At 37.8% G+C, this 57,671-nt stretch carries 47 protein-coding genes; 24 read left to right on the forward strand and 23 right to left on the reverse strand.

Going from position 1 to position 57,671, the window contains the following annotated elements; translation table 11 throughout:
- The first annotated feature begins 626 nt into the window (after window positions 1-626).
- The 4 genes from H4J70_RS03090 (at window position 627) to H4J70_RS03105 (ending at window position 5,332) form a co-directional block, all read left to right on the forward strand.
- Window positions 627-1,907 (forward strand): GGDEF domain-containing protein, encoded by a 1,281-nt coding sequence (locus H4J70_RS03090; protein WP_259367989.1) that lies wholly within the window; start codon window positions 627-629, stop codon window positions 1,905-1,907.
- A 682-nt stretch (window positions 1,908-2,589) separates the two neighbouring features.
- Entirely contained in the window at window positions 2,590-4,314 is a 1,725-nt protein-coding gene (locus tag H4J70_RS03095; RefSeq protein WP_070373994.1) for an acetolactate synthase 3 large subunit, read from the forward strand.
- Window positions 4,314-4,811, forward strand: a complete 498-nt coding sequence (gene ilvN / locus H4J70_RS03100) for an acetolactate synthase small subunit (RefSeq protein WP_070373995.1) — start codon at window positions 4,314-4,316, stop codon at window positions 4,809-4,811. The genes H4J70_RS03095 and ilvN overlap by 1 nt, the downstream gene beginning before the upstream one ends.
- A gap of 80 nt (window positions 4,812-4,891) precedes the next feature.
- Window positions 4,892-5,332, forward strand: a complete 441-nt coding sequence (locus H4J70_RS03105; RefSeq protein WP_182215734.1) for a GNAT family N-acetyltransferase — start codon at window positions 4,892-4,894, stop codon at window positions 5,330-5,332.
- 4 nt (window positions 5,333-5,336) lie between these two features.
- Here the strand turns inward: H4J70_RS03105 and folD are convergent, their stop codons facing one another.
- The 10 genes from folD to H4J70_RS03155 all read right to left on the reverse strand — a co-directional run bounded on the left by folD (window position 5,337) and on the right by H4J70_RS03155 (window position 13,549).
- Entirely contained in the window at window positions 5,337-6,197 is an 861-nt protein-coding gene (gene folD, locus H4J70_RS03110) for a bifunctional methylenetetrahydrofolate dehydrogenase/methenyltetrahydrofolate cyclohydrolase FolD (RefSeq protein WP_182215732.1), read from the reverse strand.
- A gap of 141 nt (window positions 6,198-6,338) precedes the next feature.
- Window positions 6,339-6,848 (reverse strand): YcgN family cysteine cluster protein, encoded by a 510-nt coding sequence (locus H4J70_RS03115; protein WP_070373998.1) that lies wholly within the window; start codon window positions 6,846-6,848, stop codon window positions 6,339-6,341.
- A gap of 42 nt (window positions 6,849-6,890) precedes the next feature.
- Window positions 6,891-7,946 carry a lytic transglycosylase domain-containing protein gene (locus H4J70_RS03120; RefSeq protein ID WP_182215730.1) on the reverse strand — a complete coding sequence of 352 codons (1,056 nt, stop codon included), beginning with the start codon at window positions 7,944-7,946 and terminating at the stop codon, window positions 6,891-6,893.
- A gap of 10 nt (window positions 7,947-7,956) precedes the next feature.
- A complete protein-coding gene (locus H4J70_RS03125) occupies window positions 7,957-8,247 on the reverse strand; it encodes a YcgL domain-containing protein (protein ID WP_182215728.1) in 291 nt (96 codons plus the stop codon).
- Window positions 8,248-8,299: 52 nt separating this feature from the next.
- Entirely contained in the window at window positions 8,300-9,439 is a 1,140-nt protein-coding gene (gene rnd / locus H4J70_RS03130) for a ribonuclease D (protein WP_070374001.1), read from the reverse strand.
- Between the two features lie 52 nt (window positions 9,440-9,491).
- Complete coding sequence (rluB, locus tag H4J70_RS03135; RefSeq protein WP_070374002.1) at window positions 9,492-10,352, reverse strand: 23S rRNA pseudouridine(2605) synthase RluB; 861 nt, start codon at window positions 10,350-10,352, stop codon at window positions 9,492-9,494.
- A gap of 110 nt (window positions 10,353-10,462) precedes the next feature.
- Window positions 10,463-11,044 carry an SMC-Scp complex subunit ScpB gene (scpB, locus tag H4J70_RS03140; RefSeq protein ID WP_182250611.1) on the reverse strand — a complete coding sequence of 194 codons (582 nt, stop codon included), beginning with the start codon at window positions 11,042-11,044 and terminating at the stop codon, window positions 10,463-10,465.
- The gene (locus H4J70_RS03145; RefSeq protein ID WP_182215747.1) at window positions 11,041-11,850 is read right to left on the reverse strand and encodes a ScpA family protein; all 810 of its coding nucleotides are present in this window, start codon (window positions 11,848-11,850) and stop codon (window positions 11,041-11,043) included. The genes scpB and H4J70_RS03145 overlap by 4 nt, the downstream gene beginning before the upstream one ends.
- Before the next feature lie 60 nt (window positions 11,851-11,910).
- Complete coding sequence (locus tag H4J70_RS03150) at window positions 11,911-12,531, reverse strand: L-threonylcarbamoyladenylate synthase (protein WP_070374004.1); 621 nt, start codon at window positions 12,529-12,531, stop codon at window positions 11,911-11,913.
- Between the two features lie 133 nt (window positions 12,532-12,664).
- A complete protein-coding gene (locus H4J70_RS03155) occupies window positions 12,665-13,549 on the reverse strand; it encodes an RNase RNM (RefSeq protein WP_182215725.1) in 885 nt (294 codons plus the stop codon).
- A gap of 329 nt (window positions 13,550-13,878) precedes the next feature.
- Here H4J70_RS03155 and H4J70_RS03160 point away from each other — a divergent pair, with 329 nt between their 5' ends.
- From H4J70_RS03160 to trpA, 6 genes are all read left to right on the forward strand, one after another.
- Complete coding sequence (locus tag H4J70_RS03160) at window positions 13,879-15,543, forward strand: anthranilate synthase component 1 (RefSeq protein WP_182243485.1); 1,665 nt, start codon at window positions 13,879-13,881, stop codon at window positions 15,541-15,543.
- Complete coding sequence (locus H4J70_RS03165) at window positions 15,536-16,198, forward strand: aminodeoxychorismate/anthranilate synthase component II (RefSeq protein WP_182250612.1); 663 nt, start codon at window positions 15,536-15,538, stop codon at window positions 16,196-16,198. The genes H4J70_RS03160 and H4J70_RS03165 overlap by 8 nt, the downstream gene beginning before the upstream one ends.
- Window positions 16,191-17,222, forward strand: a complete 1,032-nt coding sequence (trpD, locus tag H4J70_RS03170; protein ID WP_182215719.1) for an anthranilate phosphoribosyltransferase — start codon at window positions 16,191-16,193, stop codon at window positions 17,220-17,222. Before H4J70_RS03165 ends, trpD begins: the two co-directional genes overlap by 8 nt.
- Before the next feature lies 1 nt (window position 17,223).
- Window positions 17,224-18,612, forward strand: coding sequence for a bifunctional indole-3-glycerol-phosphate synthase TrpC/phosphoribosylanthranilate isomerase TrpF (trpCF, locus tag H4J70_RS03175; RefSeq protein ID WP_182250613.1), 1,389 nt, complete (start codon window positions 17,224-17,226; stop codon window positions 18,610-18,612).
- A 93-nt stretch (window positions 18,613-18,705) separates the two neighbouring features.
- Entirely contained in the window at window positions 18,706-19,953 is a 1,248-nt protein-coding gene (trpB, locus tag H4J70_RS03180) for a tryptophan synthase subunit beta (RefSeq protein ID WP_182250614.1), read from the forward strand.
- Window positions 19,950-20,804, forward strand: coding sequence for a tryptophan synthase subunit alpha (gene trpA / locus H4J70_RS03185; RefSeq protein WP_404842392.1), 855 nt, complete (start codon window positions 19,950-19,952; stop codon window positions 20,802-20,804). Before trpB ends, trpA begins: the two co-directional genes overlap by 4 nt.
- Before the next feature lie 370 nt (window positions 20,805-21,174).
- On the opposite strand, the gene glnS is transcribed toward trpA, so the two are convergent.
- From glnS to H4J70_RS03200, 3 genes are all read right to left on the reverse strand, one after another.
- The gene (glnS, locus tag H4J70_RS03190; RefSeq protein ID WP_182215714.1) at window positions 21,175-22,845 is read right to left on the reverse strand and encodes a glutamine--tRNA ligase; all 1,671 of its coding nucleotides are present in this window, start codon (window positions 22,843-22,845) and stop codon (window positions 21,175-21,177) included.
- Window positions 22,846-23,136: 291 nt separating this feature from the next.
- Window positions 23,137-24,987 (reverse strand): DUF885 family protein, encoded by a 1,851-nt coding sequence (locus H4J70_RS03195; RefSeq protein WP_182215712.1) that lies wholly within the window; start codon window positions 24,985-24,987, stop codon window positions 23,137-23,139.
- 297 nt (window positions 24,988-25,284) lie between these two features.
- On the reverse strand, window positions 25,285-25,941 hold the full coding sequence (locus tag H4J70_RS03200) for a DUF1456 family protein (RefSeq protein ID WP_182215710.1): 657 nt from the start codon (window positions 25,939-25,941) through the stop codon (window positions 25,285-25,287).
- 177 nt (window positions 25,942-26,118) lie between these two features.
- Here H4J70_RS03200 and mfd point away from each other — a divergent pair, with 177 nt between their 5' ends.
- From mfd to H4J70_RS03215, 3 genes are all read left to right on the forward strand, one after another.
- Window positions 26,119-29,658, forward strand: coding sequence for a transcription-repair coupling factor (gene mfd / locus H4J70_RS03205; protein WP_182215708.1), 3,540 nt, complete (start codon window positions 26,119-26,121; stop codon window positions 29,656-29,658).
- Window positions 29,659-29,731: 73 nt separating this feature from the next.
- Complete coding sequence (locus tag H4J70_RS03210) at window positions 29,732-31,255, forward strand: CsiV family protein (RefSeq protein WP_182215707.1); 1,524 nt, start codon at window positions 29,732-29,734, stop codon at window positions 31,253-31,255.
- Between the two features lie 14 nt (window positions 31,256-31,269).
- On the forward strand, window positions 31,270-31,557 hold the full coding sequence (locus H4J70_RS03215) for a DUF1244 domain-containing protein (protein ID WP_220470356.1): 288 nt from the start codon (window positions 31,270-31,272) through the stop codon (window positions 31,555-31,557).
- A gap of 14 nt (window positions 31,558-31,571) precedes the next feature.
- On the opposite strand, the gene H4J70_RS03220 is transcribed toward H4J70_RS03215, so the two are convergent.
- Window positions 31,572-31,907 carry a hypothetical protein gene (locus H4J70_RS03220; RefSeq protein WP_182215703.1) on the reverse strand — a complete coding sequence of 112 codons (336 nt, stop codon included), beginning with the start codon at window positions 31,905-31,907 and terminating at the stop codon, window positions 31,572-31,574.
- 180 nt (window positions 31,908-32,087) lie between these two features.
- Between H4J70_RS03220 and H4J70_RS03225 the strand changes: the two genes are divergently transcribed.
- On the forward strand, window positions 32,088-32,837 hold the full coding sequence (locus H4J70_RS03225; RefSeq protein ID WP_182215702.1) for a DUF2189 domain-containing protein: 750 nt from the start codon (window positions 32,088-32,090) through the stop codon (window positions 32,835-32,837).
- A 524-nt stretch (window positions 32,838-33,361) separates the two neighbouring features.
- Window positions 33,362-37,063 (forward strand): response regulator, encoded by a 3,702-nt coding sequence (locus H4J70_RS03230; RefSeq protein ID WP_182215700.1) that lies wholly within the window; start codon window positions 33,362-33,364, stop codon window positions 37,061-37,063.
- A 363-nt stretch (window positions 37,064-37,426) separates the two neighbouring features.
- Here H4J70_RS03230 and H4J70_RS03235 read toward each other — a convergent pair whose 3' ends face one another.
- From H4J70_RS03235 to H4J70_RS03245, 3 genes are all read right to left on the reverse strand, one after another.
- On the reverse strand, window positions 37,427-38,122 hold the full coding sequence (locus H4J70_RS03235; protein ID WP_182215698.1) for a pseudouridine synthase: 696 nt from the start codon (window positions 38,120-38,122) through the stop codon (window positions 37,427-37,429).
- A gap of 243 nt (window positions 38,123-38,365) precedes the next feature.
- A complete protein-coding gene (locus H4J70_RS03240; RefSeq protein WP_182215696.1) occupies window positions 38,366-39,247 on the reverse strand; it encodes a U32 family peptidase in 882 nt (293 codons plus the stop codon).
- Window positions 39,248-39,388: 141 nt separating this feature from the next.
- Window positions 39,389-40,384, reverse strand: coding sequence for a peptidase U32 family protein (locus tag H4J70_RS03245; RefSeq protein WP_182215694.1), 996 nt, complete (start codon window positions 40,382-40,384; stop codon window positions 39,389-39,391).
- 289 nt (window positions 40,385-40,673) lie between these two features.
- Between H4J70_RS03245 and H4J70_RS03250 the strand changes: the two genes are divergently transcribed.
- The 5 genes from H4J70_RS03250 to H4J70_RS03270 all read left to right on the forward strand — a co-directional run bounded on the left by H4J70_RS03250 (window position 40,674) and on the right by H4J70_RS03270 (window position 43,368).
- Entirely contained in the window at window positions 40,674-41,138 is a 465-nt protein-coding gene (locus H4J70_RS03250; RefSeq protein ID WP_182215692.1) for an SCP2 domain-containing protein, read from the forward strand.
- A 179-nt stretch (window positions 41,139-41,317) separates the two neighbouring features.
- A complete protein-coding gene (locus H4J70_RS03255; protein WP_182215690.1) occupies window positions 41,318-41,953 on the forward strand; it encodes a LysE family translocator in 636 nt (211 codons plus the stop codon).
- A 24-nt stretch (window positions 41,954-41,977) separates the two neighbouring features.
- On the forward strand, window positions 41,978-42,286 hold the full coding sequence (locus H4J70_RS03260) for a DUF962 domain-containing protein (protein ID WP_182215688.1): 309 nt from the start codon (window positions 41,978-41,980) through the stop codon (window positions 42,284-42,286).
- Window positions 42,287-42,692: 406 nt separating this feature from the next.
- Window positions 42,693-43,151 carry a hypothetical protein gene (locus H4J70_RS03265; protein WP_182221562.1) on the forward strand — a complete coding sequence of 153 codons (459 nt, stop codon included), beginning with the start codon at window positions 42,693-42,695 and terminating at the stop codon, window positions 43,149-43,151.
- A 1-nt stretch (window position 43,152) separates the two neighbouring features.
- Window positions 43,153-43,368 (forward strand): helix-turn-helix transcriptional regulator, encoded by a 216-nt coding sequence (locus H4J70_RS03270; RefSeq protein WP_182221563.1) that lies wholly within the window; start codon window positions 43,153-43,155, stop codon window positions 43,366-43,368.
- Window positions 43,369-43,393: 25 nt separating this feature from the next.
- Here H4J70_RS03270 and H4J70_RS03275 read toward each other — a convergent pair whose 3' ends face one another.
- Together H4J70_RS03275 and H4J70_RS03280 are read right to left on the reverse strand one after the other, a co-directional pair.
- On the reverse strand, window positions 43,394-46,261 hold the full coding sequence (locus tag H4J70_RS03275; RefSeq protein ID WP_182250616.1) for a response regulator: 2,868 nt from the start codon (window positions 46,259-46,261) through the stop codon (window positions 43,394-43,396).
- A gap of 99 nt (window positions 46,262-46,360) precedes the next feature.
- Window positions 46,361-47,194 carry an ion transporter gene (locus tag H4J70_RS03280; RefSeq protein ID WP_182230096.1) on the reverse strand — a complete coding sequence of 278 codons (834 nt, stop codon included), beginning with the start codon at window positions 47,192-47,194 and terminating at the stop codon, window positions 46,361-46,363.
- Window positions 47,195-47,532: 338 nt separating this feature from the next.
- Here H4J70_RS03280 and H4J70_RS03285 point away from each other — a divergent pair, with 338 nt between their 5' ends.
- A complete protein-coding gene (locus H4J70_RS03285) occupies window positions 47,533-48,870 on the forward strand; it encodes a sodium-dependent transporter (protein WP_182215680.1) in 1,338 nt (445 codons plus the stop codon).
- 248 nt (window positions 48,871-49,118) lie between these two features.
- On the opposite strand, the gene H4J70_RS03290 is transcribed toward H4J70_RS03285, so the two are convergent.
- From H4J70_RS03290 to H4J70_RS03305, 4 genes are all read right to left on the reverse strand, one after another.
- A complete protein-coding gene (locus H4J70_RS03290) occupies window positions 49,119-50,318 on the reverse strand; it encodes a diguanylate cyclase (protein WP_182250617.1) in 1,200 nt (399 codons plus the stop codon).
- Window positions 50,319-50,368: 50 nt separating this feature from the next.
- Window positions 50,369-51,721, reverse strand: a complete 1,353-nt coding sequence (locus H4J70_RS03295; RefSeq protein WP_259366327.1) for a DNA recombination protein RmuC — start codon at window positions 51,719-51,721, stop codon at window positions 50,369-50,371.
- A 225-nt stretch (window positions 51,722-51,946) separates the two neighbouring features.
- Window positions 51,947-52,165, reverse strand: coding sequence for a TIGR02922 family protein (locus H4J70_RS03300; RefSeq protein ID WP_070374026.1), 219 nt, complete (start codon window positions 52,163-52,165; stop codon window positions 51,947-51,949).
- A 129-nt stretch (window positions 52,166-52,294) separates the two neighbouring features.
- Window positions 52,295-53,818, reverse strand: coding sequence for a fumarate hydratase (locus H4J70_RS03305; RefSeq protein ID WP_182215677.1), 1,524 nt, complete (start codon window positions 53,816-53,818; stop codon window positions 52,295-52,297).
- A 169-nt stretch (window positions 53,819-53,987) separates the two neighbouring features.
- On the opposite strand from H4J70_RS03305, the gene pabB reads away from it, so the two are divergent.
- The 3 genes from pabB to H4J70_RS03320 all read left to right on the forward strand — a co-directional run bounded on the left by pabB (window position 53,988) and on the right by H4J70_RS03320 (window position 57,541).
- Window positions 53,988-55,409 (forward strand): aminodeoxychorismate synthase component I, encoded by a 1,422-nt coding sequence (gene pabB / locus H4J70_RS03310; protein ID WP_182250618.1) that lies wholly within the window; start codon window positions 53,988-53,990, stop codon window positions 55,407-55,409.
- A gap of 39 nt (window positions 55,410-55,448) precedes the next feature.
- A complete protein-coding gene (locus tag H4J70_RS03315; RefSeq protein ID WP_182215674.1) occupies window positions 55,449-56,018 on the forward strand; it encodes a CoA pyrophosphatase in 570 nt (189 codons plus the stop codon).
- Between the two features lie 131 nt (window positions 56,019-56,149).
- Window positions 56,150-57,541 carry an L-serine ammonia-lyase gene (locus H4J70_RS03320; RefSeq protein ID WP_182215672.1) on the forward strand — a complete coding sequence of 464 codons (1,392 nt, stop codon included), beginning with the start codon at window positions 56,150-56,152 and terminating at the stop codon, window positions 57,539-57,541.
- Window positions 57,542-57,671 lie beyond the last annotated feature (130 nt).

The following is a 57,671-nucleotide window of genomic DNA, read 5'->3' on the forward strand; positions in this document are numbered from 1 at the left end:
GAAGGTATATTCACGGGCGCGGTCGGCACCGCAGAGCATTTGTGTGAATTTACTGAGCACGTGGGGTTAAAGCGCGCACACGGTAAAGCAAATGCTCAAGCTTGTTTGAATAGCGCGTAAACATAACTACATACTAAGACAGCAAGAAAAATACAGCTACCTTGGGGGAGAAGTAAAGCTTGCCTGAAATTCACTCATTTAATCAAAACATATAAAAGTCGATATACAAAGGCTTACAAGATGAAATACATACATTGTTGTTGGCCAATGGATAGCTGTGTTTCAGTGCCTTATTATTGTGCAGCATTATCATGGGTGGCATAGTAACTTTTTAATGCGTAGAATTATCATGGCTGGCATAATAATTTCACTCATTTAATCAACATCTATAAAAGTCGATATGCAAAGACTTACAAGATGAATTACATGCCTTGTTGTTGACCAATGGATAGCAGTGTTTCAGAGCATTATTATTGTGTAGCATTATCATGGGTGGCATAGTAACTTTTGCATAAAAAACACATTATAATTGTTAATACACATAACTTTATTGAGTCTAATTTGTACTAGCTTTTATAAATACATAATGTAATTATAAATCCATTAGTTTTAATTTTTTTAGGAGATTGGCAATTACCTCTAGTTTTTTAAAAGGCAAATTATCCAAAGACCTTCTGTATCGTATTTTATTAATTAGTGGAATATGTTCTGTCATATCAATATCCATACAATTAATTATCGAGTATGAATATGAAAAAAGAATACTTGATATTAACATTGAAGAAGTGGCTCACTCATATAAAGACATATTAAATTTACAAATATATGATTTTAATGATCCTGCTCTTCAAGAAACCTTAGATAGCATCGTAAATTTTGAAAGTATTTCTAGAGCAAGAATCAAGACAAAGATAGATGGTGTGGAAAATGCCATAAAAATGGAATCAGGTGAGCACCCGATAAATAGTGAAACATTTGGTTTTGGTTTAATCATCTCCGATGGGTATAATAATTTTGGAAATCCTATTTTACTTGAATTAGTTGCAAATTTGTCAATTGCAGAAAATAAAGTTGTAGATAAACTTTTTCTTATCGTCTTTTCTCAAGGAATTAAAACTTTTATTGTATCGTTGTTTATCTTACTTTTTATTCATCAGTTAGTAATTAGGCACATACAAGAAATATCTAATTGGTTTGCTCTTTATGATCCAACATCCCCATTCACTCCCTTAAAAATCAATCCTAAGAGCAAAAAGAATAATGAATTAGATAACTTAAAAATATCTGTTAATGAAATGGGAAAACAAATATATCAACATGCAAGTTCACTAGAAAATATAGTTGCTCAACGAACTGAAGAATTAGAAAAATCTAAAAGCGAACTTGAAAAACTAGCATTCACCGACCATTTAACTGGTATCGCCAATCGAAATGCTTTTTTTAAGCAAGCTGATGAAGAGCTGGGTCGAGCTAGACGTTTGTCTTACGAGCTAGGTTTAATGATGCTAGACCTTGATAATTTTAAATCCATTAATGACAACTATGGCCATGATGCTGGTGATGAAGTGTTGAAAGTCATTTCAAAAGCAATGAATGATTGCCTACGTAAGCAGGATACATTGGGTCGTATAGGTGGAGAAGAGTTTGCAGTTATAGTTCCCGGTACAGATAAAGTTGGTATGCACAGGTTAGCAAAGCGTCTTCAAGCTTCTATAGAATTACAAAAATTTTCATTTTTAGGGGAAAATAAAAAGGTTACTGTCAGTATCGGCTACACCAAAGTTAACCAAAATGAGTTGTTTAAATCAGCACTTAAACGAGCTGACGAGCACCTTTATACAGCTAAAAATAACGGAAGAAACCAATTTATTACAGATAAAGAATTTGTGCCAAGCATTGTAGGCTAAATGTAAAACTCTATCGACTGCAATAGGCTCTGATTTGCTGTTAGTAGCTCATAAACTAATGTCAGCAATTTACTATCAGTAGGCCTAAAAAACAACCAGTTGCTAACGCAAACAATGCACACGCAGAAGACGTTAACACCGTCATTTCAGGATGTGTTTCGAATGATTATTAAGGTTCACTTATGCCAGTTGAAGTCAGGTTCCAACTTTATTTAGAGTGTCTCTGGTACTTTATTAATAAAAACTTACTGCCCCATTTGTTTCGATCTTTATTTAGCTTATTTAGATACTCATAAAATTAAATCGTTGCAGGCCAAACACCGCTAATTAATGATAAAAAAGCAACGTTGCTAGCATGGACTTATACCTAAATCATTAAGATAGAATTAAAATGTTATGAGTATATTCATTTAAATCGTAATAATTTATTGACAGATAGAGCAAAACATCTTAAAAATAGAGGCATAAATAACTTTTCTTCGGATTCAATTTACAATGAATGTTACATTTTTACTCATTACACTCCTCTCTGTCGTCGTGGTTATTAAACCATTGCGGAGTTGGTGTTGTGTGTAAGAAAAGTTATTAAATAACAAATACAATAAACCCTCGCTCTGCACAAGACCGAGGGTTTTTTTATTGTTGAAACTTAGTTTAACCATACTTTATAGAAGGCAAGCTCATGACAAAGAAGCAATTCACTGGTGCACAGATGGTAGTAAAAGCATTAGCGGCACTCGACGTGAAGTACATTTTCGGCTACCCAGGTGGTACTGTTTTAGATATTTACGATGCCTTATTTCAGCAAACAGACGTTGAGCATATCTTAGTACGTCATGAACAAGCGGCAACCCATATGGCTGATGGGTTTGCTCGGGCCACCGGCGAGGTAGGTGTCGTGCTTGCCACATCAGGTCCTGGGGCAACAAACTGTATAACGGGTATTGCTACCGCTTACATGGATTCAATTCCTATGGTGGTACTTTCAGGACAAGTACCGACCACACTTATTGGCGATGATGCCTTCCAAGAAACTGATATTGTCGGCTGCTCTCGTCCCATCGTTAAGCACAGTTTTAACTGCCGGGTGGTTGAAGATATCCCTAATATTATTGCTAAAGCTTTTTATATTGCTAGTACTGGAAGACCGGGACCTGTGGTTATTGAGCTGCCCAAAGACTTATTAATGCCAACCAGCATGGGCGAATTTCATATTGAAACTGATGTTAAGATGCGTTCATACAATCCAAGCATTAAGGGTCACCCTAAACAAATAAGAAAAGCCGTTAAAGCAATGACTACGGCTAAAAAGCTGGTTGTTTATTCGGGGGGTGGTGTCATTATCGCCAATGCATCAGGCTTGTTAACAAAACTTGTTGAAAAGTTAGATGCCCCAATTACTAATACCTTAATGGGTTTAGGTGGCATTTCAGGCACTCATAAAAACTATATTGGTATGTTAGGCATGCATGGTTCAGTTGAAGCCAACAAAACGATGGCAAATGCTGATGTCATTCTTGCACTTGGTGCTCGCTTTGATGATCGTGTCACAAATAATGTTAAGAAATTTTGTCCCGATGCCAAGATAATTCATGTTGATATTGATCCGACTTCTATTTCGAAAACCATAAATGCTCATATCCCGGTTGTTGGCCAACTTGAGGTCGTGTTACAACAGTTATTAGATGAATTAGCGGCAACAGACTTCGAGCCTAATAAAGAAGAAAGAATGCAGTGGTGGCAAGAAGTTAATAACTGGCGCGACATTAACCGCGTAGCTTATGTCCAAGAAGGAGACCAAATAAAACCCCAGCGTGTTATCGAAGCTATGTATAAAATTACCCAAGGTGAAGCATATGTTTGCTCTGATGTCGGTCAACATCAGATGTTTGCCGCACAATACTACCCGTTTGCTAAACCTCGTCAATGGATAAACTCTGGTGGTCTAGGCACAATGGGCTTTGGCTTACCTGCTGCTATGGGGGTTAAATTAGCCTTCCCTGAAAGTCATGTTATTTGCATAACGGGTGATGGCTCTATTCAAATGAATATTCAAGAGCTTTCAACGTGCCTACAGTACAACTTACCTGTGGTTATTATTTCATTAAACAACCGCTCATTAGGCATGGTTCGCCAATGGCAGGATATGGTTTATGGTGGTCGTCATTCATCTTCCTATATGGAGTCGCTTCCTGACTTTGTAAAACTTGCTGAATCATATGGTCATGTAGGTATGCAGATAAACCATTTAGATGAATTAGAAGATAAGCTAACCGAAGCCTTTGCGATTAAAAATCGTTTAGTTTTTGTAGATGTATTAGTTGACGAAAACGAACATGTTTACCCAATGCAGATAAGATTGGGCGCAATTGATGATATGTGGATAAAAAAAGGAGTAAAAGCATAATGCGCAGAATTTTAGCTGTTTTATTAGAAAACGAACCGGGCTCTTTATCACGTATTGTTGGCTTATTTTCTCAACGAGCCTTTAATATTGAAAGTTTGACAGTGGCTCCCACTGAAGATCCAAGTTTGTCGCGTATTACTATAGCAACACGAGGCGACGATAGAGTACTAGAGCAGATCGTCAAACAAGTTAATAAACTCATTGATGTCATCAAAATTACCGACTTAACCGAGCGTAGCCATGTTGAACGTGAACTACTGCTGATCAAAGTTTTGGCGATGAATGATAAATCACGCACTGAAGTTAAGCGTATTACCGATATTTTCAGGGGTTCAATTATCGATATTGGTAAGCAAGTTTATACCATTCAATTAACCGGCGATGCTGAAAAGCTTAATGCTTTTATCACGACACTCGCCAATGAAACAGAGATAATTGAATCGGTGCGTTCTGGCTGTGTCGGTATTGCCCGTGGTGAAAAAGCGCTTAGGATATAACGAACACTGAAGTTTAAAAACCAAGCAACCTGCTTGGTTTTTTGTTTTATAATAAGCAGCCAATCATCAAAAGACAGATAATGAAAACGACTTTTTCTCTCGCAACTAAAAGTGATAAAAAATCACTGATGCGTTTTTATAAACAGCAAAATTACAGCGCAGGCCTAATGGGTTTAGACAACGCTTACTTGCTTAAGTGCTCATCAGAGATTATTGGCGCGGTTATAATTTCAACGCTGTCAGAAAATAGCCAACAATCGTTTTTACATGCATTGGTTATTGAACGGGCCTTTCGACAACAAACGTTAGCCTCACAGCTATTAACCTCTGCTTTCACTCAACATCAACACCAAGAAATCTTCTGTTTTGCTGATGAAACGCTAAATCACTTTTATCTGCAAAATGGCTTTGAAAAAATATCTGAACAACAATTACCTGAGCCACTGCTAGGAAGATTTCTAAGAGTAAAGAAAGCTAAAAAAAATTTATTAGCTTTCACTTGTAAGCCGCTTATTTTATAGAAAATTAACCATTAGTGCTTGCGGCTATAAGGGTGTTTTTTAATAAGCAGGCAATGGTCATTGGGCCAACGCCACCCGGTACCGGTGTTATCGCACCACAAACCGGTGCAACATTAGCAAAGTCGACATCACCAACAAGTTTAGCTTTGCCGTTCTCATCTTCTATATGGTTAATACCGACATCAATAACAGTTGCGCCTGGTTTTACCCAACTGGCTTGAACAAAATTAGCTCGGCCAACCGCCGCAATTAAAATATCGGCTTGCTGACAAATACCTGCTAGGTTTTTAGTGCGGGAATGAGCAATGGTTACTGTGCAATTTTCTTGTAGAAGTAACAAAGCAACAGGCTTACCAACGATATTAGAGCGACCAATGACAACCGCATGCAATCCTGATAAGTCTTCGCCTAAATGTTGTTTAACCAATATAATGCAGCCTTGCGGCGTACAAGGCACTAATGCGCCTGGCTCGCCATTTAACAAGCGACCCGAGTTCATCGCATGAAAACCATCAACATCTTTATGTGGAGCAATAGCCGCAATAATAACGCTTTCATCAATGTGCTTTGGCAAGGGTAATTGTACTAAAATACCGTGCACCGCATCATCACTATTTAACTGTTGCAGCTCGGCTAATAATTGTATTTGGCTAGTGTCATGAGGCAATTTAATTTCGTTAGAAATCATGCCGACATCACGTGTCTGCTTTATTTTATTACGCACGTAAACTTCACTTGCTGAGTCTTCCCCAACGAGTACCACAGTTAAGCCTGGTACAATTCCCTTATCTTTTTTAAGGTGGGCGACTTGAAGCGTTAGTGTTTTTCGTAAATCAGCAGCTGCCTGCTTACCATCAATGATCATCTATATTTCACTTTATTAGAATTATAATTAGCGTTGGAACCATGGGCAACGAGTCACGACTCAATTAAGCGTTAGCCGTCAATCCTTGTTGCTATCACTCTTTGCACTTACCTTTTAGATAGAGGAAAGCAAAGCATAAAATTAATCGATATCATTTAGCGGCCATGAAACAATAAAATCTTCAAAATATTCTATCGCAACATCGTCATCTTTAACTATTTTTCCTCGAACCGACATCCCCGCTTTATGCATGGCTGTCTTTTTGCCGTTGTTAAGCAGTGGATGCCACGAAGGCATGCCACGTCCCTCTTTTAGACGACGATAGGTACAACTAGGCGGCATGAAAAAAACACCGTCTAAATTTTCTTGTGTTAAGCGCACACAATCAGGCACTAAAGTGGTACGTTGTTCGTATTTTGAACATTGACAACTTTTTTCATTCAGTAAATGGCAAGCAATATTGGTGTAATGAATCTGCTCACCTTCGTTGATATAAGTGGTTGGCAGTAACTCAGTTTCCTGGGTTGTTTCATCATCATCAATAAATTTGTTTAGACAGCATTTAGCACAACCATCGCAAAGAGACTCCCACTCAGGTCGACTCATTTCTTCTAATTTTTTGGTTTGCCAAAAAGGAGCTTGTTCGCTCATAAATATCTTCTCTTTTATTTTCTCTGGTGAATCGAATGAATTTTACTGAATAGGTGGAAATTTTATTCTGTCTGATAAATGACCGACCGAGCTAACAAAATAATAAGATAGATTCCAATGCATTAGACTCTTATAATTATTATAAGCTAAATAAACACGGCCATTTTCGTCATCAGGAAACACTAGTGCAGCCTTAATATCGACTTTAGGTAAGTGAGTACCATCGGCACGCCTAACACCTAAAGCTTGCCACTGTGCTAAGGTTTTTTCTGTTTTTTCCCAAGCTTTTAACCAGTTTGCTCGACTACCCGTATTTTTAGGAATAGCCAACGACTTATCGAAATCTGCTGGTAATTTAACCTGTCTACCCCAAGTTAATTCGTCGCTCCAACCTTCTTTTTTAAGATAGTTAGCCATAGACGAAAACACATCGTCTAAATTACCCCAGATATCTTTCTTGCCATCGCCATCTCCGTCGACCGCAAAAGCAACAAACGAGGTTGGCATAAACTGATTTTGCCCCATAGCACCCGCCCAAGAGCCTTTCATCTTTTCAACACTGATATGTCCTTGCTGAACAATAGTTAACGCAGCCCAAAGTTGTTTCTTAAAAAACACTTCACGGCGGCCTTCATACGCAAGCGTGGTTAATGCCGAAATAACATTATAATTACCCATGATTTTACCGAAGTTTGTTTCTAACCCCCATAACGCCACGATAAAACGGGGTTGAACGTTATATTCTTTACCAATTTTTGTTAACAAGGGTAAATGTTCTTTATACAGTGCACGCGCTTTATTAACTTTCCAGTCAGGAACACGTTTTGGTAAATAAGTATCTAAAGTTTCAACAGTTTCTGGCTGAGAACGATCGGCTTTTACCGCACGCTGGTGAAATTTGACCTGTGAAAAGGCGTTATTAACAAGTGCCGTGTCATAGCCCTTGTCCAGCGCTTCTACTTTGAGTTCGGCAACATATATCTCAAAACCCGCTGCGCTTAGATTTTTTTTTGCCGCTTGAGCAGAGCTAGTTAAACAAAGCAAAATACAACAACTCATTAGCACACTATATTTTTTAATATCAAAGCAAAACGACATGTAACACTCCTTAATCATCATTATTATTTTTTATTTTCATTTCCGTTTTATGTTGGTCAAGTAAGTTTTCTACGGGTGGTGGAAGCTGTAAGTAAAACCCTTGCTCATTTAAATTTGCTTTTACTTTTTCAATGTCTGCTAGTGCCAGCTTTTCTTTTTTTGCTAAATTCATCACAGTAACAAGTGTTGGCGTACCAAAAATCGACATCAAGGGTGCCGGTACTGATGAGAAATCATTACGTTGTTTAACAAAAAGATATGTTTGCGCTTTTTTAGTACTTTTATAAATGGTACACAGCATAAAGTAGACCTATGTTTTTAGTTGTAGTGTTTTAAAATGCCTAATAGACAGTTTATTTAAAATCATTTTTAGCGAATAAATTTAATTGCTCACCGAATAAGGTTTTACGCCAGCCCGACAATATATCAATTGATTCACTATACTCGGGCGCATTATGTAATTTAAAATGCCATGACAAAAATTGATTAATTTGTTTTTTCGAGGCTAAATTTTCAGGGGTAAGTTCAGCGTTTAGCGCTTGTTCAGCGACAAAGTTTTTCACTTTCTTAAAGATTTGTTTATAACCCGGATATTCATCAAGACGAAAAATTTTCTCTGGGTATTGACCACAATCTTCTTGCTCAGCCTTTTTTAAAACCATCAACATTGTTTTGCCCTTGTGGCGAACATCAAGCATTTCGACGCCTTCAAGGTTGGCCATAACCGCAACGTTATCAGGGTTATGAACCGCTAAAGCAAATAAGGTGTGATCTTTGGCAATGAAGCCTATCGGCATATCACGACTCTTCGCTTGCTGAAAACGCCAACTGGCTAAGTGTTGCAAGATGTAGAGTTGCTTGGCGCTGAGTTTCCAGCTTAACTTGATATTACGATATAATTTACTTTCATCGATAGGCGTAAATTTTTTCTCTATCAGTAAATCACTTTCTTCCTGCGCAGCATCGAGCCAGCCTTTTTGCTCAAGTTCATCACGAATACGCGGGTAAAGTTGAAATAGATACTCGACGTCTGCTTGCGCATAATCAAGCTGTTTAGCACTTAAAGGACGCTTCATCCAATCGGTTCTAGACTCTGACTTATCAACTTCTATATCAAGATAATGGTTGACCATTGCGGCATAGCCCATTGATAAACCATGACCAAGAAACGACATCATTATTTGACTGTCAATTAAGTTAACCGGACGACAATTTGCCGCAGTCAGAAAAACTTCTAAGTCTTCTGAGCAAGCATGCAGTACCTTGCAAATTTTTTCATCGGTTAGTAGCTGCCAAAAGGGTGATAAATCATCTATCGCAACGGGGTCAATTAACGCTAAATTTTCCCCGTCGTTCACTTGAATAAGACCTAATTTAGGATACAAGGTACGAGTACGAACAAATTCGGTATCTATTGCCAAAAAGTCTGCTTGCGCAAGTTTCTGACAAAGTACAACCAATGAGGCATGATCTTCTACGTAAGTTTTATTCAAGTTTATCCCTTAAAAAATTAATGACAGCTTATGCAACAATATCAACAAAAGACTAACGGCGACGACGCGTTGCTTGTTGACTTCTTTGTTGATGTTTTTTCACTGAGCGGCGAATACGACGGCTTTTGGCATTATCCATCACTTTTTCGTCCACTTTTACTTTGCTTTGTGTTTCAACAGGCAAACCCACTAATTTACGGTAGTAATTGACTTCAGGTAAAGCTAACTCAGTCCAACCACCATTAGGTAATTGTCGTTTCATTTCCATATCGCCATAGCGCACACGAATTAGACGGCTGACTTGAACTTCTTGGCTTTCCCATAAACGGCGAACTTCACGGTTACGCCCTTCAGAAAGTACCACATGAAACCAATGATTACGGCCTTCACCACCTTTGTAAGTGATCTTTTGAAACTTCGCCGGTCCATCTTCCAATTTAACACCCGCACGCAATGTTTGCAGCATGGCTTCATTGACTTCGCCAAAAACACGCACTGCATATTCACGTTCAACTTTTTGTGAAGGATGCATTAAGCGATTAGCAAGCTCACCATCTGTGGTAAATAACAGCATACCCGAGGTGTTAATATCTAATCGACCAACAGCAACCCAGCGACTATTCTCTAGTGGCGGTAAACGATCAAAAACCGTTGGACGGCCTTCAGGATCTTTACGGGTACACATTTCGCCTTCGGGCTTGTTGTACATAATGACACGACATAAATCGTCTTCTTTAGGTTTTAACTTAACGATGTGACCATCAAGACGAATTTGCTCACTTCCTTCGATGCGATCCCCTAAAAAAGCGGTTTTTCCATCAACACTGATACGACCAGCACTAATGAAGGTTTCCATTTCACGGCGTGAACCTTTACCGGCACGGGCAAGGACTTTTTGTAATTTTTCAGACATGGCTTTAACTCTCTTTACGTCAGTAACTTCACGGTGTTTTCCGCTACGTTGCTGTCTCTAAAATAAATAGTGTTTGTATATTTTTATTAATACGGGTGCTGTTGCTATAACTAAACCAATGCTTGCAAAGGTTTATCTATAGCGCCTAAATCAGCCATAGGCAATAATTCGGGTAACTGGCTTAATGAAGTTAATGAAAAATAATCTAAAAATACTTTTGTGGTCGCATATAACGATGGCCGCCCAGGCACTTCTTTATTACCAACCACTTTCACCCAGTTTCTTTCTAATAATGTTTTCATTATATAACTACTTACCGCTACTCCGCGAATCTCTTCAATTTCGCCGCGGGTTATTGGCTGTTTATAAGCAATAAGGGCAAGCGTTTCTAAAAGTGCTCGCGAATACTTAGGCGTTTTTTCTTTGGTGAGCTTAGCAACAAAAATAGCTAAGTCTTCATTAAGCTCACTAATCGTTTCAAATCGGTAACCTGAAGCAACCTGCACCAAGTTAACCCCTGAATTTTTATATTTTATCACCAATTCACCAATGACATCACGAATTTGCTGGTGATTTAGCTGATAATTAACTAATAACTCTGTTTTTATTTGCTTAACACTCAAAGGTCCATCACTAACAAAAAAAGCCGCTTCAATAAGTTTAGCTATTTTTATTTTTTCAACAGTTGTCATACTGGTAAACGCACTCTTAATTGACCAAAAATGGTAGTTTGTACACATTCTATCAAACTTTCTTTGATCAACTCTAAAATAGCTAAAAAAGTTACCACAACACCTTGTCTGCCCTCAACGACTGTAAACAAAGCGCTAAATTCAACAAAAGCTGAGCTATTTTCGGCAGCACACTTTAACTGCGCTAATATTGATGACATCCGCTCTCTGGTTGATAAAGATTCTTTTTCTATATGGTGATGTTCGAGTGCTTTGGTACGTTTAAGTACTCCTTGTAAAGCACTAACAAGTTCACTTAAGTCGACATCAGCCTGAAAAACGGCGGCTTGAAAATCTTCAGATAATTCAACATTCCCTTGAAAAAAGTCACGTTCAAGGCGAGGGATTTGATCAAGTTGTTGTGCAGCACTTTTGATCACCTCATATTCTTGTAAACGACGTACTAATTCGGCACGTGGGTCTTCATCCTCATCAGCTACCGCTTGTTTTGGTAATAATAAACGTGACTTTATTTCCATTAAAATGGCAGCCATGACTAGGTATTCGGCCGCTAATTCCATTTTAATTTCTTTCATCAATTCAATGTATTGCATATATTGTGTGGTAATGGGCGCAATAGGCATATCTAGAATATCAAATTTTTGCTTACGAATAAGGTAAAGCAATAAATCAAGTGGTCCTTCAAATGACTCTAAAATAACCTCTAAGGCATCAGGCGGAATAAATAAATCTTTTGGCTTATTAACCACCACTTCACCACGGATCAATGCCAGCGGTAATACTTGCTGAACCATCTCTCGTGGCATAGTTTTTTCTTTTGAATTAGCGGGCTGACTCACTCGTTATTAATCCATAATAAGTTGTAGTTATTCAAAAGGGCTTGGGTCGCCTTCACCGACTCGAATAACTTTCACTTCATCATCAGAAAAATCAATGACGGTGGTTGGGTGCTCACCCAAGTGCCCACCATTAATGATTAAATCAACTTGGTGCTCTAAAATATCGCGAATGTGCTCAGGGTCATACTCTGCTCGTTCTTCACCCGGCATAATTAGCGTTGTCGACATAATAGGCTCTTGCAGCTCAGCCAGTAAGGCTTGCACTATGGCATTATCAGGCACCCGAATACCTATGGTTTTTCTTTTCGGATTTAATAACCGTTTAGGTACTTCTTTTGACCCTTTAAAGATAAAGGTATAAGGACCTGGGGTATTACTTTTTAATAACCGATAGGCGCTGTTATCAACACGGGTATACTCAGATAATTCAGATAAATCTCGGCACACTAAGGTGAAATTATGATCTTTATCGATATTTCGGATATTACAAATACGTTCAAGCGCTTTTTTGTCGCCGATATGACAACCTAAAGCATAGCCTGAATCGGTAGGGTAAACGATGACACCACCTTGTTGAATAATAGCCGCCGCTTGCTTCATCAAACGACCTTGCGGATTATCTGGGTGTACATAAAAAAACTGACTCATAAATTTTCTCCACTAAGATGTTGATGTTAATTTCGGTGTTAATTTCGGTGTTACTTTAGGTGTTAATACGGTTGTTAAGCTTACTACTCACTTACGACTAGCTCGGGTATGCCTATGTTGCTCAATTAGTAACTCACTTAACGGCGTTAGGCCAAAGATCCCAAATGGGTTTCACCTGATCGGGCATACGTAAATTACGACCTAAATCACTCCATCGCGTTGGATAATGAAAGTCTGAGCCCATGGATGCATGTAAATCATATTCTAAACAAAAGCTTAGCATTAATTTTCGTTGTTCGTTAGCCATTTGCGGTAATACTATTTCTAAACCATCACCTTTTGCCGCTTTAAACTGCACCACTAAGCGGCGTAACCATTTGGTTGATAAGTCATATCTAACCGGATGGGCAATCACCGCATTACCACCGGCGTGATGAATCGCGGCAATCGCTTCTTCAATAGAACACCAGTTTGGCTTTACAAACGCGCGTTGGCCTTTGCCAATGTATTTATCAAAGGCTTTTTGCATATGATCAACATGGCCTTCTTGCAATAATATTTTAGCAAAGTGTGCCCGCGTTATAGAGCCTTGCCCTGCAAGCTCTTTCGCTTGCTCGTAGATGCCAGGGAAGCCACATTTGGTGAGTTTTTCACCCATGGTGGTGGCACGTAATTCTCTTGCTGCTTGCTGGCTGGCAATTAACGTTTGTAATTGTTCATTATTTTCATCGATGTTTAAGCCAACAATATGAATTTCAAAACCATGCCAGCTGGTTGATATTTCGATGCCATTGATGATGGTTAATGGATGATTTTTTTCTAGAATATAATCTTTAGCTATAGATAAACCTTTAAGCGTATCGTGATCGGTAATAGCTAAAACATTCAATTGGAAGTTAACCGCCCGTTCAACAAGCTCTTGCGGCGTCAGTGTTCCATCAGAACATTTGGTATGACTGTGCAAATCGACCCGTAGGCTATAATAATCAGCTAAATCAGAGGTTGACAATACAGTCATAATCGGTTCTTCTATAGGGGAATTAATTGCTAAGGCAATTTTACTGAGATGAAGACAATAATGATACAAGTAAAACAAACTATTTCGATGAATTGTTGGTGGCATAAATCTGCATAAGTGGGTTGTGATGTTTACTTGTACGTAAAAATTCAAAAAGCCTGCTTATTTCATAATGAGTGGGCTTTTTACTTTTTAGCTCAAAGCTAAAGTACTATGGCGAGAAAAACATGATTATTACGCGCGTTAAAAGTTGGTTTATATGGTGGCTATTGCCTATTTATGCAGGTTGACCATTAATTTAAATTAGACGTTAAAAGCTAGGAAAGAATATGAATCATCAGAATACGCTTACCATAGATAAGCAAACTGGCAGTGTTACCACACTATCAGAAACCGTTAAATATCAGACCGATCCCCTGGCGATATTTCACCAGTTAAGCCAAAACAGTGATAACAACTTATTATTAGAATCGGCTGAAATTGATAAAAAACATCAATTAAAAAGCTTATTACTTACCGATGCGGCATTAAAAATAACCTGTCATGGTAATCTTGTTACGTTTGAAGCGTTAACAAACAATGGTCAATCGGCCCTTGAGTTTGCTCAACAGCATTTAGCTGAACACGCTACGTTAAGCGTTAAAGATAAAACACTTAGCGCCATTTTCCCTGAACTGACTCAACAACTGGATGAAAAATCGCGCTTACTCGCTATTAATCCTTTTCAAAGTTTGCGCTTATTTAATAAGCTTAAAAATAGCAATAATCACCCTTTTGCGATATTTTTAGGTGGTGTCTTCGCCTTTGATATGATGTCGATGACCGAGCAATTACCGACAGTAAGCCAAGGTGATAATACCTGCCCAGACTTCGTCTATTATTTGGCTGAAACTGTTGTGGTTATCGATCATGAAGCGCAATCAACTGAAGTTATTGGTAATATTTTTTCAGGAGAAGCGGCCAATCATAATTTAGTGACAATTCGTCAACGGTTAGCCGATATAAAAAATATTTTGGCCCAACAATATATTGCTCAAGAAAGACCTTATGACAAGCCAATTGAAAAAAGTGAAGTTAGTAGCGACATCTCAGATCAACAGTTCTGTGACACGGTTAATCAGTTAAAAGAAAATATTCGCGCTGGTGATATTTTTCAAGTGGTACCTTCTCGTACCTTTACGCTAAAGTGCTCAAATACCTTAAATGCTTACAAAGCGTTAAAGCAAAGCAACCCTAGCCCTTATATGTTTTACCTAAAAGACAGCGAATTTTGTATTTTTGGTGCTTCTCCAGAATCTGCATTAAAATATCAACATAAAAATCGTCAAGTAGAAATTTATCCCATTGCCGGAACTCGTCCGCGCGGACTTAATAAAGACGGTTCAATTTCACTTGATTTAGACAGTCGTATTGAACTTGAATTACGATTAGATAAAAAAGAATTAGCCGAGCACACTATGCTGGTTGATTTAGCCCGCAACGATATTGCCCGCGTTAGTCAAGCAGGTACTCGCTATGTTGCTGACTTATTAAAAGTTGACCGTTACTCTCATGTTATGCATTTGGTCTCTAGAGTTTGTGGCACCTTAGCGCTTGATCTTGATGCTCTGCACGCTTATCAGGCTTGTATGAATATGGGCACTTTATCGGGAGCCCCCAAAGTAAAAGCGACACAATTAATTCGAGAAGTAGAAGGCAAACGTCGAGGGAGTTATGGCGGCGCGGTTGGCTATTTAACCGGTGACGGTGAAATGGATACCTGTATTGTTATCCGCTCTGCTTTTGTTAAACACGGTATAGCGCATGTTCAAGCGGGTGCCGGTGTTGTTTACGACTCAGATCCTCAGTCAGAAGCCAATGAAACCAAGCAAAAAGCACAAGCGGTCATTAATGCCATTCAACATGCAGAACTGTTCACTGTTGAGATCACTGCCGCACCGAGTAGCGACAGCGCTAACCTAAACAATCCGTGCAAGGAGAGTAATCATGCATAGTCATCAAGAACCCACTATTAATGGCAATGTTAGAATCTTCATGCTCGACAACCTCGATTCTTTTACTTACAACTTGGTCGATGAATTTCAATGTTTAGGATTTGAACCGACCATTTATCGAAACACTCTATCGGCAGATTTTATCTTTGAACAAATGCAAAAATCCACCGATCGAGTATTACTCGTATTATCGCCCGGCCCAGGAGAACCCAATAAAGCCGGCTGTTTAATGGCATTAATAGCCAAATGTGCCGGTAAATATCCAATCTTAGGCATTTGTTTAGGCCATCAAGCCTTAGTTGAGCACTATGGCGGTAAAGTTATCCGTGCACCTGAAATTGTCCATGGTAAAGCGTCGAGTATTACTCATCGTCAAACCGGTGTTTTTGACCAGATAAATCACCCCTTACCTGTGGCGCGCTATCATTCACTGATAGCAAGTGAAGTCCCTAATACCATTGATATTATTGCTGAATATATAACATCTGAACAAATCAGTTTACCAATGGCCATTGAGCATAAGACGGACGTATCCTTAGGATTTCAATTTCATCCAGAGTCAATCCTAACGACTTATGGCGGCACGTTATTAGCGCAAACTATTGATTATTTACTGGCTTCACCACACAAAGCAGCGGAAGGTTCTTATGAGTAAAATTTTACAACAACTTGTTGATGGAAATGATATTAGTCAGACTGAAGCTGAAGATTTTTTTAAAAATATGATCAAAGGTGAAGTTGAGCCCGTACTGTTAGCAAGTGTATTAACTGCCTTAAAAATAAAAGGCGAAACGGCTAACGAAATTTCAGGTGCTGCCCTAGCAGTAAGAGGCTCAGCAACACCATTTCCACAGCAAGAGCATAACGTTGCTGACTGTGTAGGTACCGGTGGCGATGGCGCGAATACCATTAATATATCAACTACCGCGGCAATTTTAGCCGCGGCATGTGGCTTAAAAATGGCGAAACACGGTAACCGAAGTGTTTCTAGCATGTCTGGCTCCGCAGATTTATTGGAAGCCTTTGGCGTCAATTTAATGATGTCGCCAACGACAGCAAGTGCGTGTTTAGCGCAAACAAATTTATGTTTCTTATATGCTCCGGCTTATCACCCGGGTTTTAAACATGCAGCTCCGGTTAGAAAATCTATGGGTGTGCGCACTTTATTTAATATATTAGGGCCATTAGTAAATCCTGCTTCACCGAGCACTATGTTACTCGGTGTTTATACACCAGCGCTTATCGATGTAATGGCAAAAAGTTTACTGTTAACTGGGGTTAAACGTGGTTGGGTCGTTCACGGTAGCGGTTTAGATGAAATTGCCTTACACGGCGAAACGCAAATTAGCGAGATAGCCAATGGTCAGTGTACAAGCCGAACCATTTCTCCCGCTGATTTTGGTTTACCCAGTTACACATTAGAAGATATTAAGGGCGGTACGCCACAAGAAAATGCTGACTATATTCGCGCAATTCTTAGTGGTAATGGCAAGGCTGCTCATAATGCCGCCGTCATTATTAATTGTGCCGCATTATTGTACCTACATGATAAAGCAACTGATTTAAAAATAGCCGCTAACATGGCAAGAGAAGTATTAGCTTCAGGTAAAGCATTAACGACTTTAGAAAATATGGTCGTGATTTCAAACTCAAATTTAGACTCAAAGGCAATGGCATAACATGGCAAATGTATTAGAAAAAATTGTTGCTGATAAACGTATCGAAATAGCGCAACGTAAAATTGATTTTCCATTAAGTGAATTTATTGACACTTTAGTACCCACTCAAAAAGATATGTACGGTGCACTTGATAGAAAAAAAGGTCACGCGCATGCTGGCTTTATTTTAGAGTGTAAAAAGGCTTCGCCATCGAAAGGTTTAATACGCGAAAATTTTGACCCTAAGGCTATTTGCCAGATTTACGATAAATATGCTGCCGCTATTTCTGTTTTAACCGATGAAAAATACTTTCAAGGCACTTTTGAATATTTAAAAATAGTGACTGACTCGGTAAATTGTCCAGTACTTAATAAAGATTTCTTTGTTGATGCCTATCAAGTTTATTTGGCGCGATATTACGGTGCCGATGCGATTTTATTGATGCTAAGCGTTTTATCAGACCAAGAATATAAAGACTTATCTGCTATCGCAGAGCAATATAACTTAGCGGTCTTGACTGAAATATCTAATGATGAAGAGCGCGATCGAGCCATTGATTTAGGCGCTAAACTTATTGGTATTAACAACCGAGATTTACGCGACTTATCCACCGATATCGCTCGAACCTTTGACTATGCGCCGACACTGCCTGCTGATCGCATCGTTATATCTGAATCGGGTATTTATACCAACGAACAAGTTCGCGAGTTAGCGCCAGCAGTTGATGGCTTCTTAGTGGGTAGTTCAATCATGGCAGAAGATGATATTGATTTAGCTTGTCGTAAACTTATTTATGGCAATAATAAAGTCTGCGGCTTAACACAAGTTGACTATGCCCAAAGTGCTGTTGATGCCGGCGCACAATTTGGTGGCTTAATTTTCGCTGAAAAGTCGCCAAGGTATGTTAACGAACAACAAGCAAAAATGATTGTCGAGCAGGTTCCCTCTTTACGTTACGTTGGCGTGTTTGTTAATCATGCCATTGAAGAAGTGGCGAAACTTGCACACAAGCTAAACTTATTTGCGGTGCAACTTCATGGTAATGAAACTTCACAATATATCGCTTCATTGCAGCCATTACTTCCAAAAGGCTGCCAAAGTTGGAAAGCTTTACCAGTCGAAGACGAAGTACCTGAGTTAATAAGTAATGCGCAGTTTTATGTCTTAGACGGCAAAAATGCCGGCAGTGGTGAAACCTTTAATTGGCGAGCGTTAGCCGATTCTGGGCAAGACTTAAGTCATTGTTTTCTAGCGGGCGGGTTGTCTATCGATAATATAGCGCAGGCGGTTAGCCAGAAAACAACACTAGATTTATTTGGTTTGGATCTCAACTCAGGCGTTGAAACAAGCCCAGGCGTTAAAAGCCGCGAAAAACTTCAACAAGTTTTCGCCGCTATTAGACACTATTAATAAGACCGAACACACAAATTAAGTGAATATTTATACGCTATAAATAACTCACTTAATTCATGTAACTCGTATAAAGCATTAGGAATAAAGAAAATGACAGATCAAACAATTACACAAGAGACAACCCAAGTAAAAGCAACTTTACCAGCCTATTTTGGCGAATTTGGTGGTATGTTTGTTGGTGAATTATTAGTTCCTGCCCTTGAGCAGTTAGAGCAAGCATTTATTGACTCACAACAAGACGAGAGCTTTTTAACTGAGTTTAATGACCTACTAACAAATTACGCGGGACGTCCGACCCCCCTGACCTTAACCCGGAATTTATGTAAAAATCCATTAGCTAAAATATATTTAAAGCGCGAAGACTTATTACACGGTGGCGCGCATAAAACCAATCAAGTCCTTGGCCAAGCATTACTCGCTAAACGTATGGGTAAAACAGAAATTATTGCCGAAACAGGTGCTGGGCAACACGGCGTAGCTACAGCTATCGCTTGTTCACTATTAGGTTTGAAATGTCGAGTTTATATGGGCGCATTAGACTGTGAACGTCAACAACCCAATGTATTTCGCATGAAATTAATGGGAGCAGAAGTTATCCCTGTTACTGCAGGCTCCGGCACCTTAAAAGATGCCGTTAATGAAGCTTTGCGTGACTGGTCTGCAAACTATGAAAACGCTCATTACTTGTTAGGCACAGCCGCAGGTCCTCACCCGTTTCCAACTATCGTTCGTGAATTTCAAAAAATGATTGGCGAAGAAGCTAAACAGCAAATCCTTAAACAAGAAGGTCGCTTACCAGATTATGTCATTGCTTGTGTGGGTGGTGGTTCAAACGCCATTGGTATATTCCATGATTTTATTAAAGAGAGCAGTGTAAAATTAATTGGCGTTGAAGCGGGTGGCAAAGGTGTTAATACCAACCAACATGGTGCAACCTTAGTTGCCGGTACAAAAGGTATGTTACACGGTAACTACACTTATATTATGCAAGATAAATCAGGACAAATAGAGGAGTCGTACTCGGTTTCAGCCGGTCTAGACTACCCAGCTGTTGGTCCGCAACATGCCTTTTTAAAAGATACGGGTCGAGCTCAATATGTGCCTATTAATGACGACGAAGCGTTATCAGCTTTTAAACTGTTAGCAATGAATGAAGGTATTATTCCAGCACTTGAACCATCACATGCCCTTGCTCACACGATAAAAATGGCGGAAGCGGTTACTGAGGAAACCGTATTTCTTGTTAATTTATCAGGGCGCGGTGACAAAGATTTAGCGCATGTGCAAACAGTATTACAAGCTGAAAATGAAGCAAAAATTCAAGGAGAAGCAAAATGAGCTTAGACACAACGTCAAACAAGCAGATGACCACACGTTATCAGCAAACTTTTGCTGAATTAGCAAAAAAGAATCAAGGCGCTTTTATTCCGTTTGTGACCGTAGGCGATCCAAGTATTGAGCAATCATTTGAAATAATCAAAGCTTTAATCGATGCTGGCGCAGATGCATTAGAATTAGGTATTCCATTTTCAGACCCAAGTGCTGATGGTATTACTATTCAAATGGCGGCATTGCGTGCACTCAACGCTGGGGTAGACACTGATGTTTGCTTAACTATTTTAGCAAAAGTTCGTGCTTACGCGCCTGAAATCCCAATCGGTTTACTACTTTATGGAAATTTAGTTTTTGCTCGTGGTATTGATGATTTTTATAAAGATATGGCTGCTGCTGGTGTTGATTCAGTGTTAATTGCTGACTTACCTTTGCGTGAAAGTGCCCCGTTCCGTGCTGCTGCACTAAAGTATGGTGTTGCGCCAATATTTATTGCTCCGCCTAACGGCAGCGAAGAAACATTAAAGCAGGTTGCAAAATATAGCTACGGCTACACCTACGTATTAAGTCGTGCGGGTGTAACGGGTGTGGATACGCCTAAAAGTGCATCGGTAGAAGCTACTAATCCTGCTATTCATTTAATTGAAAAGCTAAAAGCAAATAATGCCTCACCGGGCGTGATAGGATTTGGTATTTCTAACCCAGAACAAGTTAAAGCAGCACTTGCAACCGGTGCCGCTGGCGCAATAAGTGGTTCTGCCGTGGTTAAAATCATTGAAAATAATCTTGATGATAACCAAGCAATGTTAGCGGCATTAACACGTTTTGTTCAAGAAATGAAAGCAGCGACACGTTAATAATAAACGCTTGTTTATTATCTATAAAATTAAATAAAGCCAGCTGAATTAACATCAGCTGGCTTTATTTTTATCACTATGTTTTGTTAACTTGCTAATAAAATCTTATTAACTATCACGTTTAAATAATAAATATAACGCTATTGCATTATTTATCACTAGCGGACTTTTTAACTTCGTTAGTTTTTCAAAAATAGCTCGTCTGTTATCTAAACTTTAAAATCACACACCTAAATATATTAAGAATTACGATACCATTCAAAACAAGCTATATGATGAAAAAATTAAAGTATAAATTTAGATAAAAAAAAACCTTTATATACCGGTAAAATTCCAGTAAACAAAGGTTTTAAACGTAATTGCAGGGTAATTAGTTACCCATTTTAGCCCAAGTATCGCGTAAACCTACCGTGCGGTTAAATACTAACTTATCACCTTGTGAGTCTTTATTATCACGACAAAAATAACCTTGACGTTCAAATTGAAAGGCTTGTTCAGGTTTAGCATTGACCAATGATGGCTCTACTTTAGCGTGACTAATAGTAATTAACGAATCTTCATTCATCACACTCTGAAAATTTTCTGCAGCAGCAGGATTTGGTACATTAAATAAACGGTCGTATAAACGAATTTCTGCATCAATAGATTGCTGAGCAGCAACCCAATGAATAACACCTTTTGGTTTAGTACCATCTTCAGGGTTTTTACCTAAGGTATCGGCATTATAATTACAATAAACGGTCGTAACATTGCCTTCGCTGTCTTTGTCACAACGTGTGGCGGTAACAACATAAGCTCCACGTAAACGCACAGCTTTATCAAGTACTAAACGTTTATATTTTTTATTAGCTTCTTCACGAAAGTCTTCCGCTTCAATATAAAGTTCTGCGGCGAAAGGAACAATGCGAGTACCTTGTTCATCATCACTTGGATGATTTTTTACTGTTAATTCTTCTACTTGATCTGCTGGATAGTTTTCTATTACCAATTTAATCGGGTCAAGTACCGCCATAGCACGAGGTGCATTGTCATTGAGGTCTTCACGAATACAAGCTTCTAAAACTCCAATTTCAACGGTATTGTCCATTTTAGTAACGCCAATACGTTTAGCAAACTCACGTAATGAGCTCGGAGTGTAACCGCGACGACGAAAAGCAGCAATCGTTGGCATACGCGGATCGTCCCAACCATTTACAAGCTTTTCATCAACTAACGTATGAAGTTTACGTTTACTCATCACCGTATATTCAAGGTTTAAACGTGAAAATTCATATTGATGTGGTACAACATCAATCGATACATTTTCAAGTACCCAGTCATATAAACGACGGTTATCTTGAAATTCTAATGTACAAAGTGAATGGGTAATACCTTCAATAGCATCAGATAAACAATGGGTAAAATCGTACATCGGGTAAATGCACCATTTGTCGGCTGTTTGATGATGATGAGCAAAACGAACGCGATAAAGAATCGGGTCACGCAAACACATAAAGCTTGATGTCATATCAATTTTAGCGCGAAGAACACATTCGCCTTCTTTACATTTACCGTCTTTCATTTTGGCAAAAAGTGCTAAGTTGTCTTCAACACTCGTATCACGATACGGGCTATTTTTCCCTGGCGCTTTGAGCGAACCACGATGTTCGCGTGCTTCATCCGCATTTAAGAAACAAACGTATGCCAAGCCTTTCTCAATTAATTCAACAGCAAAACCATGCAATTGATCAAAGTAATCAGAGGAGTAATGAACCTTACCCGCCCAATCAAACCCTAACCATTTTACGTCTTCTTGAATTGAGTTAACGTAATCAATGTCTTCTTTTTCAGGGTTGGTATCATCGAAACGTAAATTACATAAGCCTAGGTAATCTTGAGCAATGCCAAAATTTAAACAAATTGCTTTCGCATGGCCAATATGTAAAAAACCATTGGGCTCAGGTGGGAAACGAGTTTGTACACTCGAATGTTTACCACTTTCAAGATCCGCATCGATAATTTGACGAATAAAATTTGTTGGGCGTTTTTCAGCTTCCGACATCCACAAAACCTCTAAAAAGAATTTAAACTACGTTATTTTTCGGCATTATAACAACTGTTAATCAAAGGGAATAGCGCTTATCTTGGCAAATTATAAATTTTACGCATTAAGGGCAAAAGTTGCTTAATAATTAAATAAATATCGGCTTATTCCTAGAAAAATCAATTAACGTCTGATTATCATCAATAGGTATTTACCTAATCCCCATAAAAAAGAGAAGTACCGAACGGCACTTCTCTTTTATAAAGATTTTTTACTGCAATAAGACTTTAGCTTAAGCTTTTTTATTCGCTATTTTTTATTCGCTATATAGGTATCAACTAATTGAGCTAAAACATTTAAGGGTACTGGACCATTACGAAGTACCACATCATGAAACTCACGAATATCAAATTTCTCAGCAAGTTCGACTTTAGCGTGTTCACGTAGCTCAATAATTTTTAACATGCCAATTTTATATGCGGTTGCTTGTGACGGCATAACAACATGGCGCTCTACCATTTTTACAGCGTCAGACTTAGCATTTGGCGTATTTGCGACATAATATTCAATACCTTGAGCTCGCGTCCATTTTTGTGTATGGATACCGGTGTCAACCACTAAACGACAAGCTCTCCATAACTCCATAGCTAAACGACCAAAATCAGAATAAGGGTCTTGGTATAAACCAATTTCCTTCGGGATCATTTCTGAGTACAAACCCCAACCTTCGGTGTGTGCGGTATAACCACCAAATTTACGAAATTTTGGAATATTTGTTAGCTCTTGTTTTATCGCTATTTGCATATGATGACCAGGGATCCCTTCGTGATAAGCAAGCGCTGCCATTTGATAAGTTGGCATCGCTTGCATATCGTAAAGGTTAGCGTAATAAACTCCTGGACGAGAGCCATCAGGTGCAGGCTGTTGATAAAAAGCTTTACCTGAAGATTGTTCTCTAAAAGCTTCAACCGCTTTAACCTTTAGCTTAGCTTTAGGTTTGGTTAAAAATAAACTGTCTAAACGTCCTTCCATATCATCAATTAAAGCAACAGCTTCATCTAAGTAACGTTGTTTACCCGCGTCATCAGCAGCGTAATAAAATTGTTTGTCATTTCGCATGAATTCAAAAAACTCGCCAAGTTCGCCTTCAAAGCCAACCTTTTCCATAATTACGCGCATTTCACCGTGAATTCGAGCCACCTCACTTAAGCCAGTTTGGTGAATTTGGTTAGCGGTTAAATCTGTTGTGGTGGTGCGTTGTAATGCATTATTAAAGAATGCTTCACCTTCTGGGAATTTCCATGCGCCGTCTCTGTTGTCTGCTTTTTTTGCTAGCGTTTCTAAATAACTGACTAATTGCTGATATCCAGGCTTTATGCTGCTCATTAATGCGGTATTAACCTCTGCTAACAGCGTGCTTTTTTCAGCGGCATTGATCTCAAGTTTATTCACCTTTTTAGTGAAGTCAGCTAAAATCGTACTGTCTTTTCCTTCTTCAAATGGAGCACCTGCAAGAATATTTTGAGAGTCACGAATAACGTGAGGAAAAACAAACTTAGGGGCGATAATACCTAAGTCTTCACGCAATTTTAGTTGTGTCGTTAATTGTTCTAAAAGTACTTTAGCACCCTGCACTCGAGCAATATAATCTTGTGCTTCTTTGACATTGCTAATGGAATGCTGATTAATTAAAAATGCAGGTAAACTTGAGTGTAAGCCACGCATTTGATTTACAGGATAGTTATGAAAACGCCACTTATGGTCAGCAATTGTATTTTCTAATTTTTGTACCAATAAGTGATAGCTGATCATTGTCTGCTCATCGAGTTTTTGACTATCGATGGCTTTAACACGTTGGAGGTTTTCATGAGTAATCGCTAATTCTTTTAGCGTGTTTTCTTCTGAAATATCATCCCATTTATCATAATCTGTTTTTATGCCTAAATAAGTTTGCATCATCGGGCTTCGTGCAACACCTTCATCAAAAATAGCATCAAATATTTGGTTAGCTTTTTCTGATTCAGACAGTGCTTTAATCGCACTTTTTTTCTCAGCTTCCTTTGAGCTTGTTTGTGGTGTATCAATACCTTTTTGTTCTGTGCAAGCGGCAAGTAATGAGCTAGAAATAGCCACTACCAGTAATGTACTTTTGAAAGTCATAAGTATCTCTTTTTATAGGAATATATAGTTACATTACAATAACTGTAAATGTTCTGAATTTAAAATGCTTTTATCTAGTCTTGATCAAAAATGATAGTGTTGGCAATAGCTGTTCGACAAATCGCATTGTAATTACGATAAAAGGAACTTTACCTTTTTTATTTTTTATAAGACATAAAAAAGAGCTTATACCGAGGTAAAAGCTCTTTTCAATTAGAGTAGAATTTATATTTTTATGATTAACAAAGGAAAATTTATTCTCAAGAATTACTGAATATAAATAACCACGCCTAAAACCTAATTTTTATAAATATCTGAAGGCTTAAGTTTTAACACTGTTCTTTTAGGTTTATCATCGTTATCTGTTGCTTTAGTGGCATTGGGGTTTATGTATATTTTGCTCACTTTAGGCTTAGCTGTTTGATAGTCTTTTTTTGGTAACTCAGGTTTTTTTACCGTTTCAACTTCACGCTTTGGGGTGAATTTTTCAGGTCGATTAACATGATATTTGGTATCAATGGCTTGAATAAAGTTTCTCAAAAACTGATCTTTACACTCGCGGTAATGTTTGTGATCGGGCTTACGAAAAAATGCACTTAATTCAGGTTTAGTCATACGTATACCTGAGGTAGACATCATATCGAGAACATCTTCTGCGCGCAGCGCTAATGCTATTTTTAATTTGTTGAGCACAAGATTGTTATTCATTCGTTTTTCAGCTGGCGGTGTTTCACCATCACGGGCGCCACGTTTGTCAATAATTAAACCGTTCAAAAAAGTTGCTAGCTGAACATCGGTGCAGTTAACAACTTGTGGATCATCTTCTTTTTTCAACCAATAACTGATTTGTTCACGACTTACCGTTAACTTTGCTAAATTAAATAGGTCGATCATCTTTTGATCATTAAAATTAAAGGTATATCTTAAACGACGTAAAACATCATTATTGGTCACGAAACTCTCCAAAAAACACAGCAGGCTCTACCCAATGTAAAGCTGGGCCTTATTATATCACTATAGTTTTTTAAACAAAAAAGTATTTACTCGTTCTTAAAATTTAACCATAACTCATGTTAAGATAATGCGCTGTTTTAGACGCCTTATTAACAATCATTATTTGATAGAGAAATCATGAGTAAAACTGCTAGCTTATTTGAACCTGTATTAACTAAACGTCGTGGCAAACATGCTGATAAAAAGCATTGGACTAATTTACTAGGTAGTAGTGACACGCTAGCTATATACCATGGCGCCCTCAATGCCGACGCTCCGATGTTGTTATTAACCAATGACACCCAGTCAGCATTGCGTTTCGAGCAAGAATTAAAAAGTTTAAATAAAAAGCGGCAACTGCCTATTTGCTTATTTCCTGATTGGGAAACATTGCCCTATGATACCTTTTCACCGCATCAAGATATTATTTCCCAGCGACTAGCAACGCTTTACCAATTATCAAATATGAAAAGTGGCATTATTATTGTGCCGGTTTCAACATTATTACAACGCCTTGCGCCAACGCAGTATTTGCGTACGAATAGTTTGATCGTAAAAGTAGGTGATAAAAAAGACTTACATCAAATGCGACAAAATCTTGAAGCCAGTGGTTATCGCTGCGTAGAACAAGTAATGGAGCATGGTGAATTCTCGGCACGTGGTGCAATTCTCGACATATTCCCTATGGGCTGTAAAACTCCGTTTCGCTTAGATTTTTTTGATGATGAAATTGATGACATTCGCTTGTTCGATCCTGAAAACCAGCGTTCAAGTGATAAAATAGATGAAATAAATTTATTACCCGCACACGAATTTCCGACCGACGAAGCAGCAATAAATTTATTTCGTCGTCAATACCGAGAAGAATTTCCTAACACCATTCATAAAGAGTCAATATATCATCAGGTCAGTGATGGTATTTTGCCGGCAGGTATTGAATATTACCTCCCCTTGTTCTTTGAAGAAACGAGCACTTTGTGTGACTATTTAGGCGAAAACACACGGATAATGCTCAGTGGCGATATTGATAAAGCTATTGAACAGTACTGGCTTGATATTGATTACCGATTTGAAGAACGTCGTTATGATCTGACTCGGCCATTATTACCCCCCAAGAAACTCTTTTTAAATAGTGAAGAGTTTTATCGTGCCTTAAAACCTTTTGACCGAATTTCAATAGAAAAAGTGCCGGTAATAAACGCGTTACAAGAAACTGACAGTGACGACATTGAAAAGTCAAAAGCCGGTCATATCCGTTTTGATGTCACTCCCTTACCTGATGTTACGGTTAATCATCAACTGAAACAGCCTTTTGAATTAATCAATAATTTTATTCGCGACAAAGAAACCCCAGATAAGATTTTATTTGTTGCCGAAAGCCAAGGCCGTCGAGAAAGCGTTTTAGAGTTATTAGAGCGTAACCATATCAAGCCACAATATTTTGACGATATTGAAAGCTTTGTCGCAAGCCCGGACAAACTTGGCATCACAGTGAATACCCTCAACAGTGGTTTTATCTTTCAAAGTAAAGGCACCGCTAAGAAAAATGCGATAGCCCTAATCACCGAAGATGAACTTTTAGGAGAGCGGATAAAACAAAGTCGCCGCCGTACCAAACAACAAACTATTCAAGCGGATGCTATTTTTAAAAACTTAGCCGAGCTTTCAATGGGACAACCTGTTGTCCATTTTGAGCATGGTATTGGTCGCTACATGGGCTTACAAACCATTGAAAACAGTGGCATAACCACTGAGTTTCTAGTTTTAATTTACGCAGGTGAATCAAAGCTTTATGTACCGGTTGGCTCATTGCATTTAATTAGCCGTTATTCGGGCGCCGACGCAGAAAGTGCACCGTTACATAAATTAGGTAACGATACTTGGAGTAAAGCAAAACAAAAGGCCGCTGAAAAAGTGCGTGACGTGGCGGCTGAACTACTCGATATATACGCCAGCAGAGCCAGTAATAAAGGTTATCAATTCAAACGTGACAAAGCTGAGTATCAAGCTTTTTCAGACAGTTTCCCGTTTGAAGAAACCTTTGATCAAGAGCAAGCCATTAAAGCAGTAGTGTCTGATATGCTCAGCGATAAGGCCATGGACAGACTCGTTTGTGGAGATGTCGGTTTTGGTAAAACTGAAGTTGCGATGCGTGCCGCTTTTGTTGCCGTTAACGACGGCAAGCAAGTGGCTATCTTAGTGCCAACAACCTTGCTTGCCCAACAACATTATGAAAACTTTCGCGACCGTTTTGCTAATTTACCGGTTGCTATAGAAGTATTATCACGTTTTAAAACAGCCAAAGAGCAAAACGTTGTTATTGCCGATGTTGAATCAGGCCAAATAGACATTCTGATCGGCACCCATAAGTTATTGCAAAATAGTATTAAATATAAAGACCTAGGTTTATTAGTGGTCGATGAAGAACATAGATTTGGTGTAAAGCAAAAAGAAAAAATCAAACAATTACGCAGCAATGTTGATATTTTAACATTGACCGCAACCCCTATTCCACGGACCTTGAATATGGCGATGGGCGGCATGCGCGATTTATCGATTATTGCCACACCGCCGGCAAAACGCTTAGCGGTAAAAACCTTTGTTCGCGAACGTGACGACGCCCTTATTCGTGAATCTATTTTACGTGAAATCCTTCGTGGTGGTCAGGTTTACTTTTTACATAACAACGTTGATACTATCGATAAAACCGCTGCAGATATTCAAAAACTGCTGCCAGAAGCAAAAGTAACCACCGCCCATGGGCAAATGCGCGAACGTGAACTTGAACGCATTATGGGCGACTTTTATCACCAACGTTACAATGTATTAGTTTGTACAACGATTATAGAAACAGGTATCGATGTGCCAACAGCTAATACCATTATTATGGACAGAGCCGACCATTTAGGTCTAGCGCAACTCCATCAATTACGAGGCCGAGTGGGTCGTTCACATCATCAAGCTTATGCTTATTTATTAACACCACATGTTAAACGTATTACTAAAGATGCGAAGAAACGTCTTGAAGCTATTGCGTCTCTTGAAGATTTAGGCGCTGGTTTTACCTTGGCCACACACGATCTCGAAATTCGTGGCGCAGGTGAATTATTAGGTGAGGGACAAAGTGGTTCGATGAGCCAAATCGGCTTTACCCTTTATATGGAAATGCTCGATCAAGCTGTTTCAGCGTTGAAGCAAGGCAAACAGCTTTCGCTTGAAAATATGACCGCTAAGCAAACTGAAATTGAATTGCGGGTACCGGCGTTACTACCAGACGATTATATTTTTGATGTCAGCTTACGGTTAAGTATTTATAAACGTATCGCCAGTTGCGGCAATAAAAATGAACTTGACGAAATTCAAGTAGAATTAATTGACCGTTTTGGCTTATTACCGCAGGCTGCTAAAAATCTAGTCCATATTGCGAAGTTACGTTTAAAGGCCCAAAAAATAGGGGTTTCTCGTATCGAAGCAGGTCCAGCAGGTGGCTCTATTGAGTTTAGCGATGAGACAAAAGTTGATCCTATGCTTATTATTGGTCTTATTCAGCAACAGCCAAAAGTTTATAAATTAGTTGGCGCTAATAAACTCCAATTTAAAATTGCCACTGAAGACAGTAAATCACGCTTTATTTTAGTGACATCTATGTTAAATGATTTAGTAAAAACAAAAAAATAACCGTAAGATAACAGAGTAGACTCAATGCCTTAGTTTACAATAACAAGGCAGGTTATAACTCTTTGGATGATTAATGAATTTAAAACATTTAGCGCTGCTCTGTGCAGCCTTAATATTTTCACAACAAACCAGTGCCGCTGATAAAGATAATGACGACCGCTGGTTTGAAGTGGAAGTGATCCTGTTTAGTCAACTGGGCGATAAAGCGCAATTAAAAGAGAAGTTTCCAAATAATACGCTTTTACCCCAATACCGAAATATTATTGACTTGTTAGGCCCCTACCTTAACCCTGATATCGCCAGCTTAAAACAGCAATTACCCCGTTGTGATAATCCTACTTATGCTCAATCACTCCTTGAGCAAGCTATAACGGCCATAAAAGAACAGCCTTACTATGTTGCTAAAAGCTTAGCTGAATTACAAACGCTTTCAGCCCAAACGATAGACGAGTCGTTAACCGATCCATCAATATCAAAATTTAGCGATGGCACACATAGACAAGTGGCTTTAGACAATATCGATGATAGCCCAGCGTCGATAAATAATTCATTAAAAGCGTATGACAACAGCAGCTTAGCTATGCCATTACCAAAACAAGTGATGAGTGAAAAAGAATTAACGCAACGCTTAATGTTACTTGAGCAAGCAGCGGCTGAATTTTCAACTTTGCCCTTAACTTATACCAACGAAACTGCCTCATTTACCGACGGTATTTGTACTATTTCTGTAGAGGAATTTCAGCACTTTAATCAATCAACCGATGCTTATGCTTATCAAAGTTATAACGCTTTTAATATTGAGCAAGTACCGCCTACTATTAATAATATTGAAAATATCTATAGTGATGAAGACTACTTACTTAATAAAGAATCATTACAACTTGACGATATTGTTAAAGAAATAGCCCGCAGTCGAAATTTCAAACCATTACTGCATTTTGGCTGGCGTCAAAAGACAAAAACTAAACAATTAGCTGTGCCACTGAAAGTTATTGCCGGTGAAAATTTTGCTGAACAATACCAAAAAGAATTGCAACAATTTCAACAGCAACGCAAACAAGCACAAAGGCAAGAAGAGGCCCTGCATAGCGTATTATACAAAGATACTTCGGCCCAAATAGAAGGGTCAGATGAAACAGTAAAAGAAAAAATAATGGCAGAACGTTTACAAGAGCTGCTGATAAAGCTACCCAATTTACCTACTGAGACAAAAAGTTTACTCGCTGAAATAGAGCAAGATATAAACGACACAGCGGTAATATTGAATACTAACACAATGCAGGCAGCCCCAATAAAGCCTCCTCAAAATTGGACAGTAGAGGGTTTTATCAAGGTAGAAGTTGACTTTTATTTACATATTACCGCTGATCTTAATGTAATGAATATGTCGTTAGCCGAACAAGCAACGCAAAAGTTATTACCTGGTGATAAACAAAAGTCATCGGCAATTTTAAAAACGATAAACTTTAAACAAGACAGACGAGTCAGAAGCACAGAAATACACTATTTTGATCATCCTTATATCGGTATGATTATTCGTATTCTGCCTTATGACAAACCCACTAAGGAAGTTGAACAGTCAACTCCACTTAACTAAATAAAGAGATGAATATGGACAAAGAAATAGAAATACAAGCTGCTGTTTTTCGTCGATTACTGGCTCACTTAGACAGTAGAAAAGATGTACAAAATATTGAGTTAATGAATTTAGCGAGTTTTTGTCGTAATTGTTTTTCTAAATGGACAGTTGCTGAGGCTGAGAAGTTAGGTGTTGAAGTAGATATCGAGACCGCTCGTCAGCAAATTTATGGTATGTCCTATAGCGAATGGAAAGAAAAACATCAATTGCCAGCAACAGCAGAGCAAATGGAAAAATTTAATCAGTTACAAAAGAAGTAAACAATTTAGCGCAATTAAATTTTCACTGATATTGCATATTGAGTCGTTCGGCGATCATTTCTGTCGCGTGACTCTAACCAACGTCCGCGTTTATTTTTTAAATGACGTCGATCAGCAGATGAGCGGCGTTCAGGTCCTGTCCAAAGCACTTTTTTTATTCCCACTCCATTTTTCACATCATCTGCTACATCGGGCAGACTTGCTGCTGAGTTCATTTGACGATTATATTTATTAGCTTGGCGCTTATCTTTTTTTGATTGAGCGATTTTTACTTGATTGGCCGCAGGCAATAAATCTATCAGTACATCCACTTTACTTGTCCGTTCATCAGTAATTGTCTTGTTGTACATTTAATCGGCAACTAAGAATAAAAGTTTAATCTTTTATATAAATAGTACTGCTAGGCTAACTGACGATTATTTTCAGCCATGGTTTTGATACAAATCAAATAGATGTTCTTCAGCAAGCCATTTAAAAATATGCTCAGGTAAAATGCTGTTATCGTTATAAATAAGTAAAGACTCAGTATTATGGATAAAGCCACGCCATCAATAAAAAAATGGTTAGCATTTGGTTGGTCAAGTTTCATCAAAACTAAAACCATCAGTATAGTATTTAGCAGCTTTTTTTGCATTATCGCCGGTCTACTCTATTGGTTATTATTACGCATTGGTGCCGATTTAGTTATCTTTCCTTTTATCGCCGGTTTTTTCATTGTTGCTCCTATTCTTATTATTGGTTTTCAGCAAGTTGCAGGTCTATTAGAAAAAAATAAAATACCTACATTTAAAGACTTAATTGCGATTAAGGGACAAAAAAATAAAGGCATTTGGTTTTTAATCTTTATTCTATCCTTGTGTTATTTTATTTGGATAACCGATGCTTTAGTGATTTACGGACTGTATTTTGGCATAGAGCCCTTACCTTTAGACCACACTTTCATTACTGATCCAGCGTTAAGAGAATCATTACTTTGGTTTTTACTTTACAGCGGTTTAATCGGCTGGGTAACTGCAGTGATTGGCTTTTTACTCGGTGTGTTTTCTATACCCTTGATTATTCACCAACAGTTAAATTTTGTTGATGCGGTAAGTATCAGTGTTAAAACCGTATTTAAACATAAAAAATTAATGTTTAAATGGGCGCTAACCTTAGTCATGATAACGTCTTTAACTTTAGTGGTAGCACTACCGCTATTAATTATTGTCTTTCCTGTGTTGGGTTATGCAAGTTATGCGGTTTATGCTGACTTGTTAATCAACAAGGATAATAGCCCGTAATATTGTCAACACTCGAAAACAATACCTTGATAATTCAAGTAAAGCTATTTACCTCAGCATTCGCTAAATAGCGCCACTTGCCCACTTCAATACTCAATTAATTTTACCTGTTAATTGACGAACTAAACCAACCCCTTTATTAGCAACACCGGCAAATATTTGTTTAAGCTAATGGTGTTTACCTTCGGTGATAGTCGTTAATACTTATTTTTCATTTCCCCTTTATAGCTCGACATCTAAGTTAGTTGCTCATGTTTTTCAAGAGGCTTCAAGGTAAAGTGGTTAATTGGCTAAGCTGACTTGTCTGACCATATGGCCTTACGTAAATTGTTTGTCTTATAGTGAATAAGTAAAATAACGATGCTGCAGTTAATTGTTGATGCTAGGATATATGACACCCCATCAGAATTGTTTAATATAAAATAAAAATTCATAAAAATTAAATATTTTAAGTGTTTATTATGAAAGACTTAAAATTGTGTCTATACTTCTCAGGACATTAACTAACGGCGCGGTAATATCACTTGAGTCTCCTATCAAAGAATAAGAATCAAACTCATATTTTAATTATTCTCATTCTTATCTTCGTTGCCATTGGCTTTACCCAATTTTTAATTATGCAGTTCTTGCCTTGGATACAAACCTTATTTCCATTTTTACCTGAAGCGTTATTGAACGCTATATTACTGAGCCTATCGATTACACCGATTATTTATTTATTAATTAGAAAGCATATTATCGATGTATCATCTGACGAATCAAACATTCGTAAAAAGCTTATAATTTCTGCCGGCTTACCTCTTATTATTGCTATTACATTAATGCTAAATATTGTTCACAATAAACAACAAGATATTTCAATTTTACACAATACTGAAAGCATAATAGCGTTGGATAGTAATATTGCTAAGCTCATTGATGCCCTCAACAAAGAATTAGAACTCAGTGCGCTTTTTTTAATTAGTCTTGATGAAAAATCAGCAAAAATTTCGTCAAATACTCGATCACTAGATGACTTGAAAGTACTCCGTATCGCTGTTGATACATTGCTGTTGTCAATAAAGAAAAGCATGACATCTGAAGACATTGTTGTTGGCGAATTTAATCAACAATATGTTGCTGAGCTAAAGTCAGCGTTAATAACTCTTAGAGAAGGGATTGATGCTAACAATATATCTTGGCAGCAAATCATTGATTTTCATATTGATTGGAAAAATGATTTTTTATCAAAATTACAATCATTTTCAGATCAAATAAGAAATAAAAATATTGCAAAGATGCACAGTAATTTCCTTATTTTATTGAAGTTGAAATCTTTAAACCTGCTCAATAGTACTATTTTAACAGTGACCCTTGAAAATGAAGAAACAAATGATAATACCATTGACATACGTCCACTTAAGCTAAGTATCCGCCAACAAAATAGTCAAGAAAGACTGTATAATAATATATTTATCTCTTCACTATTTAAAGACAACGAAAGCCATGTAATTCAATTACTTGATAATAAAACAATAAGTGAAGCTAATCGACTTCAAAATGTTTTGCTCGAACGGAATACTGAGGAGCTTGTCGCTCAACTAAAAACTTCTATAGGCTATAATGGACTGATACATCAATTTAAAAATTATCTACTGCGTGATGATGAAAAATATCGAATCGCTTTTTTAACGCTTCATAGTGATGTAGAACAACTTATCAGTAAGTTACGAACGCTTAAACAATATAATCGTAAAGCCTTGTATCAGCTTGACAGTTTTTCAGCTGTATTGAATCAATATAAACAAACGTTGTCAGATATTTCTCAATATAGACAGCAAGGAAAATCGGCATCAGAGATTGACCAATTGGTTATTATTAATGATGACCCCGCCAATGAAGCATTAGAGTATTTGCAAAACCATTTATGGGAGAATGATCCTTTATACACCTTAGGGGTGCTTAAAAATAAAAACCTAATATTACAAAGTATTGAAAATCATCTCTCTGCACAAATACAAAAAACGCTCACCCATTTGTTGGTAGAAAAGCGAAATGATTCTTACATATCCGCAGTAACTGCACTTTTACTCAGCCTTTTCGTTATTGCACTTTTATTGCTTATTAGCCGAAATATTAATGACTCATATCAAGAAAGAATTGCTGCACTTAATAAAGCGGAAGAAGGCGCGAAATTAAAGTCAGAGTTTTTAGCAAATATGAGCCATGAAATACGCACCCCCATGAACGGTGTATTAGGCATGCTAGGTTTATTACTTAATAGTAAACTTGATGATGAACAAAAACACCGAGTTAATATCGCAAAATCTAGTGCTGACTCCTTATTAACTTTAATTAATGACATTCTAGATTTTTCAAAAGTTGATGCGGGTAAACTCGAACTTGAATACTTAGATTTTAATTTAAGAAACTTATTAGGTGACTTTGCTGAAGCTATGGCCTTACCTGCTCAAGATAAAGGTTTAGAAATAATCCTAGATCTTACGGGTATAAAAGAATCGATGATCAAATCAGATCCGGGCAGAATTAGACAAATACTGACGAATCTTGTCGGCAATGCAATAAAGTTCACAAATCATGGAGAGATAGTTATTACCGTAAAACTCATCACTAAAAAGAGTAATTATGGTGATGAATTAATATTACATTGTCAGATATCTGATACAGGAATCGGCATTCCGGCAGATAAAAAAGAAGGGCTTTTTTCAGCATTTAGTCAAGTAGACTCATCGACGACACGTAAATATGGGGGCACAGGGCTTGGGTTAACAATAACGAAAAAACTCTGTAATTTAATGCACGGCGATATTAATGTAGTTGATAAAATGGGTGAAGGTAGTTGTTTTGAATTTAGCTTATTAGTTGAGAAAAGTAAAAATTCGACCCTAGTTATACCCGAAATAGATATTTCGGCATTGCACATTTTAATTGTTGATGACAATAAAACCAATCGCGATGTCCTTCGCTCACAGTTACAGCTGTGGGGGGCAAATATTGAAGAAGCTGATAGCGGTGATGCAGCATTGGCTCTATGTAAAAAGCGATATGAAGATACCGGCACACCCTTTTTTGATATTGCCATACTTGATATGCAAATGCCTAATATGTCAGGAGAAACCTTAGCGAAAAAATTAAAAAACCAACAAGAATTTAAAGCAATGAAACTCGTTATGATGACCTCTATGGGTGAAAGAGGTGACGCAAAACATTTTGCAGATATTGGTTTTAGTGCTTATTTCCCTAAGCCAACAACAACATCAAATCTATTTAAAGCCTTATCTGTAGTTGCTCATGGCGGAGAAATACTAAAGCAAGCGTCACCATTAGTTACTCATGATTATGTTAATGCAATGAAAATAGTAACAACAGAGGATAAAAAACCATTATTCGTTTCATCTGCCAAAAATATAAGAATATTAATTGTTGAAGACAATCGCATAAACCAAATGGTCGCTTTGGGTGTTTTAGAAGAATTAGGATTCACAGCTGACGCAGTAGCAAACGGCTTAGAAGCACTGATAAGCTTAAAAGAGTCATTAAAAAGCCACCCTTACTCTTTGGTCATAATGGATTGCCAAATGCCAGAAATGGATGGCTATGAAGCAACACGACTTATTCGCAAAGGAGATGCAGGCCAAAAGAATAAAGTTATTCCTATCATTGCGATGACAGCAAATGCAATGCAAGGAGATAAAGAGAAATGTTTAATAGCAGGCATGGATGACTACTTAACAAAACCTATAGAAATAAATAAAGTTAAAGCTAAATTAAAGTTATGGCTTGGAGTAACAGCTGATAAAGAAGAGCGTTTCGATACTGATACCTTAAATTCAGACCACCTCACCTTAAGTAGTCAATCAATTGAAAAATCTAAAAGTGAGCATGATAGCCCTTGGCACAAAGCTCATTTATTAAAACGGCTGGGTGGAAACCCTAAAAAAATGACATTATTGGTAAAATGTTACCTAGATGATAGCGAAGAAAAAACACGCGAACTGCAAGAGTCAATAAAGGCAGAAAATTGGCAAAAGATAAATTATAACCTGCATTCAATTAAAGGTGCAGCAGGTAACTTAGGTGGAGCTCAAGTACAAAACTTAGTCACTAAGATAGAAATACTATCAAAAGAAAAGAATATAACGGCATTGAATGAGAGCATAAGTGAATTATATACCGCATTGGAGACGTTTAATTCATTACTTGCTGACCACTTAAAAGCGCATTAAATTTTCATCACTTAACTTGGTGAGAAGCACCATGAAAACTTTATCAGCTTGACTATTAATCAGAACAATTGATTACTGAGTTTCTGTATCACTAGTGGCTAAATCCGCTTTTTATGTCTCAATAAATATTAAGCCAAGATAAGTCACTGTTTTATATAAATATATAAAAATCAGTTGCAGCCCTGATAGATAATTAATATGGAAAACGCTCAAAAAACGCCTAGATATCTTATTGCATTCTTATACTGTAAAACTTCCGGTGATGGCTATTTGGCTGACTTTTTCTTCATTTGAGATAGCTTTGTTACTCGAGGCAAAGACAAAGATAACAGTCAGTGAGGGCCACAACACCAAAGTAGCCAACTAAAAGCTATTTACCTCGGCATCCGTTAAGTAGCGCCACATGCCTAATTCAACATCTAAGTTAATTTCGCCGATTTGCTGGCGATGTAAACCAATAACTTTATTACCAACAGCAGCAAACATTCGCTTAACTTGATGGTACTTACCTTCAGTGATGGTCAGTAATACTTCTTTTTCATTGAGTATTTCTAATTTAGCTGGCAGAGTCAGTTGATCTTCTCCTTGTAACTGTAAGCCAGCTGTAAAGCGCTCAATTAGCTCCGCTGACTTTTCAGATAATATTGCATTACGTAAATTAACGCGGTAAACCTTGGCGCAGTTTTTTTTGGGTGAAATAATATTATGCGACCAACGGCCATCATCGGTAACTAATACTAAACCTGTGGTATCTGCATCTAAACGTCCAGCAATGTGAAGATCAAACACTTTATCCACTTCAATATAATTGAGTAAAGACGGATAAACTTCATCGATATTACTGCAAATAGTATCTAAGGGTTTATGCATCATGATATAACGAGAAGTGCGCGCCGTGAGCGCTTCACCGTTAACAGTAACGCTGTTATTTTCATGCACTTGTGTTGCTGCGTTCTTAATCACCTCACCATTAACTAGAACATCCCCCATTTTTAGCAGTTTCTTCGCTTCACTTCGGGTCAGTTCAGTGCTCTTACATATAAATTTATCAATACGCATGGTTAATTAGGTCAGTGTTTAGTCATTATAAGTATCGCTATTATCCTTCATAGTCAGTAAGAATCAACAAAGAAAAATAAAAAGCCAGTAAGCGAAATCAATTTAACCAATTTTAAAAAGCACTTGTCAGGTTAATAAATCAATATTGCTTTTTTATAAGCTTAAAAAGTGAGCTCAACTCATTAAACACTTACCCTTTTTTATCAGTATTGAAAGTTACGATTTACAGCATAAGATCAGATATCATGCTAACGACATGCCTGCAATTTTATGCCAGTAACCATTACATTCTTCAACACCATTTAGTGGATAATGTTTAGCTTGATTAAGCTGTTCTCTAAAGGTAGATATTTTAGTAAAAGCGTTCACACTGTCTGCACTTATACGGACAATATCGACGCCTATTTCCGCCATATTCGGTACTTCATTTATTAAGTTATATTGATAGCCCGACATTGTCTGTATGCCATTTAGTACAAAAACACGTTCACCTTCACGACTGTTCATTTTCCTGCCTAATGGGTATTTAATACAACAGAGCTCGCAATTGTCTTTAGCTTTGTCTTCAGAACGAGCGGTAAAACAACGAGCAGAATAAGCCAATGGCATATAACCCCAAGCAAAGACTTCACACTCAAATTGTGAACGAACATTATCTTCCTCTGCCTGTAGTAATAATGTTTTTAGCCAATCACCTGATAACTCAACAGGCATAACCCAACGACTCATCCCTTGCTTAATTAAGACTTTCAATGTTGATAAGTTATAACAATTGATTGCTGGACCCACAACAAATGGCATTTTCAACTGATGCATAATTTGTACAGCGCTAAGGTCATTCGCTTCAATAAGCAGGTCGCCATTATCACAAAGTTTTCGCATGGTTTGGATTTCAGCAGGTGATTCAAGTAGGGTCATGGTTGATAGAACGATTTCTTTATCAAGGTCACACGCCAAGTCTTTTGCTAAGCCAATCCAATCTTTAGCACGCAACTGGCGGCGTTTAGAACAGACTGTTTCACCTAAATAAATAATATCCGCTGCGCTATCTTTAGCTTGTTGATAATAAGTTTCAACTTCAGCTTTGGGCCAAAAAAACTGACTAGGTCCAAGAGAAAATTTCATAGTATTTCCAATTTTTATTATGCTGTTTAAAATAAGGCTATCGTGCAAAGTAAGTTCGTTTAACTGCCGTCATTAATGCCTATGCAAATAATGGCAAGCTACGAGCATGGATAAACAAATATTTAGCGCTAAGCGCTTACCTTATTGCCATTTACGATGGTAAGCGCCAAGTGTCGTCTGCGTGCCTTCTGAAAGGTTCGCTAAGGTGTTCATCCACGCACCTTCAACGGCAAAATTGTCTGGGTTTTGTTTAAATCGGTCAATGGCACTACGCCATGTTTTAGTAACCTGTTCAACATATGCAGGGCTTCGCTGTCGTCCTTCAATTTTAACTGAAGCGATCCCCATTTTACTGAGATCAGGAATAAGCGCTAAAGTGTTCAAACTGGTTGGCTCTTCAAGCGCATGATAAATATTATTATCAACCTCAAAACGTCCTTTACACAATGTTGGATATCCTGCTTTTTCATTGGGTTGATAACGGTCTATTAGCACACCATTTAAACGACTCTCTAAACCTTTTGTTGTTTCTTGCCAGCGAACATATTTTGCTGGTGAGCAAGCGCCCGCAGTATTTGGTGACTCACCCGTCATATAAGAAGACAAATAGCAGCGCCCTTCCGACATAATACATAAGCTACCAAAAGCAAAGACTTCAAGCTTTACCGGGCTTATTTTTGCTAATTGTCTAACTTGCCCAATCGAGAGTACGCGTGGCAAGACCACGCGTTCAACGGCGAAGTTATTGGCAAAAAAGTTTATTGCTTCAATGTTAGTGGTTGAGGCTTGCACAGAAACATGACGTTCAACATCAGGGTACTTATTCGCAGCATAATCAAGCACGCCCAAATCGGCGATAATCAAAGCATCCGTTCCAATAGCCACGGCGTTATCAACAGCTTTTCGCCATCGATGTTCACCGCCAGCATGAGCAAAAGTATTGATGGCAACGTGTAATTTTTTACCATGACGATGTACATAATCAGCAGCTTTTTCAAGCTTGCCATCATTAAAGTTTAATCCAGCAAAATGACGGGCATTGGTATCATCTTTCATCCCAATATAAACGGCATCAGCGCCATTATCTATGGCAGTTTTAAGTGCAGGCAGGTTACCTGCTGGGCATAAGAGTTCCATAAGGTAGACAATATAATTAATAAGAATAAATGTACGCGAAGTGTAGCGCTAAAAAATTTGTACTTTTTTGACCTGAAATAACTTCTTTGTTTTTAATGCTGTTTGATAATATTTGTCCCTAAACTTGATCTACCCCCAAATAATAAATAAACAATTAGGTAAACTTCTCTTATGACTCCTTTTAAATGTTGCCTCAATTTTGCTTAATATTACTGAATGTTCAAACTTACTTAGCGCTGTAAATATTAAAAGAATCCCGCTAGCCTTTAGGGCTACTGTAGTTACTTTAGTGCCTAAAATATTAAAACCAACGTTAAGTGTCGTACCTTACAGCCTTCAAAAAAAGTTATTGTTGACCGCACTACAATCGGTATTTAAAGAAGCCTTAGCCGACAATGACTTTGCGTTTTTAGAAGATAAATGGCTACATATTTCAGTAACCGACTTGGCATTAAATTGGTTACTCAGCTGTAACAATGGTCAATTAATTATGACCGAAGATAACCAAAGACAAACAGCTGACGTAAGCTTTTCAGCCAGTAGTGATGACTTACTATTAATTGCTGGGCGTAAAGAGGATCCCGATACCTTATTCTTTCAACGACGATTAAAAATTGTCGGTGACACTGAGCTAGGGCTTGAAATAAAAAATTTGATTGATGCGCTTGATCTTGAACATTTGCCCAGTATCGTTCATAACGTGGTTAACCGCCTTGCTATTATTGTCCAACAGACAAACAATAAAGTGATTTAATATAAAGACAAAAACATCACGTCAATGCCGAATACTCAAATACAGATCCAAGAGTAACTTTAAAGATACGGGTAAGTTTTTTCAGAAACTAAATAAACCTTAGTTACTCGGCAATTCATTACTTGCTGAACACGTCAAAGAACATTAAAGTTTCACTAATCATATCAATGAGAAACACTATGGAACTTTTACAAGGTTTACTGTTAATTAGTTCAATTCATTTATTAGCTGCCGCTTCACCTGGGCCTGATTTTGTTTTGGTGTCTCAACAAACACTAAGCCATGGCAAAAAAGCCGGTTTTATGTGCAGTATTGGCATTGCACTCGGTTTATCGATACACATAATTTATTCTGCTTTAGGCTTAGCTGCTGTTATCGCTAACTCAGCAACAACGCTATGGGTAATTAAGATCTTGGGGGGCTGTTACTTATTATATTTAGGTATTCAGGGACTCCGTGCAAAAGCCTCGACACAAATCAGTAACAAAGCGGATTCAAAACCCTCGATGAAACGTTCATCTCTCAAAAATATCGGTGTTGGTTTTCTATGTAATGCTTTAAACCCAAAAGCACCGATTTATTTTGTCGCGCTTTTTACCGTGGTACTTTCTCCTGATTTACCGTTATTACACTTAGTTATTTATGGACTTTGGATGATGGCTATTCAACTCGCTTGGTTTTCGTCTGTGGTCGTTTTGCTATCTCAGCCAATAATAAACGAAAAATTTCAACGTTTGGGTCATTGGATAGACCGAATTTTAGGCGGAGCAATGATACTTATTGGCTTAAAAATATTGACCAGTAAAATTAATTAACATCACTGACGAGAGGAATAACTGATGGCGGTAAAAAAATACCAGACCTTTAGCGAGTTTTATCCATTTTATTTAAGCCAACACCAAAATATTATCTGTCGACGCTTACATTTTATCGGTTCGTCGTTAATAATATTACTGATTATTTATTGTATTAGCTATGCGCTATGGCAAGGCTTATGGTTTATTCCCGTGATAGGTTATGGATTTGCTTGGCTGGGACATGTTTTCTTTGAAAAAAACAAACCCGCCACATTTACCTATCCTTTCTATAGTTTACTCGGCGACTGGGTGATGTTTAAGGATATGTTGACAAGAAAAATTAAATTTTAACTGAATTAAGGCATAACGATAAACACTTGCATTCAAAAAATGCGATAACAAAACCTTAACAATCACTTAAAACAGCGATTTAGCTATTTTAACTTTAATGTCTACTCCATATTAACCAAGAGTGAAATAGCCAATAACACTAATAACCTGCCTTTTATCGATATTGAACGAGAAGGCAGAAAGTTTTTTGAATGCACTTTATTATTTCGCTAACTACCCTATATAATTATCAAAAAATTAAATTAAGATCCGCTAAGATCATTGCTGCCCTTCTCTGTATATAACAAAATGTAAAATAAACCAATCATGATGTAAAAGATATTTGACACTGGGTGTATTAAATCTTATGCTAACTCATGTCAAATATAGTAGACACAGTGTCAAAATTATCAACCTAGGAAAGCTTATGTCTTACAGAGAAACCAGTATTTTAGTATCACTTTTAATTACCCTCGGTATTTGGAGCAATTATGCATTGGGTGTCGTCAATTTATATCAGCGGCAATTATTCTCGGTAGAGGCTATGTATGGCTTATTGTTTACTGCAGTAATTTATACGATTTTTTTAGAAGTTGTTTTACAAACTATTCTCGCTATTTTTAAGTATAGAGAAGCAAATGATAAAAGTGATGAGCGTGATAAAATAATTTCAAGGCGGGCAAACTCATATGCTTATAAGATATTGTCCTTGGGTGTTTTCTGTGTGACCTTCTATATTCTATTTCCCGCACTATCCAAATTTACTTTTTCAATGCCTGGTTTAGCTAAAGAGTATGAAATTATGCATTTAATTATTGCCTTTTCTTTGCTTGCCGAAATTGTTTGTTCGTCAGTTAAATTAGTTTCTTATCGTCGAGGCTATTAATATGGCTAAAGTTATTACCAATAACATTAGAAAATTGCGCTTTGAACATCAAGAAATGACTCAGCAAAAACTTGCTGATAGCGTTTCAGTCTCTAGGCAAACCATAGTAGCCATTGAAAAAGGAAAATATTCTCCCTCTTTAGAAGTTGCTTTTAAAATTGCAGATATATTTGAACAACCGATAAACCAAGTGTTTATATATCAAGAGCAGCGTTAGCGGATGAAGACTAAGTGGAATAATCTTACCAAAGCACTTGGTCTATTTCATTAAGTAGGTTTTGCGCCGCTTCACTGATCAGCTGAGAAGAGCCAGTTTTAATATGTTTTTCTAATTTTATCGCACTCACTGAAACCAGTGAAAAACCAAACATTTGTGCGGCGCCAGCAATACGATGAGCCAATTCAGCAAGCTTCTCTAATTCATTATTTTTAATATGAAGAATGATATCTTGCTGCTCTAACACTAAATTCGATTTAAATTCTGTCACTAAATCGGACATATCTACGCTTGAAATGGCTTGTTCAGCTGCGCTTTCATCCATTTGTTCACCAAAATATTTAGCTATGGTCGCAATAAATAATTTTCGCTCAATAGGCTTTTTTAAATGTCCATCGAAACCAAGCGCTAAATATTTGTCGACTTCATGAGACATGGCATTGGCAGTTAATGCGACTATTGGGCTAGCGCATCCTTTTTGTCGCAATACTTTAAAAGCCTCAATACCATCCATTTCTGGCATTTGTATATCCATAAGAATGAGTTTAGGTTTGTTTTTTAAACAAAGCTCAACTGCTTCTCGACCATTTTTAGCTGACAATACCTCTAAGCCTAGCGATGTTAATAAACGAGCGATTAACCGGCGATTATCATCATGGTCATCGGCCAGTAATACTTGCCCTTCAAACTTAATATCACTAGCATCTGCAGTGAATGCAGAGGCGATAATTTTAGTGGGAGGAAACTTGGCTAATTGAATCGATTCGAGTTGCTTGCAAGGTAAGACTAAAGTAAAAATACTGCCCTTATTTAGCGTACTGATAACGGTGATTTTTCCTGACATTAATTTGGCCAATTGCTCTGATAGACATAGACCTAAACCTGATCCACCAAATCGTCGGCTAATGCTGCTGTCGCCTTGAGTAAAGCTGCTAAAGACTTCCTGCAATTGTGTTTCACTCATACCAATACCGGTATCGCTAACCGCAATAGTTAACGCGGCGTTTTTGACCGATATATCAAGAGTAACTGAGCCTTTACTGGTAAATTTAATGGCATTGGAGCATAAGTTAATTAAGATTTGTTTTAAGCGAAAGCCATCAATGGTCAGCATAAACTTGTTTGGCAAGGTGTGTACTATCTGAAATTGTAATCCTTTGACTGTCGCTGATTTAATAAAAATATTAGCAATGTCATGCAAAATAACGTGTAAGTCTTGCTCGACAAGTTCTAACTCTAACTTATTGGCCTCAACGCGACTTAAATCTAAAATATTATTAATAAGCTCTAATAAATGCAAACTATTACCGTGAATTATTTTAACTTCTTTTTGCAGGTAACTTTCATCAACATCACCATTTATTATTGCCTCTGCTTGGCCAATAATTGACGTTAAAGGGGTTCTTATTTCATGGCTCATATTGGCAAGAAATTGACTTTTAATGGCATTAGCTTTGACCAACTCGCTGGTTAGAAGTTCTAACTCTTGAGTGCGGTTTTTAACTCGCTCAGATAACTTTAATTTAGCGCGTTTTTCAACATTTCGGTTGAAAATAAATAAGGCCAAAACAATGATAAAACAAGCAGCCACTAAGCTAAAATTACGTTGTTGATCGGCTTGCTCTGTCTCTAATGCCTGAAGTTGCTCATTTTGCTTGAGCTGGCTAACTTCTTGTCTTAATTTGTTAGATTCAAAGTCTGACAATTGACTATTGAGCTGATTGTTCGCTATTCTTCTTGTTCTTTTAATATATTTTTGATGTGTTTCAAAGGCCGCACTTTGCTTGTTTTGTGCCGAATAAATCAACGCCAGCAGCGCCATATTATTCGTCATTTGTTCTTCATGACCAGATTTTTTAGCTATTTCATCAGAGAGCTGTAAGCTTTCATAGGCTTTTTCAACATAGCCCAACGAAAACTCTGCTTGCGCTAGACTATACAAGCCACCCGCATAAGCGGTGTTATGATTTGAAGCTTTAGCCAAATTTATCGCTTGTGTTGCATACTTAATTGCATTTATTGGCTGGTTCATCATATTATAAAGACCGGCAATATTATGACTAAAAGCCGCTAAATAATAGTCGTTATTAGATTGTTCAAAATACGCTATTGCCTGTGACAGAAATTTAAGAGATTGCTGATACTCTCCTGAATATTTATAAACAGTGCCCAATTCTCCCTTGGCTTTAGCTAAGGTGAGCTTGTCATCGACAAAAGCAAGCTGTGCAATAATATCGAGATAGAGTTCAATCGCGATATCGTATCTTTTTAAAGTTAAATATAAACCGGCAATGTTATAACGCACATCTATTTTATCTTGCTTAGTGCCCAATTTATTATAGATGCTTTCGGCTAGTTGAAAATTGACTAAGGTTTTACTGGAATTACCCAGATTAATATAAGCCAAGGCAATATTATTGTATATCCCAGCCAATGTAAGCGGCTCAGGTGAGTTTATATAATAACTTAATGCGGCTTGAGAAGCGGCTACAGACTCTGGATAATCACCGATTAAATAGTGATATATACCGATCATTTTATTAGCATTAGCGGCTATTTTTTTAAAGTTATTTTCAGTGGCAATTAATTTTATTCGTTGAGCGCTAGCTAATCCTAATCGAAGCTCGGTTAACTGATAGTAACGTTTTTGTTGAATATCTAAGATGTCAATTATTTGCTTGGGAATTAAAGCTGAGCGCGTTAATAATAATATTGAGTAATCAACCGCTTGCTGGTCATCTTCAATTTTTTTAAGAATTTCAATTTCTTGTGATATCTTTTGCTCATCACTGGGCAGGGTATTTTGATCCGCGGCAAGCGTCGCAGACGAAAAAAATGAAGCTTGAACAATAATAACGATAAAAAAGTACACAATTCGCTTGAAAGCAATCATTAAGAATAACCAAAACACTTGAATTAAATATGATTTTTATTTTATACCATCTTATTTAATTAAATCCCACAAGTGTTCGGTTATCTATAAAAATTAATCTCAGCGATGGTTGAGTTTTTCTTTGAGTAAAGTCTTAATTTCGGCAAGCTCACGCTCAAGGTTTTCAATTTGTGCTCGGCTAGCCGGCTCTCCACCTTCACCTGATTCGCCATGTTGTTCGGCGCGATAAATTTCATTTTCTTTGCCCATAACTTCTAGAATAGTACCGACCATCATGTTTAAAAAGATAAAAGCCGTTAAGAAAATAAAGGTCAGGTAAAAAATCCAGCTAAGCGGATAAATCGCCATCGTTTCATACATCACATCGGTCCAATCTTCAAAAGTGGCTATACGAAAAAGGGTCAACATCGATATTGAAACATCGCCCCAAAGCTCTTTATTAATATTATTAAAAACCATACTGCCAACTGCAGCATAAATATAAAAAATAACAAACATGAGTAAGGCGATATAGCCCATACGAGGAATAGCTTTGAGCAGCGAATTAATCAGCAGGCGTAATTCAGGTACCATAGAAACTAGACGTAACACCCGAAACACTCTCAACAGCCGTGCTAATAAGACACCTGAGCCACCTGTTGGTATTAAACTACCAATAACAATTAAGGTATCAAAAATATTCCAACCACTTTTGAAGAAATTCTTTTTATCTTGAAAAGCCATAAAACGTATTGATAATTCGATGACAAAAAATACCGTGATAACACTGTCTAAAAAAACCAATATTCTTAATGCTTGCGGGGGCAAGTTATGGGTTTTTGCGCCAATAAGTAATGCTGACATAATAATAACGGCAATAATTGACCATTGAAAAAACGGGCTAGCGTCAATTTTTTTTAGCCGTTCTTGGATACGCACCACATAGGAATTCATAAATAAAGTTCTCTCAAAATAACATTCAACCGTGTTAACGCCGACAAACGGGTTATTACAACGTTCTTATTAAAATAAACGTAGCTTCGGGGGATAATGTCCAAGCTTATCTTGATAACTTTAACAACACCCACACTTTTCATACGTATTTATAATGACATTAATTTAACTTCAACCTATATAGGGGTAATATTTTTGAAAGCAAGTTTATCAGCCATTAGTTGCTAGGTTTACAGTGTTTATATTTTATCAGAAACAAATTTTTAAAAAACCGTTGCTATATGATCTGAACTCGGTAAGCTCATCACCAAATAAAAATAATTTGCATTCAATACTATATGACACACACTAGAGATTCTTTTCATTCCCGTATCGGGTTTGTCTTGGCCGCTGCAGGATCAGCCATTGGTTTAGGCAATATTTGGGGATTTCCAACCCAAGCCGCTAATAATGGCGGTGGTGCTTTTTTATTCGTCTATTTACTCGTGACACTTTTACTCGCCCTCCCCGCTTTGTATGCAGAAATATATATTGGTAACCAGGCGCAAAAAAATCCGGTAGCCGCATTAAAAGAGGCCTGTAAAGACACTTGGCCCAATGTAGGTAAGTATGCCGGCATAATAGGCCTATGTGGCGCTATAATGATGTTAAGCTTTTACACTATCGTCGCTGGTTGGATGTTAGCGCATGCTCTATCAGCATTTACTGAGCTGTTAGGCCTAACTAATATTTCACAGTGGTTAGCCACATCAAGCACCGAACGTAATTTATTATTTACGCCACTTTTTATCTTACTCGGCGCCGCCATTATACATCAGGGCGTTAATGCCGGCATTGAAAAATGGTCAGGGCGTTTAATGCCGTTATTGTTAGTGATGCTAATTGGTTTAATCATTTATATTTTACGCCAACCCGGTGCAGAAAAAGGCTTAGCGTTATATTTAATTCCTGACTTTTCACAGGTGACTAACCCTAAACTCATCATATCAGCAATGGGACAAGCCTTCTTTTCATTGTCTATTGGCGTAGGCGGTATGATGGTGTACGGCTCGTACATGCAAAAAGGTAAAGATATCGGTAAATTAGCCATTTCTATCACCGCACTTGATACTTTTATCGCTTTTATGGCCGGTCTGTTAATCATACCGGCACTTTTTGTTGCTCAAGAAGCCGGAGTTGAAGTTTTCAGTAATAACGAGTTGATTGGTGAAGGACAGTTAATCTTTAAGATATTACCTGAGCTGTTCAATTCAATGGGTAATGTGGGCTTGATTGTCTCAAGCTGTTTCTTCTTGTTGTTATCCATTGCGGCATTAACTTCAACTATTTCTTCAACTGAAGTACCTGTATCTTATTTAATGGAAGACAAAAGCTTTACTCGTTCAAAAGCGACATGGCTAGTCTCCTTCGTGGTGCTTTGTGCCAGCATGTTGTTAATTGCTTTTTTTGACGAATTATTTGGTTTAGTGATTCGAGCATTAACAACCATATTGCAGCCATTAAGTTGTTTATTCTACTTTATTGTGGTCGGTTGGTTATGGAATAGAGGTAATAAATTACGTGATAAAGCGCTACAAGAAGGCAGGAAGTGGCTACCCATTTGGGGAAATTACCTTCGTTTTGTCTGCCCACTATTGTTAAGTGTGGTTTTTGTTAACGTTGCGATATTAAATTAAGCGTTAATAACTGGCTTACCCAGCATTATTACAGCCTTTTAACATCAGCCCCTGAAGCAAGTTCAGGGGAGCCGGTAATTTGTGCTCGGTGGCGATTAATAATATCACTGGTCACGTTAACGTCAATAAACAATGCAAGGCTTGCTCAATAATGATGCTTTGCATGAGCGTGGTTCACCTTGCTTGTGAACGATGATTTTTGCTGGTCCAGTCTTATACTTGCAAACAATCATCATATTTAGCCCGCTTTAAACACTAACGTTGTTTCGCCCTTTGTTCTTAGCTTTGTATAACGCTTGATCCGCGCACTTTAACGCTTGTTCAAAGCTTTGTTTACTTTCCCGTACTGCAACGCCAATTGAAATAGTGACATTGACCGTTTTAAACTCACTATTTTTGCTTACTTTTTTAGCGTTTCGTTGTTGTTTTGTTTTTCTTTGTGGCTGACGAATGACAATTTTATAGGTTTCAATAGCTTGACGTACCGCTTCTAACTCAGTTAAGGCTTGCTCAATAGTTTTACCAGTAAATACGATGGTAAACTCTTCTCCGCCATAGCGAAATGCTTTCCCTCCCCCTTTAACGTTGCCAATTTTTTTTGCCACTAGTTTTAATACTTGGTCGCCAATATCATGGCCATAGGTATCATTAAACTTTTTAAAATGATCAATGTCTAGCATAGCAAGGGTGTAGTTTCGTCCAAGTGATAAGGCTAACTGATTGAGCGCCCGACGCGATGGTAAGCCCGTTAAGTCATCTCGATAGGCAAGAAAATAAGCGTCGACAACAATGACTAACACGAAATACAAACTGAGTAATGCCAGCGTTAAACTTAGCGGTAGCTCAATTAATTGATATTGATAACATAGCCAAAACAGTAAAGAAAGCGCAACCGCTGAAGTCACTAAATCCGCTTTAATCAATGCTCGCCAAACAATAACCATAGTGCATAAAGCTAGTGGTAACTCTAAACGAATAACCTTACTAAAGCCTGCAATATGGGGAAAGGTTTGTACAAAAATGATAATTGGCTCACTCATCGTTAACCAAGCATAACTAATGATAGCCACTAAGGCGATAGCGACTAATCGATAAAGACCATGAATTGAGATGACGCCACGGTCTTTTATCAAAGACAATAAAAGTAAAACACTACAGCCAAATAACGTTAACCAATCACCCTGCTGCAGTAACCAAGTTGACCAAGGCGGTGAAAAAGTAATACTGGCGTAATATAAAAGCCACAATAATGATAAGTAGGCTAACCTGCTACGATTAAAATAACTGGCAAAGACGATCACAACAGCCAAGAACACCACTAATAATTGTTCGACAATCACTACTTGCTTTAGCCAAAAAGCTTGGCTTTTCATCATCAAAAAATAAACTAAAGCAACTGTGCCTAAACTAATAAACAGAGTTTTTAGTCCTTTAATTCTTTGCAACAAGATTAACTCCTTAGATTAAGTTATCGCTAAAGGGTAGAGAAGCAATCAGGTTAAACAACAGGTAGAGCTTGCTCATTATCTATTTTACTGTCTGTACCAGTGGGCTTTTCATCACTTTCATTTTTCAACTCAACCTGTTCAATTTTATCAAAGCGTGACGATATTTTATCTGCAGAGGTATGGATTTGTTTTACGTCACTCGCCGCTTGGTCTATGTGCTTTGCTAAATTGGCAAAACGAGATTTAAAACGACTAAAGTCCTGAGATAAGTGTGAGAGATGCGCTTGAATAACATGTATTTGCTTACGGGTTGCTTCATCTTTTAGTACCGAGCGTGACGTTGTTAATATAGCCATTAACGTGGTTGGCGATGCCAGCCATACTCGTTTTTTATTGGCGTAATCAACTAAATCACCTTGATGTGCATGAATTTCAGCAAAGATAGCTTCTGCAGGAATAAACATAATAGCGCCGTCGGCGGTTTCTTTTTCAATTAAGTATTTAGAACTAATATCGTTAATATGTTTTTTTATGTCGAGTTTAAATTGACGCTCTGCCGATTTTCGATCATGTTCCCCTAATTGGTTATCCAGCATTTTCTTATAGTTTTCTAAAGGGAACTTAGAGTCAATAACGACATTACCGGTTGGCTCAGGTAAAAATAAAATACAATCAGCAATTTTTCCATTTGATAAAGTGTGCTGTAAAGAAAAGTTTTGCTCGGGGATCACGTTGCGAATTAAACTGTTAAGCTGAACTTCGCCAAAAGCCCCCCGCGAACGCTTATCACTTAATACTTCTTGTAAGCTGACGACGTTTGAGGAAAGTTCCGTTATCTTCTTTTGCGCGTCATCAATCAAGGCAAGGCGTTGCAAAATATCATTAAAGGTTTTTGTTGTTTTCTCAAACCCTTCCGCTAAACGTTTCTCTACTTGCCCGCTAATTTCTTTCAAGCGGTTATCGGTAGAGACGGTTAATCCATCAATACGTTTAGCCATTTGCTCACTCGATGCTTGCAATGACTTCGTTAACTCTTCGCGGCTAATGTGCGTCACTCGATTTAGGTGTTCAACAAGTTGATCAACCGATTTTAGCTGATTCTGATTAAAAACGACTTGGTGCTCGTGTAATGCGCGGTGTAACTTTTCACTACTTGCATGTAAACTCGATGACTGCTTCTCACCTTGCTCAGCATGTTGATACAACAGCTTAATTTTAAAGTCAGAGATTTGTTGTTCAAAATAAGTCTTTAACTCAACTTGTTGGTTTGCCAATTGTTGATGATTAAAGCTAGTTTGCTGCTGTTGTTGCTGTTGATATTTATTTGAGACTTCACTATCAACGGTTAATTTTTCAAACAATAGCTGTAACTTTTCATGTTGCAAAGACAACTGTAGTGACATTTTTTTTATTTTAAAAAATACTATAAAGCTGATTAAAAAACACAATACCAATAGAATAACGCTAAACAGCATAAAAATTTCGGTAGGGATTTTCTCTAAAAAAACAAGGAGTTCATCGATAGGCATAAAGTCACATCAGTAACACTGTAAATATTATCAGTATTAAACCATAGAAATATACTCAGGTTAAGTTTATTCTAAGCTTGTTCATTAACAAGTCCATATTTAATAATCATTGATAAGATGAATGCGATCGCCAACTTTATTAAGAATGGTTATTTCTCCATCACACACAGCAACAATCGATTTATCTTCTTTAAATTTTTCCGGAATAATGACCCGCCCACTGGCATTTTCTGCAAATTGTCCAACAAAGTGCATTAACTCAAGTGAATCTTCAATATAATAAATAATAGTAACAGTGCGCAGGTTAGTGTTAGTCATAGTTAATGTTTTCAAAACTTAATTTTATTAATGTTCTTTTAGTATAGACAAAATTTTCAACTTATTATCGTCAATAAAAAAGCGCCCTAAGGCGCTTGTTTTAAAATTATTTGCTTACACAAGCATCAATTAATTTTTTGATTTGGCATCTTGCACTTCAATCTTAGCTTTCCAAATAGCAGGACCCGTGACATGAGCCGACTCTCCTTGGCTATCAACAGCTACAGTGACTGGCATATCTTCAACTTCGAATTCGTAAATAGCCTCCATCCCCATATCTTCAAAAGCAACAACTCTTGCTTTTTTAATAGCTTTTGATACTAAGTATGCAGCACCACCGACGGCCATTAGATAAACTGACTTATGGTTTTTGATGGTTTCAACGGTCTCGGCACCACGTTCAGCCTTGCCGATAGTGCCAAGTAACCCTGTTTCAGAGAGCATCATTTCTGTAAATTTATCCATGCGTGTTGCTGTCGTTGGGCCAGCTGGGCCAACTGCTTCATCGCCAATAGCATCGACAGGACCTACGTAGTAAATAAACTTGTCAGTAAAGTCTACTGGTAACTTTTCGCCCTTGGCTAGCATATCTTGAATACGTTTATGGGCAGCATCACGTCCGGTTAAGATAGTCCCGCTCAATAATACAGTTTCACCGGTTTTCCAGCTACTGATATCAGATTTTTTCAAGGTATCAACATTAACACGACGTACGTTTTCACCGACTTCCCAAGTTATTTCTGGCCAATCTTCTAATTTTGGTGGTGTTAAGTTAGCCGGACCAGAACCATCTAAGTGAAAATGAACATGACGCGTTGCCGCACAATTGGGTATCATCACCACAGGTTTTGATGCAGCGTGGGTTGGTGCTGACATAATTTTAATGTCTACAACCGTCGTTAAACCGCCAAGACCTTGTGCGCCAATACCTAATTTATTAACACGTTCGAAAATTTCTAGACGCAGTTTTTCTTCGGCTGTTTCAGCACCACGGTCAATAAGGTCTTGAATATCTACCGGTTCCATTAAACTTTCTTTGGCAAGTACCCCTGCTTTTTCTGCTGTTCCGCCGATACCTATGCCTAACATTCCCGGTGGACACCAACCTGCGCCCATTGATGGTAGTGTTTTAACTACCCAGTCAGCGATTGAATCACTAGGATTTAACATCACCATTTTAGATTTGTTTTCACTACCACCGCCTTTCGCTGCGATCATGATATCGACGCCACCACCGGCAACCATATCGATATGAACAACCGATGGTGTATTATCTTTAGTATTAATACGCGCGCCAGCGGGGTCTTTTACAATAGAAGCGCGCAATGGGTTGTCTGGATTTAAGTAAGCTCTGCGAGTACCTTCATCAACCATTTGCTGAACTGTTAAGTCAGTTTTGTCCCACTGAACATCCATACCCACTTTAACAAAGCAAGTCACTATGCCGGTATCTTGACAAATAGGACGCTGGCCATGGGCTGACATTCTAGAATTAATTAAGATCTGAGCAATAGCGTCTTTAGCTGCGCTGCTTTCTTCTTTATGATAGGCTTTTTCAAGCGCTTGAATAAAGTCTAAAGGGTGATAATAAGAAATGTACTGTAATGCATCGGCAATACTTTCAATTAAATCTTGTTGTTTAATGATAGTCATGAGGGTCTCTTTTTATGCAGATCGACAGATGTAGTTCAACGGCATTTACTTACTTACCTGAAATTATAGATAAACGAGGGAAGCTGAAAATGGTTGAAAGTTATAAATTTGCAGATATCATACCCTTCTTGTTAACGAGCTTCCACAATATTATCGAGTAAAACCTGTCATGTTCACTATTTCTGCCCAGCATTTTACTGTAGAAAAATCTATCGATGTAAAAGCTTTATTTTCAGCTTTTAGTCATCAACCTTGGGCGATGTGGCTTGACTCTTGTGGTGAACAACAGTCACCTGCCCACGTTGATAGCAACTTTGATATTCTGGTTTGGCAACCCGAAATTACGCTAACTACTCGCGGCGATCAAACTGAAGTACGCTGGTTAAAAGAGGACAAAAAACAAATCAGTCATCAAAATCCATTAACGCTGTTAAAAGAAATTCAACAACAATGCTTCAACAACATAACTGTTGCCACCAGCCACTTACCTTTTAATGGCGGCAGTGTCGGTTACTTTTCTTACGATTTAGGCAGACGTTTTGAGAACTTGCCTCATCAAACAACGCAAGATATAGATTTAGCCGACATGTCGATAGGGCTTTATTTTCAGGCATTAATCTTTGATCACCAAGCTCAACAGTTTTGGTTGGTTTGCCCACAACCACAACGAGAAAGCCTAACAAAAGCAATAAATCAGCAGTTAGCTTTGATAAAGAAAGCCACACAAGTAAAAGAAAAGTTTTCATTAATGACCGACTGGCAGTCGAATATGAGTAAAGCGCGTTATGATGAAAAATTTAAGCGCATACAAGACTACTTATTGTCTGGAGATTGCTACCAAATTAATTTAGCACAACGCTTTAGTGCTCAGTATCAAGGTGATGAATTCGAAGCTTATTGCGCGTTACGTGATAAAAATAAAGCACCGTTTTCTGCTTTTTTACGTTTTGAAAAAGCCAGTATTCTCAGTATTTCTCCTGAACGATTTTTACAAAAAGCAAGCCGTAAAGTACAAAGTAAGCCGATAAAAGGCACTAAACCACGAAGTGATGATGCCGTCATAGACCAACAAAACTCAGTTGATTTACAGCACTCAGAAAAAGACCGAGCCGAAAACTTAATGATTGTTGATTTACTGAGAAATGATATCAGTAAAGTCTGTATTGCTGGCTCGGTAAAAGTTCCTAAGTTGTTTAATATTGAAAGTTTCCCTGCGGTTCATCACTTAGTTAGCACCGTTGAAGGTGAGTTAGCACAACCTTATCAAGCGACTGATTTATTAGCGGCTTCATTTCCTGGCGGTTCAATTACTGGCGCTCCAAAAATAAGAGCCATGGAAATAATTGATGAATTAGAGCCTCATCAACGAAGTATTTATTGTGGTTCTATTGGTTATATTTCTGCTTGTGGCAATATGGACACTAGCATTACTATACGTACCCTACTGTGCGAAAAAAATAACGCGACCAAAGCGAGTATCATTTATTGCTGGGCCGGTGGTGGCGTAGTGGCTGATTCAAAAGTTGACGCTGAATATCAAGAAACCTTTGATAAAGTAAACAAAATATTACCTGTGTTATCAGCGCTTTAACTTATTGTAGTTTTGGTTTTCGCCATTGATGGATTTATAATGAACAAGCATGATTTTTTACAAAACTTTCAATTTTCAACACTTGATGTTTCCCTCCATCAATACCAGCACCTTGGCGCACTAAAACCTGCAGCCGTGTTAATCGCGCTAATAGAAGAGAATAAACAACTCTCTGTTGTGTTAACAAAACGTGCTAGTCATTTAAAACATCATCCTGGGCAAATCAGTTTTCCCGGTGGAAAAATGGAAGACTTTGATACAAGTTTTATTAGCACCGCCATAAGAGAAGCTGAAGAAGAGATTGGTTTAAATAGTAACAACATTAATATTGTTGGCCAATTACTTCCTTATGAAACAATCAGTGGTTATGTGGTTACCCCCATCATTGCTTTTATTGATAAAAAACAAAATTATGTGATCGATAAAAATGAAGTTGCTGAAATATTTCAGGTGCCATTACAACATTTTCTAGATTTTAATAATCACTACATGGTGACCATTGAACGTCATCGCAAACCCTTTTCAATTCACTTTATGCCTTTCGAGCACCATAATATATGGGGCGCAACCGCGGTAATGCTGAAAGATTTGGCCATTCAATTATCTTGACCTTTAAGTTTTTAGTTAATATCAACTATAATTAAACTATTATTGTTTTTCATGGTGGTAGCTTTAAGTTACAATTACCGAAGATAATTCCATCTTTTGATAATTTTATCAAAATAAATTCAGGTTTTAGTATGATTAGTGTATTTGATATGTTTTCTATTGGCATTGGCCCGTCAAGCTCTCACACTGTAGGTCCAATGAAAGCAGCGAAATTGTTTGTTGAACAACTTAAAGATGAGCATAAATTAACCCAAACAACACGGGTGAAATGTGAACTTTTTGGTTCGTTAGGGCAAACAGGTATTGGCCATGGTACCGGCAAAGCGGTAATTTTAGGTCTGTCTGGCGAAAATCCGGATACGATTGCCGTCGACGCTATTGATTCAATTCTAGAAGCCGTAGTGGCTAGCCAAAAAATTTCGCTTAATGGCGAGCACTTAGTATCATTCCCTAAAAATGATGCAATTATTTATCATCGCCGTAAAACGTTACCTGCTCATTCAAATGCCATGACTATTTTTGCCTTTGAAGATATCCCAGGAAAAGAAAGTACGTTATTACTAGAGCAAACATATTATTCAATCGGTGGCGGCTTTATTGTTAACGCCCGCGACTTTGAAAAAGAAAAAGATAAAGCATTATCTCTGCACAACAATATCAAACGTCCTCATTATTTCTCATCAGCGACTGAGCTTATCAACGAAGCTAATGAGAAAAATCTCAGGATCAGTACCATCATGATGAATAATGAGAAGTGCTTAGCCGACGAAGCCACGGTTAGGGCTAAACTAGTTAATATCTGGCAAGCAATGAAAGATTGTGTTGACCGTGGTATTAAAACCGAAGGTATTTTACCCGGTGGCTTAAAAGTTGCGCGCAGAGCCCCTGCCCTTTATAAAGCATTATCAGTTGAAAATAACAACGATCCGCTTATAGCGATGGACTGGGTTAACTTATTTGCTCTTGCAGTTAATGAAGAAAATGCCGCAGGTAGTCGTGTTGTAACGGCGCCAACCAATGGTGCAGCCGGTATTATACCTGCCGTATTATGCTACTACGATAAGTTTGTTAGACCTGTTGATGAAGATACCTGTGTACGCTATTTATTAACCGCCGCAGCCATTGGTATTTTATATAAAACTAACGCGTCAATTTCTGGTGCTGAAGTGGGCTGCCAAGGTGAGGTTGGCGTAGCTTGTTCTATGGCAGCTGGCGCATTAACTGAAATTATGGGTGGTTCGCCAAGTAAAGTAGAAAACGCGGCAGAAATCGGTATGGAGCACAATTTAGGATTAACCTGTGACCCTGTTGGTGGCTTAGTTCAAGTTCCTTGTATCGAACGTAACGCTATGGGCTCGGTAAAAGCGATCAACGCATCGCGTTTAGCTTTACGCGGCACCGGTAATCAAAAAGTCCCGCTGGATAAAGTGATTAAAACCATGTGGGAAACCGGCAACGATATGAAAACCAAATATAAAGAAACTTCTCGTGGCGGCTTAGCGGTCAACATTACTGAATGTTAAGACGTTTTTAATCCCAAAGCTGCAACGGACAAAGGGTTAATGGCTGAACATTTGTCGTTCCTTGCTATCGCCGTACAGCGAAACACTTATGATTTGAAATACAGGATGTCTGAGAAAGGCCATCCTGAAC

This window comes from Colwellia sp. BRX8-9, assembly GCF_014077245.1.
Lineage (GTDB): Bacteria > Pseudomonadota > Gammaproteobacteria > Enterobacterales > Alteromonadaceae > Colwellia_A.

What these genes read in the sequence shown, in the direction of transcription:
- H4J70_RS03095 (WP_070373994.1), top strand. Translation starts at nt 2,590, where the DNA reads ATGACAAAGAAGCAATTCACTGGTGCACAGATGGTAGTAAAAGCATTA.
- ilvN (WP_070373995.1), top strand. Translation starts at nt 4,314, where the DNA reads ATGCGCAGAATTTTAGCTGTTTTATTAGAAAACGAACCGGGCTCTTTA.
- H4J70_RS03105 (WP_182215734.1), top strand. Translation starts at nt 4,892, where the DNA reads ATGAAAACGACTTTTTCTCTCGCAACTAAAAGTGATAAAAAATCACTG.
- folD (WP_182215732.1), bottom strand. Translation starts at nt 6,197, where the DNA reads ATGATCATTGATGGTAAGCAGGCAGCTGCTGATTTACGAAAAACACTA.
- H4J70_RS03115 (WP_070373998.1), bottom strand. Translation starts at nt 6,848, where the DNA reads ATGAGCGAACAAGCTCCTTTTTGGCAAACCAAAAAATTAGAAGAAATG.
- H4J70_RS03120 (WP_182215730.1), bottom strand. Translation starts at nt 7,946, where the DNA reads ATGTCGTTTTGCTTTGATATTAAAAAATATAGTGTGCTAATGAGTTGT.
- H4J70_RS03125 (WP_182215728.1), bottom strand. Translation starts at nt 8,247, where the DNA reads ATGCTGTGTACCATTTATAAAAGTACTAAAAAAGCGCAAACATATCTT.
- rluB (WP_070374002.1), bottom strand. Translation starts at nt 10,352, where the DNA reads ATGTCTGAAAAATTACAAAAAGTCCTTGCCCGTGCCGGTAAAGGTTCA.
- scpB (WP_182250611.1), bottom strand. Translation starts at nt 11,044, where the DNA reads ATGACAACTGTTGAAAAAATAAAAATAGCTAAACTTATTGAAGCGGCT.
- H4J70_RS03145 (WP_182215747.1), bottom strand. Translation starts at nt 11,850, where the DNA reads ATGCCACGAGAGATGGTTCAGCAAGTATTACCGCTGGCATTGATCCGT.
- H4J70_RS03150 (WP_070374004.1), bottom strand. Translation starts at nt 12,531, where the DNA reads ATGAGTCAGTTTTTTTATGTACACCCAGATAATCCGCAAGGTCGTTTG.
- H4J70_RS03155 (WP_182215725.1), bottom strand. Translation starts at nt 13,549, where the DNA reads ATGACTGTATTGTCAACCTCTGATTTAGCTGATTATTATAGCCTACGG.
- H4J70_RS03160 (WP_182243485.1), top strand. Translation starts at nt 13,879, where the DNA reads ATGAATCATCAGAATACGCTTACCATAGATAAGCAAACTGGCAGTGTT.
- H4J70_RS03165 (WP_182250612.1), top strand. Translation starts at nt 15,536, where the DNA reads ATGCATAGTCATCAAGAACCCACTATTAATGGCAATGTTAGAATCTTC.
- trpD (WP_182215719.1), top strand. Translation starts at nt 16,191, where the DNA reads ATGAGTAAAATTTTACAACAACTTGTTGATGGAAATGATATTAGTCAG.
- trpCF (WP_182250613.1), top strand. Translation starts at nt 17,224, where the DNA reads ATGGCAAATGTATTAGAAAAAATTGTTGCTGATAAACGTATCGAAATA.
- trpB (WP_182250614.1), top strand. Translation starts at nt 18,706, where the DNA reads ATGACAGATCAAACAATTACACAAGAGACAACCCAAGTAAAAGCAACT.
- trpA (WP_404842392.1), top strand. Translation starts at nt 19,950, where the DNA reads ATGAGCTTAGACACAACGTCAAACAAGCAGATGACCACACGTTATCAG.
- glnS (WP_182215714.1), bottom strand. Translation starts at nt 22,845, where the DNA reads ATGTCGGAAGCTGAAAAACGCCCAACAAATTTTATTCGTCAAATTATC.
- H4J70_RS03195 (WP_182215712.1), bottom strand. Translation starts at nt 24,987, where the DNA reads ATGACTTTCAAAAGTACATTACTGGTAGTGGCTATTTCTAGCTCATTA.
- mfd (WP_182215708.1), top strand. Translation starts at nt 26,119, where the DNA reads ATGAGTAAAACTGCTAGCTTATTTGAACCTGTATTAACTAAACGTCGT.
- H4J70_RS03210 (WP_182215707.1), top strand. Translation starts at nt 29,732, where the DNA reads ATGAATTTAAAACATTTAGCGCTGCTCTGTGCAGCCTTAATATTTTCA.
- H4J70_RS03215 (WP_220470356.1), top strand. Translation starts at nt 31,270, where the DNA reads ATGGACAAAGAAATAGAAATACAAGCTGCTGTTTTTCGTCGATTACTG.
- H4J70_RS03220 (WP_182215703.1), bottom strand. Translation starts at nt 31,907, where the DNA reads ATGTACAACAAGACAATTACTGATGAACGGACAAGTAAAGTGGATGTA.
- H4J70_RS03225 (WP_182215702.1), top strand. Translation starts at nt 32,088, where the DNA reads ATGGATAAAGCCACGCCATCAATAAAAAAATGGTTAGCATTTGGTTGG.
- H4J70_RS03235 (WP_182215698.1), bottom strand. Translation starts at nt 38,122, where the DNA reads ATGCGTATTGATAAATTTATATGTAAGAGCACTGAACTGACCCGAAGT.
- H4J70_RS03240 (WP_182215696.1), bottom strand. Translation starts at nt 39,247, where the DNA reads ATGAAATTTTCTCTTGGACCTAGTCAGTTTTTTTGGCCCAAAGCTGAA.
- H4J70_RS03245 (WP_182215694.1), bottom strand. Translation starts at nt 40,384, where the DNA reads ATGGAACTCTTATGCCCAGCAGGTAACCTGCCTGCACTTAAAACTGCC.
- H4J70_RS03255 (WP_182215690.1), top strand. Translation starts at nt 41,318, where the DNA reads ATGGAACTTTTACAAGGTTTACTGTTAATTAGTTCAATTCATTTATTA.
- H4J70_RS03260 (WP_182215688.1), top strand. Translation starts at nt 41,978, where the DNA reads ATGGCGGTAAAAAAATACCAGACCTTTAGCGAGTTTTATCCATTTTAT.
- H4J70_RS03265 (WP_182221562.1), top strand. Translation starts at nt 42,693, where the DNA reads ATGTCTTACAGAGAAACCAGTATTTTAGTATCACTTTTAATTACCCTC.
- H4J70_RS03270 (WP_182221563.1), top strand. Translation starts at nt 43,153, where the DNA reads ATGGCTAAAGTTATTACCAATAACATTAGAAAATTGCGCTTTGAACAT.
- H4J70_RS03275 (WP_182250616.1), bottom strand. Translation starts at nt 46,261, where the DNA reads ATGATTGCTTTCAAGCGAATTGTGTACTTTTTTATCGTTATTATTGTT.
- H4J70_RS03280 (WP_182230096.1), bottom strand. Translation starts at nt 47,194, where the DNA reads ATGAATTCCTATGTGGTGCGTATCCAAGAACGGCTAAAAAAAATTGAC.
- H4J70_RS03285 (WP_182215680.1), top strand. Translation starts at nt 47,533, where the DNA reads ATGACACACACTAGAGATTCTTTTCATTCCCGTATCGGGTTTGTCTTG.
- H4J70_RS03295 (WP_259366327.1), bottom strand. Translation starts at nt 51,721, where the DNA reads ATGTCACTACAGTTGTCTTTGCAACATGAAAAGTTACAGCTATTGTTT.
- H4J70_RS03300 (WP_070374026.1), bottom strand. Translation starts at nt 52,165, where the DNA reads ATGACTAACACTAACCTGCGCACTGTTACTATTATTTATTATATTGAA.
- H4J70_RS03305 (WP_182215677.1), bottom strand. Translation starts at nt 53,818, where the DNA reads ATGACTATCATTAAACAACAAGATTTAATTGAAAGTATTGCCGATGCA.
- pabB (WP_182250618.1), top strand. Translation starts at nt 53,988, where the DNA reads ATGTTCACTATTTCTGCCCAGCATTTTACTGTAGAAAAATCTATCGAT.
- H4J70_RS03315 (WP_182215674.1), top strand. Translation starts at nt 55,449, where the DNA reads ATGAACAAGCATGATTTTTTACAAAACTTTCAATTTTCAACACTTGAT.
- H4J70_RS03320 (WP_182215672.1), top strand. Translation starts at nt 56,150, where the DNA reads ATGATTAGTGTATTTGATATGTTTTCTATTGGCATTGGCCCGTCAAGC.